Genomic DNA, 54,745 nt, shown 5'->3' with positions numbered 1-54,745 from the left:
CGCCCACCAGCGGTGTGCTGCTGTGCGCCGACCGGGAGATCGCCGGCCCTGGCCCCGAGCGCGCCGTGGTGTTCCAGAACCATTCGCTGCTGCCCTGGCTGACCTGCTTCGAAAACATCTACCTCGCCGTCGAGCGCGTGTTCGGTGCAACCGAATCCAAGGCGCAGCTCAAGACGCGCACCGAGGAGGCGCTCGCCCTGGTGGGCCTGACCGCCGCCGCGCAGAAGCGTCCCGGCGAAATCTCCGGCGGCATGAAACAGCGCGTGGGCATCGCCCGCGCCCTGTCGATGGAGCCCAAGGTGCTGCTGATGGACGAACCCTTCGGTGCGCTCGACGCCCTGACCCGCGCCAAGTTGCAGGACGAGCTGCTGGAGATCGTCGCCAAGACCCACGCCACCGTGGTCATGGTGACGCACGACGTGGACGAGGCGGTGCTTCTGTCCGACAAGATCGTGATGATGACCAACGGACCCGCCGCCACCATCGGCGAGGTGCTGAGCGTCGAACTGCCCCGCCCGCGCCACCGCGTGGCACTGGCCGACGACCCGCAGTACCAGCAGTACCGCAAGGCGGTGATCGACTTCCTCTACACGCGCCAGGCGCACGTCGAAAAGGCCGCCTGAAGCCGGGCACAACCCACCGCTCCGTCTGGTTTTTCTGATCGGCTTTAATGGCTCACCGGCTCTGAAGCCGCAGAAAAACGAGATGGAGACAACATGCCCACAGCGACCGCTAGCGCCGATCCCGGCAAAGCCTGCCATTTCACGATGGACGCTACCCCTGAGCCCCTCCGGGCGCAGCGGTTCCAGCAGGAGATGCAGTCCACTTTTTCCATGCACCTGGCCATCAGCAGCCCGCCCACCACACCTCTGACGGCGGAGGTGCGGGGCTACTTCGGACGCAAGCTGCGTTTTGCCGCCCTGAGGTTCTCGGCCCACTCCACCGCATCCACCCGCACCCGGCACGCGAGCGAGTCGCGGCTGCTGGTGTCCTGCCACCGCCAGGGGGCCGCCGTAGTGGCGCAGGGCGGGCGCGAGAGCCGCATCGAGGCGGGCGACTTCTTCGTCATCGATCCATCGCGGCCCTTCCACATCCAGACCACTGACAGCGAGGTGCACTCGGTCTACCTGGAGCCCCAGGCCCTGCGCACGGTGCTTCCGCACTGGGACATGCTCACCGCCCGGGCCATCCGCCCCGACGTGAAGTCCGCCGCGCTGTTCACTGGGCTGCTGGACCAGCTGTTTGCCATGTCGCCCGACATCGGTGAAGAGACCGCCGACGACATCTCGGAGGCCTTGCCACACCTGCTGGCGCCGGCACTGCGCACGTTGCAGGACGAGGCAGGCGCCTCGTCCTCGCGCCTGAAGGCACTGCACCGCCAGCGCATCCTGGCCTATGTGCGCGACCACCTCTGGGACAGCCAGCTCAGCGCGCTGTCCATCGCGCGGGGCGTCGGCCTCTCCCCGCGCCATGTGTACGAGCTTTTCGACGAGCCGGGCGGCCACACGCTGATGAAGTCGGTGTGGAAACAGCGCCTGGCCCTGTGCCGCCGCGACCTGTCGGCGCCGGCCCTGCGGTCCCGGTCCATCGGCGAGATCGCCTACGCCTGGGGCTTCAGCAACGTCTCGCACTTCAGCCGCGCCTTCAAGGCCGAATTCGGCATCGGGCCGCGCGAGTTCCGCCGGGCACAGGAGCTGGCGGTTGCGGTGCCGGCGGCCCGCCACTGAGCAGCAGCGGCCCCGGCCTCGCGGGCCTCAGATGGGCTCGGCGAGGATGCGCAGCGAGCGCTCCACCAGCTCGGCCTGCTCCTTCATCGGCGCACGGGACTGCTCGCGACGCCCGATCTCCAGCGAGTTCTCCACCACCAGGCGGCAGCGCTCATAGCGCCGGTTCATGAAGCCGGCGAAGGCCGCCTCGACCGACGCGTTTCGGGCCAGTTCTTCGCCCAGCACCAGGGCGTCCTCCACCGCCATGCCCGCGCCCGAGGCCAGGTGCGGCGTGGTCGGGTGGGCCGCGTCGCCGATGAGGATCGCGCGCCCCTTCTCCCAGGGGCGCGGCAGCAGAAAGCCTTCCAGTGGTCTCAGCACCACGTGGGACGACGGATTCAGGCCCTCGCGCACGTCCCGCAGGACGCCGCCGTAGCCCGCCAGCAGGCGTTTCAACTCGCCCGGCAGCTGATCGTCCGGCAGGGCGGGCCGCTTGGGCCCCGTCTCCAGCAGAAACATGTACATCTCGTCGCGCGACACCGGTGTGAGCCCCACCTTCACCGGCCCGCCGAGAAAGAACATGCGGCGTTCCACCTCGGGCGGGCGCGGCACCGTCACGCGCCAAACGCACTGGCCGGTGTAGACCGGCCCGGGCGCCTCGGGAAACAGCAGGCGCCGGACCTTGGAGAACACCCCGTCTGCACCCACCACCAGGTCGTACCGCCCCGAGGTCCCGTCGGACAAACAGGCCGTCACCCCGTCCGCGTCCGAGTCCAGCCGGTCCACCGTCAGGCCCAGGCGCACCTGCGCGCCGCTGGCCAGGGTCTTCTCGGACAGGATGCGGTGCAGCACCGGCCGCATGATCCCGCCCGAGCCCGGCACGTCGCCGTCGGCCACGATGGGCGTGGGCACCACGTGCGACGGCGCGCCCTGCGCATCGCACACCTGGATGCCGTCGCCGGTGAAGCCTTCGCGCCGCACGGCGTCGAGGATGCCGAGCGCCCCGAAGGCGCGCAGCGTGGGACCGGTGATCGAGATGCCCGCGCCGTACACCCGCCAGTGCGGGTCCAGGTCGATCAGGTCCACCGCCATGCCGATCTTGCCCAGCGTGATGGCGGTGGACATGCCCGCGATGCCGCCGCCAACGATCAATGCCCTGCGTGTGGATGAGGTGCCCATGGTGTGCGTGAGGTGGATGCTGAAAAGGTGACTGGCCCCCCTGATGGAGGCCCTTTAGGGCATTAGGCGTGGGACGCTCGAGGGGCGTCAATGCGGCGAGGGCACTGTCGCCAGCCCAGGCAAAACGCATCGCAGGCCCAGTCAAATGGCGCTACACGGACAGAACAACATCGCGGGTTCCTTTTTCCTACGATCCACCCAGAACCTTCCCACCACAGGAGTCCCCGCCTTGAGCCACGCCGCACCGGTCGCTGACGTTGCCGACCGCCCCAAGACCCTCGACGAGTCGAAGCAATGGATGCACCAGCGGCTGGCCTCCCGCTTCCACCCGATGAACGCACTCGACCTGGACGACGGCCCCGCCTTCATCGACGGCGTGCCCGGTCTGGACGGCGCCACCTGGGGCGGCTACTGGTATGGCCTCGGCGACCGCGTGCGCAGCGAGGCCGCCCAGGCCGAACAGGCCGGTGACACCGGCCTGGCCGCGGCCCTGTACCGCAAGGCCAGCGGGCTGTTCTTCATGGGCCGGTTTCCCTGCCCCAACCACCCCGCCAAGGAGCGCTGCGCGGCGGCCGAGCGCGAGACCTACCTGGCCGGCAGCCGCCACTGGCGCGAACCCATCGAGCGGGTCGAGATCCCCTTCGCCGGCCATCCTGGCGAGGGGTCGCAGGTGGTGGTGCTGGTGCGCAAACCGGCCGGCGCGACCCGCCCGCCCGTGGTGCTGATGTGGGGCGGCGTGGACGCCTGCAAGGAGCAGATGACGGCCGCGTCCGACGCCTTGCTGGCGCGGGGCGTGGCCACGGTGGCCATGGACAACGCCGGCACGGGGGAGTCGCCCGTCAAGGGCGTGCCAGACGCCGAGCGCCAGTTCATGGCTGCGCTGCAATGGATCGCTGCGCAGCCCGACCTCGACGGCGCCAGGCCGGCCGTTCTCGGCCGCTCCTTCGGCGGTTACTGGGCCACCAAACTCGCGCACCTGCTGCCCGATGCCCTGGCCGGCGCGGTCAACTGGGGTGGTGGCGTGCACCACATGTTCCAGCCGTCATGGGTGCAGGCCTCGCGCTACCCGGACAGCTATCTGATGGAGCTGGTCGAAACCCGCAGCCGCATGCTGGGTGCCACCAACGACGACGAATACGTCGCTGGTTTCGGGCGGCTCTCGCTGCTCGACCAGGGCCTGCTGGACCGGCCCTGCGCACCGCTGCTGCTGGTCAACGGCAAGGAAGACAAACAGTGCCCGGTGGCCGACATCCACCTGCTGCTCGACCACGGCTGGCCCAAGTCGGTGCGCATGTTCCCCGGGGGGCACATGGGCCTCACGCCGATGACCCTGCCCACCATCGTGGACTGGCTGGAGCGCCAGCTCCGCCAGCGGGGCACGGCATGACGCAAAGCAACTGGCGCCAGATCATGCCGACGGCCGAGGCCTACTGGATGAACCGCGTGCTCTACGACATCCACCATGTCGACAGCCACCTGCAGCGCTACAAGGCCGACCCCGACGCGTACATGGCCGAGGTGCCGCTGGCCGCGCCCATGAAGGCCGCCATCCGGGACAACGACATCGGCGCCATGTACCTTGCGGGCGTCAACCCTTTGCTGCTGCGCGCGCACTGCCTGGGCCTGCAGATTTCCGAGGCCACCTTCGTCGCCTCGCTGCGCGCGGTGGGCCAGGATGCGAACGGGGAGGCCTCCCATGGCTGAGATCGTCTCGGTGCACGCCACCAGCCACACGCCGGTGATGATCAACTTCCCCGGCGCCATCCCGGACGAGGACCGCGAGCGCATCTTTGCCGGCTTCCGGCAGGTGGGCGAGGAGATCCGGAAGGCCCGCCCGGACGCGGTGGTCGTGGTCTCTGACGACCATGTGCACAACTTCTTTCTCGACAACCTGCCCGCCGTCTGCATCGGCGCCGCCGCCAGCTGGAAGTCGCCGGTGGAACACTGGCTCAAGATCGACCCACACGAGCTGAGGGGCAACGTGCCGCTGGGCGGGCACCTCATCACCAGCGCGCTCGAAGGCGGCTTCGACCCCGCCTTCTCGATGGAACTGACCCTGGACCACGGCACGCTCGCGCCGCTGCACCTGGCCGGCATCGCCCGCGAGGTGGTGGTGGTGCCGGTGCTGATCAACTGCGTGCAGCCACCGCTGCCACCCATGAAGCGCGCGCTGCAGTGGGGCCGCCTGCTGGGCCAGGCCCTGCGCAGCTACAGCGGCTGCGAACGGGTGTCGGTGCTGGCCACCGGCGGCCTGAGCCACGACATCGCCACCCCCCGCATGGGCCTGGTGAACGAAGCCTTCGACCGCGAGTTCCTGCGCCTGCTGGCGGCCGGTGACGACGCCGACCTGCTGGACCACGCCACCCACCGCGTGCACGAGGCCGGCAACGGCGCCGAGGAGGTGCGCACCTGGCTGGTGGCCCATGGCGTGGCCGACGGCGCCGCCTTCGACACGCTGTACTACAAGGCTGTGCCGGCCTGGTACACCGGCATCGGCCTCGGCCGCTGGCACACCGGAGGCGTCAGATGAACACCGCCCGCCTGTTCCACCGCGTGCACGGGCCAGACGGCGCGCCCGTGGTGGTGGTGCTGCACCCGCTGGCCACCCACAGCGCGCTCTGGCAACCGCAGCTGCCCGCGTGGTCCGGCCGGTTCCGGGTGGTGTGCGTCGACCTGCCCGGACACGGTCGCAGCCCGGTGCTGCCCGACGTCACCACCTTGGGCCAATACGCCGAAGAGGTCCGGTTGGTGCTCGACGCCCTGGGCGTGGACCGCGCGGCCCTGGTCGGCCTCTCGCTCGGGGGCATGGTGGCGCAGGCCTTTGCGCTCGCCTGGCCCGAACGCACCCGGGCCCTGGTGCTGGCGCACACCAGCGCCCGCACCGAACGCGCCATCCGCGACCTGTGGAGCACCCGCCTGCAACAGGCGGCCGACGAGGGCATGGCCGCGCAGGTCCCGGCCATCCTGGGGCGCTGGTTCCCGCCCGACTTCGCGGCGGTGGCGCCCATGACGCTGCAATGGGTCGCAGAGCAGATCGCGTCCACCCCTTTCGACGGCTATGCCGCGGCCATCGGCGCGATCCAGCGGCTGGACCACCTTGACCAGTTGCACCGCATCACCGCACCTGCCCTCGTGATCGCCGGTGAGCTCGACGCGGCTGCCCCGCCCGCGCTGGCCCGGCTGATGGCCGACCGCCTGCCCCATGCCACCCTGACCACGCTGCCCGACTGCGGCCACATCGGCAACGTGCAGCAAGCTCTGGCGTTCACGGAAACCGTGGGCGCCTTTCTCGTGCAATCGCTGGAGCCCCCTGCTTTCCCATAACACCGACGGAGACCACCATGACACAGCCCCCTACCTTCTCCCGCCGCCGCTGCCTGCAACTGGCGGCGGCCACGCTGGCCTCGGCCGGCGGCCTGCCCTGGGCACGCGCGCAGGGCGGCGCAGCGCCGTCCGAGCTCGCGCGCATCGTCGTCGGTCCCCCGCCCGGCACCCTGGTCGACCTGTTCGCGCGCCGAGTGGCCGAAGCCATCGCCCCAGGCTACGCGCGCACCGTGCTGGTCGAGAACAAGGTGGGAGCGGCCAGCCAGATCGCGGTGTCGACGGTGAAGGCCGCCGCCGCGGACGGCAACACCATCCTGATGACGCCGATGCCCATGATGGGCATCTTTCCCCACACCTACCCCAAGCTGCCCTACGACCCGGTGGCGGACTTCGTGCCGGTGTCCATGGGTGGGGTGTTCGACCTGGCGTTCGCGGTCGGCCCCATGGTGCCCGCCAATGTGGCCACCATGGCGGACTTCTTCAAGTGGTGCAAGCAGAACCCTGGCGCGGCCAACTTCGGCTCGCCCGCTGCCGGCTCCACGCCCCACTTCGCGGGAAGCATGGCCGCCCGCTCGGCCGGCGCCGAACTGACCCACGTGCCCTTCCGTGGCACCCTGCCGGCGATCCAGGACATGGTCGGTGGCCAGATCGCCGCGGTGTGTGCGCCCCTGGGCGACTTCCTCCCATTCGTGGCCGGCGGCAAGTGCCGCCTGCTGGCCACCACGGGCGAAAAGCGCAGCCGCTTTGCACCCGCGGTGGCCACCTTCTCCGAGCAAGGCTTCAAGGAGGTGGTGCTCGACGACTGGTTCGGCTTCTTCCTGCCCGCCAAGACGCCCGCTGCCAGGGTGGACGCTCTGAGCACGGCACTCAAATCAGCGCTGAGCAGCCCAGTGCTGATCAAGGCCATGGAAGAGCGCGGTCTGGACCTGCGATGGACGAGTTCCGCTGACTTCGAGACACGCCTCAAGGCGGACATCGACAAGTGGCGCCCCATCGTCAAATCGTTCAACTTCACCGCCTCCACCACCTGACGCATGAAATCACGCCTTCCCTTGCCGGACGTGAACCGGCTGAACGAAGACCAGCGGGCGGTGTACCGGTCCATCATGGCGACCCGGGGCAACCTCAGCGGTCCCTTCCTGGCCTGGATGCACAGCCCCGCGCTGGCCTCGCATGCCGAGAAGCTAGGTGCCTTCTGCCGCTACCAGACCGGGTTTGCGCTGGTGGAGTCGGAGATGCTGATCCTGCTCGTGGCGGCCCGTTTCCGCTGCATCGGCGAACAGCAGATCCACGAGCCCATCGCCGAGCAGGCGGGGCTCTCAGCCGACCAGATCGCGGACATCCGCGAACGGCGCCCGGTGCGCCTGGCCACTGCGCGGCTCACGGTGATCCATGCCGTGGCAGAGGAACTGCTGGAGAGCAACCGCGTCGGTGACGGCCTCTATGAAGAAGGCGTGCGCGAGCTGGGCGTGCGCGGCATGGTCGAGCTGGTCGGCATCGTGGGCTACTACAGCCTGGTGGCCATGACGCTGAACGCCTTCGACATGCGCATGGCGTAGTGCCGCGGCGGCGGTCGGCAAGTGACCAAGAAGGGGCATGCGGCGGCGCATGCCCCTTCTTGTCCTCGCCAATCTCACCAGTCTGGTGCATCGGGTCGCAGCAGCGGCGGGCACAAAGCTTGCAAGACCCCACGCCGAAGGCTGACGAAGGCCTTCCCCCTCAGTGCCCGCCGCGCCAGCGGCTGCCCCGGCACCATCGTGTCCGCACACGCCAGCACTGGCGACCCGCGGACGCGGTGATTTCCTTCCCCGACTGCCCACACCAGACCACCACCATGGCCGGATTCCGCTCGTTCCTCCAAAGTGGCCACACGCCCACGCTGTTCGCCGCCTTCTTCTACCTGATGTTCTCCTTCGTCATCTGGGTGATGAACGGCGCCATGGCCCCCTTCATCAGCGAGGAGTTCAACCTCACCGCCGCGCAGAAGGGCCTGCTGCTGTCCATCCCCATCGTGGCCGGTGCCATCATGCGCTTCCCCCTGGGTCTGCTGGCGCAGTACGTGGGCCGCAAGACCGCCACGCTGGTCGAGCTGAGCCTGATCACGCTGACCATGGCCTTCGGGTACTTCTTCGTACACAGCTACGACGACCTGCTGAAGATGGCCCTGCTGCTGGGCGTGGCCGGCGCCAGCTTCGGCGTAGCCATGTCGCTGGGCGCAGGCTGGTACCCGCCGAAATACAAGGGACTGGCCATGGGCCTGGTGGGTGCGGGCAACGTCGGCACTGCCGTGGCCGCCCTGCTTGCACCGCCGCTGGCGCAGCGCTACGGCTGGCAGACCGTGTACGGCTTCGCCGCCCTCGCCTCCTTCGTGCCCATGCTGGTGGTTCTGTTCATGGCCAAGGAGCCGCCCGACCGCGACGAACACGCCAACCTGAAAGACCACCTGGCCTGCCTGCTGGAAAAAGACGGCTGGGTGTTCAGCCTGATCTACGTCGTCACCTTCGGTGGCTTCATCGGCATCACCACCTTCCTACCCACCTACTACTACGACCAGTTCGGCGTGAGCAAGGTGCAAGCGGGCCAGCTCACCATGCTCGCGGCCTTCATGGGCGCCGCGGTGCGCGTCTTCGGCGGCTGGATCTCGGACCACTGGGGCGGCGTCAACACCCTGACCGTGGTGCTGGTGGTGGTGGCCGTGGCGCTGGTGGGCGTGGGCCTGTCCTCGCAGTCCATCGTGCTCACCACGCTGCTGCTCATCGTGTGCTTCGCTGCACTGGGCGCGGGCAACGGCGCGCTGTTCCAGCTGGTGCCGCTGCGCTGGCCCACCTCCACCGCCGTCGCCGGCTCCATGATCGGAGAGATCGGGGCCCTGGGCGGCGGCCTGGTGCCTATGCTCATGGGCCAGTCCAAGCAGAACACCGACAGCTTCCTCACCGGCTTCATCGTGCTGGCTGTGTTCTCGCTGCTGATGCTGGGGGTGATGCGCAAGATGCAGGTGCGCTGGACGCGCACCTGGGCGGAGAAGGGTGGGCGGGCGCGCACGGCCTGACATCGCCGGTTCACCGGCGGCCCGGACGGACGGGGTTGTGAAGCCCCCTCAGTCCGGCGCCACCGACAACACCGCATACGCCGCCTGCAGGCGCTCGTCGTAGCGCTGCCTGAACGCCGCCACAGCCTCTGGGGTCCACTCTGCAAACCCAGCGCCGCTCTTCATGCCGGTGCGGCCCTGCTTCACCAGATCGGCCACGCAGGCCGGCGGGGTGTCGATATTGGACAGGCTGGGATAGACCGAGGCACCGGAGGCGACGTGGGTGTCCCAGCCGGACATCTCCTTCTGCGCCATGGGGCCAAGCGCGGCGAAGCGGAAACCGAAGCCAAAGCGCACCGCGTCGTCGATGTCCTGAGGAGTCACGATGCCCTGGTCTACCAGCGAAAGGGCCTCGCGCATCAGCGCGTGTTGCAGGCGGGTGATGAGCAGGCCGGGGATGTACTGCCTGATCAGCGTGGTCTTCTTGCCGGTGGCCTGGATGAGGCGGCACACACCTTCGGCCAGCGGCAGGCTCGTGTTGGAACCCAGCGCCACCTCCACCATGGGCACGATGTGTGCAGGCATGGAGTAGTGCACGTTGAGCATGCGGGCGGTGGTGCTCAGGCATTCGGTCATTTCGTCAATGCCATGGCCCGAGCTGTTGCTGCCGATGGGGATGTGCGGCGGCACGCGGCGGTCCAGATCTGCGAACAGCGCACGTTTGGCGGCCAGGTCCTCGCTGATGGTTTCGATCACCAGGGCCACACCGTCCCAGTCGTTCCATGCGTTCAGGTCGGCGGCCACCAGCGAGCCGGTCGGCTGGGCCGCTGACAGCGTAGCGGCCAGTGCACTGATGGCAGGCCACCGCATTTGCAGTCTGGGCATATCGCGGCCGAGCAGTACCACGGGGTGACCAGCGGCACTGAAGATGGCAGCGATGCCGGCGCCCATGTGGCCGGAACCGATGATCACGATGGTGTTGTTCATGCGCTGAGGCTTTGGTTGGGGCGGACTGGACAGAATACCGGCAGATTCGTCCAGCCGGCGGCACGGCGGGCGTGCTGAGCGCGGTCCTCTAAAATCGCTGGTTGCCCGGGCGCCGTTCGGCGCCCGTTTCTTTTTCCGGACCATCCTCATGACCACCTCGCGCATCGACGGCGTCGCCGTCACCACACAGGCCAATGTCTACTTTGACGGCAAGTGCGTCAGCCACGGCATCACTTTTCCTGACGGAACCAAGAAGTCTGTGGGTGTGGTGCTGCCCGCCACCCTGACGTTCAACACCGGCGCGCCCGAGATCATGGAATGCGTGGCCGGCGGCTGCGAATACAAGCTGGCCGGCACCGACGCCTGGCTCAAGTCCGGCCCGGGCGAGCAGTTCAGCGTGCCCGGGAACAGCAGCTTCGAGATCCGCGTGACCGAGGCCTACCACTACATCTGCCATTTCGGTTGATCCGCGGCTGATTCAAACGAGAGCACGAGAGCACACACATGGCCACCATCCTCCAGAACCTGCCCGCCCAGCAGAAAGTCGGCATCGCCTTCTCCGGCGGCCTGGACACCTCCGCCGCCCTGCTGTGGATGAAGCAGAAGGGCGCCCTGCCCTACGCCTACACCGCCAACCTGGGCCAGCCCGACGAGTCGGACTACGAAGAGATTCCGCGCAAGGCCATGGCATACGGCGCTGAAAAAGCCCGGCTGGTGGACTGCCGCCTGCAGCTGGCGCACGAAGGCATCGCTGCCATCCAGTGCGGCGCCTTCCACATCAGCACCGGCGGCATCACCTACTTCAACACCACCCCGCTGGGCCGCGCCGTCACCGGCACCATGCTGGTGGCCGCCATGAAGGAAGACGACGTCCACATCTGGGGCGACGGCAGCACCTTCAAGGGCAACGACATCGAGCGCTTCTACCGCTACGGCCTGCTGACCAACCCCAGCCTGAAAATCTATAAGCCCTGGCTGGACCAGCGCTTCATCGACGAGCTGGGCGGCCGCAAGGAAATGAGCGAGTTCTTGATCGCCAATGGCTTCGACTACAAGATGTCGGTCGAGAAGGCCTACAGCACCGACAGCAACATGCTGGGAGCCACGCACGAGGCCAAGGACCTGGAGCACCTCAACAGCGGCATCCGCATCGTCAACCCCATCATGGGCGTGGCGTTCTGGAAGCCGGAAGTCGAGGTGAAGGCCGAAGAAGTCACCATCCGCTTCGAGGAAGGCCAGCCAGTCGCCCTGAACGGCCAAACGTTCGACTCGCCGGTGGACCTGTTCCTCAAGGCCAACGAAATCGGCGGCCGTCATGGCCTGGGCATGAGCGACCAGATCGAGAACCGCATCATCGAAGCCAAGAGCCGCGGCATCTACGAAGCCCCCGGCATGGCGCTGCTGCACATCGCCTACGAGCGCCTGGTCACCGGCATCCACAACGAAGACACGATCGAGCAGTACCGCATCAACGGCCTCAAGCTCGGCCGCCTGCTCTACCAGGGCCGCTGGTTCGACCCGCAGTCCATCATGCTGCGCGAAACCGCCCAGCGCTGGGTGGCCCGCGCCGTGACCGGTGAAGTGACGCTGGAACTGCGCCGCGGCAACGACTACTCCATCCTCAACACCGAGTCGCCCAACCTGACCTACGCGCCCGAGCGCCTGAGCATGGAGAAGGTGGAAGACGCGCCGTTCAGCCCGCTGGACCGCATCGGCCAACTGACCATGCGCAACCTGGACATCACCGACACCCGCGCCAAGCTGGGCATCTACGCCCACACCGGCCTGCTGTCGATGGGCGACGGCACCGCGGAGATCTTCAAGCTCGAAGGCGGCAAGTGAAAGCGGTGCGGCACCCGGGTGGGTGCTGCATAGCGAAGTAAAGGAGGAGGTTCCGGCATCGCCGGAACCGGGGGACATGAGCGGCGCAGCACCTACCCGGGTGTTGCGCCGCTTTCGCTTGCCCTCAGAGGACGACAGGCTCCGGCTCCAGCCGGATGCCAAAGCGCTCGTACACGCTGGTCTGGATCGCCTTGGCCAGGGTCATCACCTCGCCGCCCGTGCAGGGGTGCTCGGCGTCCCCCTTGTTGACCAGCACCAGCGCCTGCTTCTCGTACACGCCGGCATGGCCCATGGTCTTGCCCTTCCAGCCGCAGGCGTCGATCAACCAGCCGGCGGCCAGCTTGATGCTGCCGTCGGGCATTGGGTAATGCACCACCTTCGGATCGCGCGCGATGATGTCGGCGCATTGCTCGGGTGTCACCGTCGGGTTCTTGAAGAAGCTGCCGGCGTTGCCGATGACGGCCGGGTCGGGCAGCTTGGCGCGGCGGATCGCCACCACCCAGTCGAAGATCTGGCGCGCATCGGGCTGGCGGATGCCTGTCTCGTCCATCTTGCGCTCCAGGTCCAGGTAGCCCAGCACCGGCTTCCAGGGTTTGGGCAGCCAGAAGCGCACGCGCGTAATCAGCGCCCGGCCCTTCAGGCCAAAGCTCCTGTCGTCCGAGGGCGCGTGCTTGAACACCGAATCGCGGTAGCCGAAACCACACTGGGCGGCATCCAGCGAAAACACCCGTCCCGTGTCCAGGTCCATCGCGTCCAGCGAGTGGAACCGGTCCTGCAACTCGACGCCGTAGGCACCGATGTTCTGCACCGGCGCTGCCCCCACCGTGCCCGGGATGAGCGCCATGTTCTCCAGCCCCGGCCAGCCCTGCTCCAGCGTCCAGCGGACGAAGTCGTGCCAGCCTTCTCCGCCGCCGGCCTCCACCAGCCAGCCCCGGGCCGTCTCTTCGACCAGCCGCCGCCCGGCGATCTCCACCTTGAGCACCAGGGCCTTGAGGTCCCCCGTCAGCACGAGATTGCTCCCACCGCCCAGCACGAACACAGGGTGTTCCGCCGATGGTTGCCGCCAATCGGCACTCGCCATCAGACCGAGCAGGTCATCAACGGAGCGCAGACGAACGAGGCGTTGCGCGCGCGCGGCGATGCCGAAGGTGTTCATCGGCTGGAGGGCGACATTGTTCTCGACTAACATCCGCGGATTGTCTCATTCACGCATCCGGGAGTTCCACTCATGCCCTCTTTCGACACCGTTCTTGAAGCCGATTTCGTGGAAGTGAAAAACGCGGTCGACCAGGTTGCCAAGGAGATCGGCACTCGCTTCGATTTCAAGGGCACCAGCGCCGGCATCGAGCTCAAGGAGAAGGACAAGGAAATCACCCTGTTCGGTGACGCCGACTTCCAGCTCCAGCAGGTCGAGGACATCCTGCGCAACAAGATGACCAAGCGCAACGTTGACGTGCGCTTCCTGGACATCGGTAAGGTCGAGAAGATCGGCGGCGACAAGGTCAGGCAGGTGGTCAAGGTGCGCAATGGCATCGCCAGCGAAGACGCCAAGAAGATCCAGCAGACCATCAAGAACAGCAAGATGAAGGTGCAGGCCGCCATCCAGGGCGACGCGGTGCGCGTGACTGGCGCCAAGCGCGACGATCTGCAGGCTGCGATGGCCCTGATCCGCAGCGAACTCAAGGAACTGCCGCTGGGTTTCAACAACTTCCGCGACTGAGCGGCACCGGGACCCTCGCTTCATGCGCAGCCTCTTCCGCCCTGTCCCAGCGCTGGTCCTGGCGCTCCAACTTGTGCTCGGCGGGCCTGCCATCGCCGGCGTGTTCAAGTGCAAGGGCCCGGACGGCACCACGGTTTTTCAGGACAGCGAATGTGGTCCTGGCAGCCAACCGCTGCAGGCGCCGAAGGCTGGCAACAGCGCCCCGGTCGATCTGACCCAGCCGCTGGACAAGCGCTTCAAGACCCCCGAGGAAAAGGACCGCCTGATGGCGGCGCTCAAGATCGCGGGGCTTGATCTGGGCATGCGCAAAGGCATCGAGTTCTGCAAGACCCACGCAGCCACCCATGTGGCCGGCATCGAGCAGGTCTACAGCGAGTGGCGCCAGCAGCACGCGGTCGTGATCGGCACCGCCGACCGGCTGATCGAGAAGTACACCACCACGCGCGAGCGCACCGATGGCGTCAGTGACATCGTTGCCCTGCTGGAGCAGTCCCTTCAAACGCGGGCTGGCAACGATGCGGCGCGCAACACGGACAACTGCAAGAGCGCTCCGGTCAAGCTGCGCTCCTTCCTGAACAACCGCCACACCGACATCTATTCGGCGGTCGGCAGCGGCCGCTGACACACACCTCACAGGGACACATGTCGATGAAGCCAGCCTTTCACGCAGCGTCGACCGCCCTGCTCCTGGCCCTGCTCGCGGGTCAGGCAATTGCCCAGACCTCTCCACAGGTGGCACTGTCTGGTGTGTCCGGGCAGAAGGCCTTGCTCGTGGTCGACGGCGCTGCACCGAAGTTCCTGGCTGCGGGACAGACCCACCAGGGCGTGAAGCTGCTGTCGGTGCACGGCGACTCGGCCACTGTGGATATCCTGGGGCAGCGGCATGTGCTGCAGGTGGGCGCGGCACCAGTGAGCGTGGGCAAGGGACGCTTGGACGGCGGGGGGCAGCGCATCGTGCTGACCGCCGACTCCAGCGGCCACTTCCTGCCCGATGGCCAGATCAACGGCAAGTCGGTGAAGTTCATGGTGGACACGGGCGCCACCACGGTGGCACTGGGGGCCGCCGAAGCGCAGCGCATCAACCTGAAGTACGACCACGGGCGGCGCATCCAGATGAGCACCGCCAATGGCCTGTCCACCGGCTACCTGATCCGGCTGGCCTCGGTGCGGGTGGGCGATGTCGTGGCCTACGACGTGGACGCTGTGGTTTCGCCGCAGCCCATGCCCTTCGTTCTGCTGGGCAACAGCTTCCTCAACCGCTTCCAGATGCAGAAGAACAACGACCAGCTGACGCTGGAGAAACGTTTCTAGACCTGCGCAGCGGTCACGACGATCTCGATCTTCCAGGCCGGATCGGCCAGCGCGGCCTGCACCGTGGCGCGCGGTGGCGCGGCGCCCGGCACCACCCAGGCGTCCCAGACCTCGTTCATGGCCCCGATCTCGCGGATGTCGGTCAGGTAGATCTGCGTGCGCAGGATGCGCGACTTGTCGCTGCCCGCTTCCTTGAGCCGTTGCTCGACCTGGGCCAGCACGTCGGCGGTCTGGCTGTGGATGTCGGTGGCCTCGCATTCCGGCACCATGCCGGCCAGATAGACCACGCCGTTGAACACGGCCGCTTCGCTGTAGCGCGCGGCCATGCCGTGGCGCTGTATGTCTCGGGTGGTGTCGTGGCTCATGCTTTTTTTGCTCCCAGCTTGCTTTCCTTGCCTGCGAGCAAGCGGTTGATGTTCTCCGCGTGCCGCCAGATCAACAGCAGGGCCATGAGCGCCAGCGCGAGCACCTGGGTCGACGGCGCGGTCCACGCCACGTGGTTGCCAAACAGAAAGAACGTGGGCGCGAAGATGGCCGTGACCATGGACGCCAGCGACGAATAGCGGAAGGCATAGGCCACGATCACCCAGGTCAGCAGTGAGGCCAGCCCCAGCCAGGGGTTGAAGCCGATGATCACGCCCGCCGCAGTGGCCACGCCCTTGCCGCCTTCGAAACGGAAGAACACCGGCCAGAGGTGGCCGATGAAGGCCGCGAGCCCGACCAGGGCCACCGTGCCATCGCCCAGGCCCCAGGCCTCGCCCCACCATTTCACGGCCACCACTGGCACCCAGCCTTTGAGCGCGTCCAGCAGCAGGGTGAGGATGGCCGCCTTCTTGCTACCCGAGCGCAGCACGTTGGTGGCGCCCGGGTTCTTGCTGCCATAGGTGCGGGGGTCCTGCAGCCCCATGAGATGGCTGACGACCACGGCAAACGACAGCGAGCCGATCAGGTAGGCCACGACGGTGGCAATGGTGGGGTTCAGGAATTCCACGTTCGACGTCCTTGTTGACACCGCGCTGCGGCGGCGCGGGCGCCTATTCTGCCAGTGCGCACTGCACCGGTTTTGCGCCCAGCGGTCCGCTCAGCACAGCCGGATCAATCCCCACCAGGAAACCGCGCCGCCCGCCATTGATCCAGATCTTCGGCAGATCCAGCACGGAGGCTTCGACGTAGACCGGCATGTCGCGCTTCAGGCCAAACGGCGAGGTGCCGCCAACGAGGTAGCCACTGTGGCGGTTCGCCACCTCGGGCTTGCAGGGCTCGATCACTTTGGCGCCGATCTGTCTCGCCAGGTTCTTGGTGGACACCGTGCGGTTGCCGTGCATCAGGATGGCCAGCGGCTTGGCCGCCTCGTCCTGCATGATCAGCGTCTTCACCACGGCGAACGGGTCGAAGCCGAGCACGGCCGCACTGTGCTGCGCCCCGCCGTGCTCCAGGTACTCGTAGGGGTGCTCGGTGAACACCACGCCCTGCGCCTTGAGCCAGGCGGTGGCGGGTGTTTCGCTGACGTGGTTCTTTTTCGCCATCACTGGGCCGGGTCGCGCAGCTCCCAGCGGATCGCGTCGATGGCCTTGAGCAGCTCGGGCGACAGCGCCGTCTCCCACGCGTCCAGGCACTGCTCCAGCTGCGCCAGAGAGGTCACACCGATGATGGTGCTGGCCACCTTGGGGTTGCGGTAGCAGAAGGCCAGCGCCAGCTGGGCCGGTGTCAGACCGTGTTCGCGCGCAAGGGTGTTGTAGCGTTTGGCTGCCGCCAGCGCTTCTGGACGGCCCCAGCGCTGCGCCTTCATGCTGTCGAACAGGGCCATGCGGCCGTGGGTACCCTCCAGCCCGGTTTCGTCGTACTTGCCGGTCAGCAGGCCGAAGCCCAGCGGGGAGTAGGCCAGCAGCGCCACTCCCAGGCGGTGGCAGGTCTCGTCCAAGCCGTTTTCGTAGGCGCGGTTGATCAGGCAGTACGGGTTCTGCACCGTCGCCACGCGCGGCAGCCCCATCTGTTCGGCGATGCGCACGAACTCGTGCACGCCGAAAGGCGATTCGTTGGACAGGCCGATGGCGCGCACCTTGCCGGCCTGGACCAGCTCGGCCAGCGCTTCGAGCTGCACCTCGATGGACGGCATGGGTTTGTCCTTGGCCGGGTCGAAGTAGATCGCACCGAACACCGGCGTGTTGCGCGCCGGCCAGTGGATCTGGTAGAGGTCGATCACGTCCGTCTGCAGGCGCTTGAGGCTGCCCTCACAGGCCTCAATGATGCCGGCCTTGCTGACCTCGCCGCGAATCCAGGGCATGCCGCGCGCCGGGCCGGCGACCTTGGTCGCCAGCACAACCTTATGTCGCGCGCCGGGGTTCTTCGAGAACCAGTTCCCGATGATTGTTTCGGTGGCGCCGCAGGTCTCGGCCCTGGCCGGCACGGAGTACATCTCGGCGGCGTCGAGGAAGTTGACGCCGCGCGCCAGCGAACGGTCGAGGATGGTGTGGGCGTCGGCTTCGTTGACCTGCTCGCCAAAGGTCATGGTGCCCAGGCAGATGGGGGTGACGGACAGGCCACTCTGGCCCAGCTTGACTTGGTTCATGGATACTTGTGGAAAGAATGAAACTGGAGACTGCGGGCGAGTGTAGAAGCGAATCAAAGTCCGCGCTGTCCTGCGCGTTCCCGTGCGCGTTCCTCCTCCTGCAACCGCAGCACACGGCGCTGCACCTTGCCGGTGGTGGTCATGGGCAGGGCGTCGACGAACTCGATCTCCTTGGGGTACTCGTAAGGCGCGAGCTTGCCCTTCACGTGCGCCTGCAGGCTGGCGACCAGGGCGTTGTCGCCCAGCGCACCCGGCGTGAGCACCACGTAGGCCTTGACCACTGCGCCGCGCTCGGCGTCCGGCTTGGGCACCACCGCTGCATTGGCCACCGCCGGGTGCTTGATCAGGCAGTTTTCGATCTCGCTGGGGCCGATGCGGTAGCCCGCGGCCTTGAAAACGTCGTCGCTGCGGCCCTGGTACCAGAGGTAGCCGTCGGCGTCGCGCACCGCGAGGTCGCCGGTGCGGCACCACGAGTTCGCCATGTCGCCTGTGAACTTGGCTTTGGTGGCCGCCTCGTTTTTCCAATAGCCCAGGAAGAAGATCGGGTCCGGGTCGCCGTGGATGTCCAGCCGGTGCACCGCCACATCGCCCGGCACGCCGACCGGGCACTCGTGGCCCTCCTCGTCGATCACTGCCACGCGGTGGCCGGGGTAGCCCTTGCCCATGCTGCCTGGCTTCGCGGGCCACAGGCGCGCGCAGTTGCCAACGATGTAGTTGATCTCGGTCTGGCCGAACATCTCGTTGACCGTCACGCCCAGTTGGTCGCGACAGTAAGCGAACACCGCGTCACCCACCGCTTCGCCCGCGCTCATGATGGCTTGGAGCCTCAGGTCGAACTGTTGGCGCGGGGACGGGAAGGCCTTCATCATGGCCTTGAGCGCGGTGGGGAACAGGAAGGTGTGGGTCACGCCGTGGCGCTGCATCAGCTCGAACGCGGTCTGTGGCAAGAACCGGCCGTTGAAGCCGACGATGGACCGGCCGAAGTACAGCGTGGGCAGCAGCGCGTCCATCAGGCCCCCGGTCCAGGCCCAGTCGGCGGGCGACCAGAACACCGCCTGCGAGGTTGCCGACGCATCGAACGGATCGAAACCGAACCAGTTCTGGCTGCACACGAACCCGGTGAGGTTGCCGATCAGCGCGCGGTGCGGAATCAGCGCGCCCTTGGGGTTGCCGGTGGTGCCGCTGGTGTAGATCAGCACCGCGGCCTCATCGGCCAGGGTGTTCACCAGTTCGAACGACGCCGGTTCCTGCGCCAACACGGCGTCCCAGTCGAGCACGCCGGGAGCGGCCGCCTCCACTGCGATCACGCTGTGCAGCAGCGGGCACTGCGCCGCCACCGCTTGCAGCGACGGCAGGGTGCTGGCGTCGCAGATGGCCACCACCGCCTCGCTGTCGTGCAGGCGGAACTCCAGCGCCTCGGGCCCGAACAGCTGCGACAGCGGCATGCCGACCGCGCCCATCTGCAGCACCGCCATGTAGGCCACGGCGGTCTCGAAGCGCTGCGGCAACACGATGGCCACACGGTCACCGCGCCGCACGCCCAGCGCCGCCAGCGCATTCGACAGCCGGTTGGCCTGCGCCTGCAACTCCGCATAGCCGTGGTAGCGGTCCTCGCGCTCGGCCGAGCAGGCGATCACCGCCGTCTGTGAGGCCGTCGCCGGGTCGGCAGCCCAGCGCCGCGAACACACCTCGGCCATGTTGAAGTGGCGCGGCACCTGCCAGCCGAAGCGCCGATGAAGTTCCGCGTAACCATCGATCTGCGGATGGGGCTTCTTGGTGTCGCTGTGTTGACGCTGTCGCATCGCCGGTCTCCGTGTCGTTCCTTATGATGGATCGAATGTATCAAGCCCTGAACGCCTCCCGCAGCCGCTTTGTTCCCGTGCGCCACCTCTCCTACCACGTGCGCGAGTGGGGACAGCCCATGGACGGGCAAGCGCCGCTGGTGCTGGTGCATGGCTGGATGGACGTGGCCGCCTCGTGGCAGTTCATGGTGGACGCGCTGCGCACACCGCGCTGGATCGTGGCGCCCGACTGGCGCGGCTACGGCCTCACCAGGTCCGGCATTGGCGACGGTCCACCTGCCGACAACTTCTGGTTCCCCGACTACCTGGCCGACCTGGACTTCCTGCTCGACGCGCTCGCGCCCGGCCAGGCGGTGGACCTGGTGGGCCACAGCATGGGCGGCAACGTGGCCATGATGTACGCGGGCGTGCGGCCCGAGCGCATCCGCCGCCTGGTCAACCTCGAAGGCTTCGGCATGCCCGAGACCCGCCCGGCCCAGGCGCCCGGCCGCTATGCGCAGTGGATCGACGAGCTCAAGGCGTTGCACCGCGGCCAGATGGACCTCAAGTCCTATGACAGCGCCGAGGGCGTGGCACGCCGGCTCATGAAGACCAACCCGCGCCTGACACAAGACAAGGCGGACTGGCTGGCCAGGCAATGGGCCGCACCGGACGCCCAGGGCCGCTGGACCATCCTGGGCGATGCAGCACACAAGGTGGTCAACGCCCACCTCTACCAGGTGCCCGAGGCGCTCGCGCTGTATGCGCGGATCAGCGCGCCGGTGCTCTCGGTCACGGCCAGCGACGACAGCCTGGGCCAGTGGTGGAAGGGGCGGTTCACGCTGGAGCAGTACCGCGAGCGACTGCGCCATGTGCCTCAGCTCACCGAGGCGCACATCGACAACGCGGGTCACATGCTGCACCACGACCAGCCGGAAGAACTGGCACAGCTGATCGAAAACTTCCTGGCGTGAGAAAATCGCTGGTTTCGCGGGCCCGCCCCGCGCCACCGTCAGCGAGAACACACCATGGAAGCCGAACGCATCAACGCCATCCGCAATCAACTGGCCGACCTCAGCGCACGCGTGGTCGAGCTCCGGAGGTATCTTTGACTACGATGCCAAGGCATTGAAGTTGTCGGAGGTCACCAGCGCGCTGGAAGACCCCACCGTCTGGGACAACCCCAAACGCGCCCAGGAGCTGGGCAAGGAAAAGAAGTCGCTCGAAGACGTTGTGGTCGTGCTCGACCGCCTCTCCAGCGAGCTGGCTGACAACAGCGAGCTGTTCGAGATGTCCGAGGCCGAGGGCGACGACGCCGGACTGGAGACCATCGAGAGCGAAGCGAAGAACGTGCAGGCCGAAGTCGAGAAGCTCGAATTCCGCCGCATGTTCAACAACCCAGCCGACCCGCTGAACTGCTTCGTCGACATCCAGGCAGGCGCCGGCGGTACCGAGGCCTGCGACTGGGCCAGCATGCTGCTGCGCCAGTACCTCAAGTACGCCGAACGCAAGGGCTTCAAGGCCACGGTCGAGGACGAGACCCCGGGCGACACCGCGGGCATCAAGAGCGCCACCATCAAGGTCGAGGGCGAATACGCCTACGGCCTGCTGCGCACCGAGACCGGCGTGCACCGCCTGGTGCGCAAGAGCCCGTTCGACAGCTCGGGCGGTCGCCACACCTCGTTCGCCTCCCTGTTCGTCTACCCCGAGATCGACGACTCGATCCAGATCGACATCAACCCGGCCGACGTGCGCGTGGACACCTTCCGCGCGTCGGGTGCCGGTGGCCAGCACATCAACAAGACCGACTCGGCGGTGCGCCTGACGCACATCCCCACCGGCATCGTGGTGCAGTGCCAGGACGGTCGCAGCCAGCACAGCAACCGCGACGTAGCCTGGCAACGCCTGCGCTCGCGCCTGTACGACCACGAAATGCGCAAGCGCATGGAAGAACAGCAGAAGCTGGAAGACACCAAGACCGACGTGGGCTGGGGCCATCAGATCCGCAGCTACGTGCTGGATAACAGCCGCATCAAGGACCTACGCACCAACGTCGAGATCTCGGCCACACAGAAGGTGCTCGACGGCGATCTGGACCCGTTCATCGAAGCCTCACTCAAGCAAGGCGTGTGATGGTCGGTGCGCTGATCTTCGACATGGACGGCACGATGATCGACTCCATGCCGTGGCACCAGAAGAGCTGGGTGGCCTTCTGCGAACGCCGTGGCCTGGACATCGACGTGCCCGACCTGATGCGGCGCACCACCGGCCGCACCGGCATCGAATGCATGGCCGAGCTGTTCGGCGGCCTCCCGCCCGAACAGGCGCAGGCCTTTGTCGACGAGAAGGAAGGCATCTACCGCGAACTGTTCGCCCCCGTGTTCACCGAGATCGCAGGCTTCAAGTCCTTCCTCGGCCAGGCGCAGTCTCGCGGCCTGGCCGTGGGCGTGGGCACCGCTGGCGACCGCCACAACCAGGCCTTCGCCTACCAGCACCTGTCGCTGGGCCAGACCCTGACCACCGTGGGCGGCGACGAGGGCCTGCCTGGCAAGCCTGAGCCCGCCATTTTTCTGGAAGTCGCGCGCCGGCTGGGCGCGGCGCCCGAACACTGCATCGTGTTCGAGGATGCGCCGCTGGGCATCGAAGCGGCGCGCCGCGCCGGCATGCGCGCCGTCGGCATCTGCAGTTCCCACAGTGCCGACGAGCTCGACGGGCCCCATGTCCTGGCCCGCGTCCCCGACTACCTCACCCTGATCCACAACCGTTTTCTGGAGACCGTCCATGCAACTGCGTGAGGCCGCCGGCCCTGCGATGGTGATCCGTCGCGAAGACTACACCCCACCCCCGTTCTGGATCGACCGCATCGAGCTGACGTTCGACCTCGATCCAACCAAGACCCGTGTGCTCAACAAGATGAGCCTGCGCCGCAACACCGAGGTGCCGGCCCAGCCGCTGCGCCTGGACGGCGAAGACCTGAACCTGGCACGCGTGGTGCTCAACGGCGGTGGCTGCTCGTTCAAGATGGACGGTGAGGCCCTGGTGCTGGGCAACTTGCCCGAAGGCCCGGAGCCCTTCGAGCTGGAGATCTTCACCACCTGCTCGCCCGAGAAAAACACCCAGCTCTCGGGCCTGTATCTGAGCCAGGGCGATTTCTTCACCCAGTGCGAGGCCGAGGGCTTCCGCCGCATCACCTACTTCCTGGACCGTCCCGACGTGATGGCCAGCTACACCGTGACCCTGCGCGCCGACAAGGACAAGTACCCGGTGCTGCTGTCCAACGGCAACCTGGTCGAGCAGGGCGAACTGGCCGACAACCGCCACTTCGCCAAGTGGGTCGACCCGCACCGCAAACCGTCCTACCTGTTCGCGCTGGTCGCCGGCCGCCTGATCTCGCGCGAACAGCGCATCCTCACCCGCTCGGGCAAGGAACACTTGCTGCAGGTCTATGTGCGCCCCGGCGACATGGACAAGACCGAACACGCGATGAACTCGCTGATCGCCAGCGTGGTCTGGGACGAGGCCCGCTTCGGCCTGCCGCTGGACCTGGAGCGCTTCATGATCGTCGCAACCAGCGACTTCAACATGGGCGCGATGGAGAACAAGGGCCTGAACATCTTCAACACCAAGTACGTCCTGGCCAACAGCGCGACCGCCACCGACACCGACTTCGCCAACATCGAGTCGGTGGTCGGCCATGAGTACTTCCACAACTGGACCGGCAACCGCATCACCTGCCGCGACTGGTTCCAGCTCTCGCTCAAGGAGGGTCTGACAGTCTTCCGCGACCAAGAGTTCAGCATGGACCTGTGCGCCGACGCCTCGGCGCGTGCGGTCAAGCGCATCGAGGACGTGCGCGTGTTGCGCACCATGCAGTTCCCCGAGGACGCAGGGCCGATGGCGCACCCGGTGCGGCCCGACCAGTACGTCGAGATCAACAACTTCTACACCGTCACGGTCTACGAGAAGGGCGCCGAGGTCGTGCGCATGATGCAGACCCTGGTGGGACGCGAGGGCTTCCGCCAGGGCATGGACCTGTACTTCCAGCGCCACGACGGCCAGGCCGTCACCTGCGACGACTTCGCCCAGGCCATCGCCGACGCCGACCCCGACAGCGCGCTGGCGCGCCATCTGCCGCAGTTCAAGCGCTGGTACAGCCAGTCCGGCACGCCGCGGCTGCAGGCCAGCGGCCGCTACGACGCCGCCGAGCGCCGATACACACTCACGCTGAGCCAGAGCTGCCCGGCGACGCCGGGCCAGAGCGAGAAACAGCCCTTCGTGATCCCGGTCGCGCTCGGCTTGCTCGACGCCCAGGGCCAGGACCTCGCACTGCGGCTGCAGGGAGAAGCGCAGGCCAGCGGCGGCACCCGGCTGCTGGTGCTCACCCAGGCGAGCGAGAGCTTCGTGTTCGAGGACATCGATGCCGAGCCCGTGCCATCCCTGCTGCGCGGCTTCTCGGCCCCGGTGATCGTTGACAACGGCCTGACCGACGACCAGCTGCTGCACCTGCTGGCCCACGACAGCGACGCCTTCAACCGCTGGGAAGCCGGCCAGCAGCTGGCGCTGCGCCGTGCGGTGCAGGCCGTGCGCGCCGAGGGTTCGGTGGGCGCTGCGCCGCTGGACGAAGCCTTCATCGGCGCGATGCGCGCCGTGCTGTGCCACCCGACGCTGGACGCTGCGCTCAAGGAACTGGTGCTCACCCTGCCGGCCGAAACCTACATCGCCGAACAGCTGGACGTGGTCGATCCGCAGCGCATTCACGCGGTGCGCGAAACCATGCGCGAACAGCTGGCCGGAGCGCTGCAGGCCGACTGGGCCTGGGCCTATGAACAGCACAAGGACAACGGCGCCTACCGGCCCGACCCGGTCAGCAGTGGCCGGCGCGCCCTGGCGGGCATGGCGCTGACCATGCTGTGCATCGCGGCGCGTGATACCGGCGACGCGGTCTGGCCCGGCAAGGCCTATCAGCGTTTCAAGGACGCGGGCAACATGACCGACCGCTTCAACGCGCTGTCGGCCCTGGTGGTCAGCGGCCAGCCGCTGGCGCGCGATGCCCTGGCGCGCTTCCACGCGATGTTCCAGGACGAGGCCCTGGTGATCGACAAGTGGTTTGCGCTGCAGGCTGGCGCGCCCGACCGCGGCGGCAACGTGCTGCCCGCCGTGCGCCAGCTGATGACCCACCCCGATTTCAACCTGAAGAACCCGAACCGCGCGCGCAGTGTGATCTTCAGCTTCTGCTCCGCCAACCCGGCCGGCTTCCACCGCAGCGATGCCGCCGGCTACGTGTTCTGGAGCGAGCGCGTGCTCGAACTCGACGCCATCAACCCGCAGGTCGCCGCCCGCCTGGCGCGCGCGCTGGACCGCTGGAAGAAGTTGGCCGAACCCTACCGCAGCGCCGCCCGCGAGGCCATCGCCCGCGTGGCCGCCAAGTCCGACCTGAGCGCAGACGTGCGCGAGGTCGTCACCCGCGCGCTGGCGGAATGACGGCCCCACGCTCCGCCGCTTCGCGGGTCGCTGCCCCCAAGGGGCTGGCCTTGCTTGGGGCCGCCCGGCGCTGCGGCACTTTCAGACTTTCCAGAACATTTCCGGAGCCTTCATGAAACGCATCTCCCTCACCCGCTACCTCGTCGAGCAGCAGCGCGTCGACGGTCACATCCCCGGCGACCTGCGCCTGCTGCTGGAAGTTGTGGCACGCGCCTGCAAGCGCATCAGCCAGGCCGTCAACAAGGGCGACCTCGGCGAGGTCATGGGCTCGGCCGACACGGAAAACGTGCAGGGCGAAGTCCAGAAGAAGCTGGACATCATCGCCAACGAGGTGCTGATCGAGGCCAACGAATGGGGCGGCCACCTGGCGGCCATGGCCAGCGAGGAAATGGACAGCATCTACCTGGTGCCCAACCGCTACCCGCAGGGCGAGTACCTGCTGATGTTCGACCCGCTGGACGGTTCGTCCAACATCGACGTCAACGTCTCCATCGGCACCATCTTCAGCGTGATGAAGAAGCCCGAAGGCAGCCCCGGCGTAAGCGAAGCCGACTTCATGCAACCCGGCAGCCAGCAGGTCGCCGCTGGCTACTGCGTCTACGGCCCGCAGACCACACTGGTGCTGACCGTGGGCGACGGCGTGGCCATGTTCACGCTGGACCGCGAACAGGGCTCGTTCGTGCTGACCAAGGAGCACGTGACGATCCCGGCCGACACCAAGGAATTCGCGATCAACATGAGCAACATGCGGCACTGGGCGCCACCGGTGAAGCGCTATGTGGACGAGTGTCTGGCCGGCAAGGAAGGCCCGCGCGGCAAGGACTTCAACATGCGCTGGGTGGCCTCGATGGTGGCCGACGTGCACCGCATCCTGACCCGCGGCGGCGTCTTCATGTACCCCTGGGACAAGCGCGACCCGGACAAGCCGGGCAAGCTGCGCCTGCTGTACGAAGCCAACCCCATGGGCTGGCTGGTGGAACAGGCTGGCGGCGCGGCCACCAACGGTCACGGCCGCATCCTGGACATCACCCCGACCAAGCTGCACGAGCGCGTGAGCGTGATCCTGGGTTCGAAGAACGAAGTCGAGCGCATCACGGCCTACCACCTCGAGGCCGAAGCGGCGAAATGAGTTTTTGCTAGAATCTCGGGCTTCGCCGGTGTAGCTCAGTTGGTAGAGCAGCTCATTCGTAATGAGAAGGTCGGGGGTTCGACTCCTCTCTCCGGCACCAATCCCAAAGCCCTGACTCGAAAGACTCAGGGCTTTTTCATTGCATTCACGCCATGGACGCCGTCGCTTCTTCCATTGCCGCCCTGTTTCCCCTGGGCTGGGTCCACTACCTGGCCGGCGGGCTGCTGATCGGCGCGGGCGTGGCCCTGCTGTTCGTCTGCACCGGCTTGGTGGGCGGCATGAGCACGGTGTTCTCGTCCTCCTGGTCGTTCGTCGTTCGGCGGCCGTTTTTCCAGCAGACCCGGTTCACCGATTCTCGAGTCTGGCGCCTGGTCTATGCCGCCGGTCTGGTTCTGGGTGCACTGGTCTGGTGGCTCGCCTTCTCGGATGGCAAAGCGGGTTCGACCGACATCCCGGCCTGGCAGTTGCTGCTGGGGGGCATGCTGGTCGGCTACGGCGCCCGGCTGGGCAACGGCTGCACCTCGGGCCACGGCATCTGCGGCCTGGGTTCGCTGCAACTGCCCTCGCTGGGGGCGGTGCTCACCTTCATGGCCACCGCCTTTCTGGTGGCCAACCTGATGGGGCGCTGGGCATGAGCGGCTTCAAAATGACACCGCTCAAGGCCCTGGCCGTGCTCGCCAGCGGCGCGCTGTTCGGCTTCGGGCTCTCGCTGGCCACCATGATCCGGCCCGAGGTGGTGCTGAGCTTCCTGCGCTTTCAGGACATGGGCCTGATGCTGGTGATGGGCGGCGCGGTGCTGGTCACCCTGCTGGCCTACCGTTTCGGCCCGGCGCTGCTGCGCCAGCCCCTGCTGGGCGGCTACTTTCACCCGCACCTGAGTGTCTGGAACCGCGATACCCTGGTCGGTGCCGCCCTGTTCGGCGCTGGATGGGGCCTGTGTGGCGTCTGCCCCGGTCCGGCCATCGCCGGGTTGGGCACCGGCAACTGGGATCTGCTGTGGGCGCTGGGCGGCATCGCCCTGGGCGCACTGCTGCAGGGCCTGCGCGCCCGCCCCTGACGAACTTCGCCGCCGTCGCCCGATCCCAACCCATTTCCCGGAGAACACCATGATCACCCGCCGCCTCTCGCTCACCCTGCTCGCCACCTCCGCCGTCGCGCTGATGGCCTGCTCCAAAGAAGATGCCGCCAGCGGACAGCCCGCGACCGCCGTCCCGATCGACTCCGCCCAGGCCTACGACACCGTGGCCCGGGAAGCCAAGGGATTCACCGCCGGCGCGATGATGAGCGCCCACACGGTCTATGTGCTGTTCGACCCGCAGTGCCCGCACTGCAGCCACCTCTGGGAGTCGTCCCTGCCGCTGCAGACCAAGGTGAAGTTTGTCTGGGCGCCGGTGGCCATCCTTGGCCCCAAGAGCCTGCCGCAGGGCGCTGCACTGATGCAGGCGGCCAACCCGGTCGAGACCATGACTGCGCACGAAAAATCGCTGCTGGCGGGACAGGGCGGCATGGCCGCCTCGGCCAGCATCCCGGCCGACATCGAGGCCACGATCAAGGCCAACACCGCCCTGCTGGACCGGCTGGGCGCCGACTCGGTACCGTTTGTCGTGGCACGCCACGCAGGCAGTGGCCAGGTGCTGACCCGCGCGGGGTCCATGGACACCGCCGCCCTCTCCAGCTGGCTGGGCATGCAGCCCTGACGCGCCGGCCGCTGCATGGACATCCTCACCCTCGCCCTGCTGTTTGCGGCGGGCAGCTTCCTGCTCAAGACCGGCGAACAGCGCCAGCGCATCGCCCTGCTGGGCACCCACCTGGCGCAGTTCCAGATCGAGAAGCTGATGGAGCGGCTCAACGACGGCTATCTCAGGGCGCTGGACGAGCCGGACGAGCAGCGCCAGCAGCAGATCTGGTCGTTGCACACTGCCACCGAGGAGGCACTGGCCCAGCAGTTCGAGCGCTTTGCGCAGGCGTTTTCGAAGGCCGAGGCCTCCTCCACCTGGGTCAACCGCAACCCGCTGCCCCAGGCCCACCGCTGGCTGCCCGCCTGGCTGGCCCCGGGCTTCGACGCGCGTGCCCTGATGCAGCTGCACGCGCAGGGCATCGCTCGCGTGGTTGCCAATCCGCAGCAGTGGCCAGTGCGCGAGCGCGCCCGCACCCTGCTGGCCGAGCTCTACCTGATGCAGCACAGCTGCCACTGGTTCTGCCGCTCGCACGCACTGGCGTCGGCGCGGCTGCTGGCCCGCCACAAAACCGCCTATGCGCAGGTGCTACAGGCGGTATCCCCTGCCACGCGGGAGGGCTATCAGGCCCTCACTGGCGTGCGCGCCCCTCTTCCCTGAACATCACGACCATGCGAATCCTCCACACCATGTTGCGCGTCGGCAACCTGCAACGCTCCATCGACTTCTACACCCAGGTGCTGGGCATGCAGCTGCTGCGCACCTCCGAGAACCCGGAATACAAGTACTCCCTGGCCTTCCTCGGCTTCGATGGCGGCAACCCGGGCCAGGCCGAAATCGAACTGACCTACAACTGGGGCGTGGAGCAGTACGAGTTGGGCACGGCCTACGGCCACATCGCGCTGGGCGTGCCCGACGCCTATGCGGCCTGCGAGAAGATCAAGGCCGCTGGCGGCAACGTCACGCGTGCCGCGGGACCAGTGGCAGGCGGAACCACTGTCATTGCCTTCGTCACAGACCCCGACGGCTACAAGATCGAACTAATACAAATAAAATCAACAACTTACGATGACGGACGCCATTCCGACGCCAAAAACACTGATCCACTGCGCAGCGCGTAGCAGAAAGACAACAAACAAAAGCCCGCACGAGCGGGCTTTTGTTTGTCCTCGGCATCCCTTCAATCGCGGCGAGTCCGGGCCGCGTACTTGGCATCATGCATCTTGTCTTCGAGCCATTCGCAAAGGCGCTCCACCTGCTCTATTGCGGTCATCAGCTTGTCGCTGGAGACGTGAACCGAGAGCAACATGAACAGCGTTGGCTCGTCGTCTTCCTCAAACAGCACCGCCTCGCGCTCATTCATGAAGAACGGTCGTGGAAAGCGCTGTCGATCCTTCTCGGCGTGAGTCACTCGCGCCGACGTGATGCTCTCGGGATGCTGGTCCCGGTTTCGCGCCAGCACCACCTGCTCGATGATCTCCAGGTCCGCCGGGCATTGACTCCAGTCGATATCCGCGCATGAGGCCAGACAAGCGCGATAGCCACCGACGATCCCTCCGTCTCTGAACTCGGCTTTGAAGGTCTTGCCGCAGCTCAGTCCCAGGTTGCGCTCCCAGGTTCTGAAGTAAAGCTGCAGAGATGCCGAAAGCATGGAAAGGCAACAGCGGCCAGTGACCTCCAGCAGTTCGTCCGCATCAATCCACTCGCTGAGAAAAGGCGGCTCCCCATCTTCGCTGTAGGGAGGCACAAAGGGCTCTTCCCCCGCCTCAATCTTTCGGATGATCTCGTTGAACGGGCTCGCCGCGTTCACGTAATACTGGCGGATAAGGCGCGTGCGCTCCTTCAGGAAGAACAGGACATCCATGCTCACTCTGTCCTTGAGGCCAATGGTGCACCATCGCTAGGCTTGACGGTGGCCAACCGAGGCGGTTCAGTCTGCGGCTGAAGCACAAGCTTGATCCATCGAACCCTCTCGCGCTTCAGAGAGTCCACGGACTTTCGGCTCTGGTACACCGCCTTGAGCCCAACAGAGGTTGCCTGTGCAATAAATTCGTCAACGTTGATCGGGTACATGGGCCTGTTTGGGGGCGCGTCACCGATTCTCAAAGTAAGTGCGATGCTGCCATGTGGGACGAGCAGTTGCTTGAGCGTTTGCAGCGAAGGCAGTCGATCCTTCGGCTCGATGTGCATCCAGACGGCACTCAGCAGGATGAAGTCATAGGCCTCTCCAAGGGTCTTGACCTTGTCAAGGTTCGGCAAAGCGTCGTCGATCCATCTAATGTTGACTTGGCGATGCTTGGCCATGGCCAGCGCTCGAAGACCACGACTCGGCTCAACCGCAGTAACTTGATAGCCTCGTGCTGCAAGTGCAGACGCATCCCTTCCGGACCCAGCGCCGACATCCAAGCACCTTGCCCCTTGTGCAGGAAGAAATCGCAGGAATGACCGGTGGGTAGTCGAGAACCGCAGGCTTTCATAGGTGTGAAAGAAGCTTTCGCTGGCGTCGTCGTATGCGGACCAAGCTACTTGGCGCATGGCTTGCTCGTAGCGGTTGGTTGCTTTTTAACCGAGGGCTTAACAGGGCAGACAAGCGGCTGCACCGGGTTCGTAACCACCTCAATTTGCGAAACGCAGCATCTTGGTTCCACGGCAGGAGCCTGTTTTTTTGACAGGTACGACGGATTGCAAGCACCAAGCGCGCTGACGATGGCAGAAGCTACGAGCGCTGCACTCCAGCATTTAACGACAATGTGCCTATCTTGCGGCACGTCTCCATTGCCAGGGGAAAACTGGCTCTGCCTGTCTATGTGCATCTGAATCAGTTGGCGAAGGCGCCAAATGATCCGCAAGGCCAGCAGACTAAAGACTGCTGCAAAAATCAAGACCACGGTGCGGGCCTGGAACTCATCAACCGTGGTAGCTCCATACCACAGCCCGCCGGTGATTGCGATCACCATGCTCGGAACCTGCCACATGAGCTGGTTCAAAGACCTGAGGTGTTGACCCGCTTCCAGGTACTGGACCTCAAGCTTCTTGAACAACCATTTGCGCTCTTCCAGATCACTGGCAAGGCGGTGCTTCAAAGTCTCTATCGATTTTGGAGATGTGGATTTCATGGGGACAAAAAGCTCTGGGTATCCGATCAGTCGGCGAGCTTGAACGCGCCGGCCATCCGTTGTTGTTCCCGATCGGGAATCCTCAAACTCTGAGCGATCGTTGGCCATTGCCTCACGACTTCCTTGCACCTCAAGATGATCTCGTCTGCCTGCTTCGCAGGGACTCGAAAGAAGCCAGCGACCGATCTGGCCAGCTCCAGATCGAGCGCATTGTCGGTTTGACCCACATTGAGCTTCAACCCATGCGAGTCCGGGACAGGATTCATGTCGTAGGCCTCGGACAGGCGCCAGCCCTTGCCTGGAACCAAGATGAAGCCGTGGTTGCGCAGGTGATCGTCGGTGTTGGAAACCAGCATGTTGAAGACGATCCTGGTCCACAACTCGCGCAAGTCATCGGCCGCCTGACAACCATGCTCGATCAACACCCGCGCGATCTCCAAATAGCTCACACCGGTTGACGCGTCTTCACCATCGACGTGCCCTGTCAGAGTCATCGCAGAGGCAAAGTGCAGCCGCCCTTCCGATGTGCGATCAAAGCGCTTCACCAAAAAAGTGTGGTGCTCACTCGCAAACCGGCGCCCCAGGCTGGCGGGAACTCGCAGGCCGCAACTCTTAGCCAGGGTCTGAACAACCAGTTCCCAAGCCCCGACGTCGTGCTCATCGCGCGTGCTGGGGAACTTCGCAATCCACAGCTGACCTTGCGGATCGACTACGCTGGCCTTTGGACGCGCGCCACCAAGGGAGCCACCAGGCGCGATCAACATGCGCAGCCAATCGTCCGCTGCAACCGATGTGTTGTCCTCATCACGCTCCAGCGCCAAGCTGGCCGCCTCCAGTTCGCGCAGTTTGACGAATGGTGGTGCGGCTGTTCCGTGCTGGTTGTCAAGAAATTCACCTTGATCGTCCAGCTTGAAACGCAGCGCACCTGAGCGGTAGGTGTCATGCACGCCCAGCAGATAGTCCGACTCGTACAAACGGACAGACTTGTCTACCGTGCCGGCGCGCTGCGCTCTCTCAAGTCGCCGCCGCATCAGCACCCGCCCCCAACGATCGGGGCTCGAATCGGCGAAAACACCAAAAATCTCTTGCCCTTGCGGTGGGTGCTGACGCCCCTCGAAATGCCCCAACCGCGGATCCAGGTGCATGCCCCGAAAACCGCTGTTGGTCAATGCGGACGATTCAAAGGCGAACTCGAACACTTCACGCCCCGCTCCACGTCGGGCATACAGCCATCCAAGCCGCGTCGGCTCTGCGAGCCCCACCCAATCCGCGTAGACGGCAATGTTTGTGCTCATGGGATCAGCGGCCCTTCTTCGCAGGAGTGGCTGCCTTGGCGATGAGGCTGGACAGCGCATCGGCACTGGCGAAGTCGCCGCTCTTGATCCAGCTCTCCTCTTCTGCACTGACAGCTGGCCTGGGACTAGAAGACAGACCGGGTTCTGTCTGAGCTGAAGGAATCGGCTTACCCAGTTGGGATGCACCCCAATCGCTTGGTGACGAACGTGTCGATCGCCTCGTCGGCGATCCAGCAATCCGCCGTGTCGAACTTGCTGTTGAGCGTAGCCGCGAGTCCTGCAGCTCCCGCCCAACGGGATCGGCCCTCGCCAAGAGATCGAGATCCCTTTCAATCCCAAGCACCTGCATGACCGCGAGGTAGGCACCCATGGTCACGCCAGAGCCTCCGCGCTCAAGGCTACGCAAAGTCATCGGCGACATCCCGGCGCGCTCAGCCACTTGCTTTGCAGGAAGGCGCCTTCTCAGCCGCGCAAGACGCAGGCGCTCCCCGAACTGCTGAAGCAGCTCGTCAACAGACGGAAGGAGTGGCGCAGTCTTTTTAGCCATAGTGAAGATATTTTGCCGCAAAGACTTGAAAAACGCCAAAATATTTACAGAACAACTTAAGCGAGTCTGAAGTAACCGAAAGCGTAAATAGAACGCCGCTTGATGAGTGAAAGAGAAAGAATATTGGCGCTTTCTCAACTTGAGAGCGCTCAGTCAATCTCAGATTGCCGGCAACTTTGTTGGCACTTCCGTTATTTTGGAATTGACAACACAAATTCCATTGCTGCAGAATGGCGGCCAAGGAGCACCCATGGCACGCCTCAGCATCAACAGTGAACCTGTGCAGACACTCATCACCGGCAAAGTGATCCCACTGCTGCTGGCGAGTGGAAACGTTGCTTCGCTGACAAAGGCGTTGAACGACGCAGCTCAGTCCACAGGTCTGGACGGGCGCCTCCACGCCAACCGCATACATGCCCTGCTTTCCATGGACGCGTCAAGGGCCCTCAACGAGGCCTCCATTGCCTTGATTGACCAAGCCTGTGATGCGATGTTGGCTGCAGATGGCGCCGCAATCAACCGTGCCGCAGCTGCGATGCGCGAACTCTCTGCGGAAGCCTCAAAGCTGGCAGCGTTCTCGAGATTGACAGCACCCGAGATTGCAGAACGCCTGAGTATCCCGCCGGCGCTCGCGCAGCAGCTGGTTCGCGCCAAGGGCACCGGGGTAGCCTCGGCGCCCTCCAGCCAAAGTCTTGTGCCCTTGCATGAAACCGAGGGCGCAGCACCTGACTGGAGCTATCAAGACATTGCGGTCAGTCGCTGCTTGGATGCACTTAACAGGAGGCCAGGCGGGCGCATCGGCCTGATCTTGCCCACTGGCGCTGGCAAAACACGAACGGCACTGCGCATCGTGCTTGCGATGCTGGATCGTGCTGCGGACCGCAAAGCACCGGTCTACTGGGTAACGCATCGTCGCAACCTACGCGAGCAAGCACACCGCGAATTGCAGAAGCTGATTGCCTCTGCATCTGCTGACCAAGGCGAAACCCTGTCCGAGCTGGGCAACCGGATCAAGTTTGTGATGGTGGGCGATTTGAGCCCGCTACTCGACGGCGCCTCCAACCGCCCTGCCCTGATCGTCGTTGATGAGGCTCATCATGCTGCCGCCCCGTCCTATCAGCCGGTCTTTGCCAACCCCTGGATGGCTCCGGTATTGCTTCTCACAGCGACACCAAATCGGGGCGACCGCCTTCCCATCGGCATAGACGAAATTGCCTTCACGATCACGTACCGGGAGCTGGCTGAACGACGCGCAATCCTTACGCCGAAGTTCGTTGATTTTCCTGTCGACAACTTTGACTGGTCGCCGGATGCGCTCGACGACCTGGTGGATTTCATCATTGACCGCACGGCCGCCGACTTCACCAAGGTCTTGGTGCTGGCGCCACGCGTTGATCGGGTCGAAGAGTTCTATTCAGCCCTGACCGCAAGACTACCCAACGACCATCCGCTGACCGCAGAGGATCTCGGTTTTGTCCACGGCAGCGGCAACTCACTCGCCATCGACAACGAAGACTTTCTCGCGCGCTTTGCCAACAAGCCACGTGCTGTGCTGGTGTCGGCTCAGCTCCTGCTAGAGGGGTTTGACGACCCAGCCATCAACGCTGTCGTGCTGACCTATCCATCGAGCAGCGTGATCCGGCTCATGCAAGCTGCAGGACGGTGCGTGCGCTATTCGCCTGACAAACGAGCCGCCTTTGTGGTTCAGGCACGAAACGATGGGCTGGCGTACCACTTCGATCAACGGTGGCTTTACCAAGAGATTGACGACTTCCTCAGGCCTCAGTTGATCGATGTCGACTATGGGAGCCATGCGGAACTGCTCGCAAAAGTCGAAGACATCCTGGACAAACACCGCGTGGAGACCAAGCAAGCCGACCGCATCAAGTTGAGGCTCAATTCGGTCGTGCCCGGCGAAACCTATCGCCTATTCCTCTATGGGCTCCCTCACTTTGGCGAGATTGATCGTTTTGAGCAGGACGGCAAGTGGGGCATCCTGGCCGAGACCCCGGAAACGTCACACACCCTTCGCGGCATCTTCAACGAGTTTTGCGCGCGCGGTGCAGACCTGTCTGACCCGTCGGACTTCCTGATCAGTGAAGGCTCAAAGTTCGGCTTGATCAAAGACCTCACGCCCGGCAGTCGCTGGCTGGAGATGTCTCACCTGCTGACAGCCGCCTACTTTGCAAAGCGCGAGGTTCATGGCCCCTCTGCCATTGATGCGGTAGGAAAGCGCCCATACAAGGCCTACGGTGCGACCAGCTGGCTAAAGTACATCACCCTGCACTTTCGACCTGCAATTCCCCAGGCACTGGCTGCATTTCTCAAAGACTGCCACAACGCCCAAGAAATCGAGGCTCAGTACCTTCGCGCGCCTCTGCATGCGGCAATGGCAATCAAGGTGCCACTACCACTGGCCGGTTCAGAAGCACACCTGCTGAACGAGGCCGAGTCCAAAGCACTGGTGGGGATGCTGGATGGACTTCGATTGGAGCTGACCCAAGTGGAACCGCGAGCCCAATTCGGCACGCTCGCTGCTTACCTGATGAGCGCTGGCGCCCTTCCCCTCCCCGCCCGCCTGCATCACCGCATCGAGTTTTTGCTCGACCCAGCTGCGCGTCAGGGCCGCATGCTCACCCTCAACCAAGACACGCCCGTTTCAATCATCTAAGGAGCCACGACATGCCTGACAACGTTACCCCCATCAGTGATCTGCAAGAGTCCAAGCTCGTCCCTTTCGACTCCATCTACCTTGATCCGAACAATCCCCGCATTGCGCCAGAGAACCCACCCGGCTATCACGACGACGCAGCATTGTTCGACCTGAGCCTGCAGCAGGACTTGGAGCGCCGCGTCTCAGACGTCTATGAAGTGGCCACACTGCGCGACTCCATCATGGCGCACGGCTGGGTTCCGATTGACTCGATCATCGTGTGGGAGCACCCTAAGCGGCCCGGCCACTACGTGGTAGTTGAAGGCAACACCCGGACCGTTGCTCTGCGGACCCTGCGCGGCGAACGCCTAGACGCTGAGGTCAAAAAGCTTGAGCGTCTCAAGAAAAATCCGTCTCGCTTCCAGGAAGAGCTGCGCGTTCAACAGGACACTGTCGATCGACTGGAAGCTATTCGCGCTCAGACCTCGCAGCTGCGCGTATTTCCTGTGCTGGCGAAAACGGTCGAGCAACTCCAAGCCATCTTGCCCCGCCTCCTCGGCGTTCGTCACATCAGTCACGCGAGGGAGTGGAAACCGTACGCCACCAACCTGTACATCTTGTCGCTGTACGAGCGGTTGTTCCGAGAGCGGCACGGCACCAAGGGTGCACTGCGCCTGGAAGACGATTTGGTCAATGCGGTAGCGGAGATGGTGTCGCTTGGAGCAACCAAGGCACGCCGCAACATCCAAGCGGCGTCTGCTTTTACGCACTTCAAACGAGACTACGAGGATCGTCTACCTGAGGGTGAAAAACTCTCAGATGAAGATCACTACTTCTTTGAGCTGATCCTGCAAAACCCGTACCCGAAGGAGCAGTTTGGCGTTACCCGTGAAAGCATGAGACTGCCCAAGGAGTCAGAAGAAGCGCTTTTCCAGTGGGCATTTTCAAAACCTCGAGCGGGCAAGGAAGAAGACAACGAGAACGTCTTCTATAAAGCGGAGAGCGTGCGCCTCTGGAACCAGATGGCCACCTATGACGGGAAGGCCAGCACGAACTTTTCCAAACAGCTGGACGTCAATGCGCCTGAGGAAGCACGCCCCATTCGGCTCATTGAGGCGGAGTTCCTGCAACACAAGACACAGCGCACCCCGATCGATACGTTAACCTCTCTGCTGAAGGCACTTCAAGAACTGAAGGTGGATACCCTTGTGTCCCAGCAGGATCATCTGGAGCCAATGCTCGTCAAAATTGCCCAGCAAGTGTCCCAGTACCAAAAAATGATGAAGGCCATATCAGCCTGATCTATCCACGAAGGCAGGAGGAAAATCCATGACTATTGTTGAAGCCATCAAAGAGGTGATGCGTGGTGCCGGCCGCCCGCTCAGCTCGCGCGAGGCATACGACGCGATAGTTGCGCAGGAGCTCTACCCATTTCAGGCAAAGGATCCGCACCATGTGGTACTGATGCAAATCAGGCGGCATTGCGCGGGGATCGACTTTCCCACCGCCTCACCCACCAAGCACTTCAGGCTGCACGGTGACAACACCTACTTTCCGCTGGACCGGCCAGATACACAGCCGGCGGGCAGGTCGCACAGCAAACTGCGCAACTCCCGGAAAAAGCCACCCTCGCAAAGATCAATTGGAAAGCCGGACTTCAGCCGCTTGTCCTCCATTGAGAAAGATCTGTGGGACACCCACAAAAGATACTTGAGCACGTTCAACCAGAAAATGCTTCAAGAGCTCAAGAAGATGACGCCAGCGGCGTTTGAGGCATTCGGTAGAGAGCTGCTCGATGGCTATGGTTTCGAGAACACCCATGTTACCGCGATCTCGAAGGATGGAGGCATCGATGGTTTTGGTCGACTCAAAGTGGGCCTGGCGCACTTGAATGTCGCCTTCCAATGCAAACGCTGGAGAACAACAACCATACAGCGCCCTGAAATCGACCGTTTCCGTGGCGCAGCCCAGGGCGCCTATGAGCAGGGCATATTTTTCACAACAAGCTCTTTTTCGAGCGGGGCTATTGGCGCGTCTATCAAATCAGGGGCTATACCGATCGTTCTGATCGATGGGCCTGCAATAGTCTCATTAATGATTCAGAAGCGAATTCGTGTCGAGTCAACACTAATGGAAATTCCAGCGTTCGCTCTGTAAGCAAACGAATCCAATCACAATTCATACAACAGAAACGCCATGCCGGACACAACCACTGAAATCCACGTACACGCCGCAAGACTTTGTCAAGCGATTGCCAGAATTGGCTATGAACCTCAGACAGCCCTTCTTGACATTGTCGACAACGCGGTCACTGCCAACGCAACCAAGGTGAATATATCTCTGCATTTGGCGCCGGGCAAAACACTCAAGAACCGCAACAGCGTCCTACTGTATCAAGTGGTGGACAATGGACTCGGGATGACCAATGAGGAGATTGTCGAGGCGTTTTCTCTCGGTACCAACGGTGACTATCGACCGCATAGCCTCTCTAAATATGGCATGGGATTAAAATCTGCCGGACTTTCGTTGGGCACGAGAATACACATCGTGAGCATGAAGAATGGTGCCATTTCTCAGCGACACACTTTTGATCTTGACTTGATCGAAAGAGAGAACAAATTCATCGTTTCATCGAGCGCATTATCGCCCGAACAAGTCGCACACTACTCGTCATTGCAAAGCGACAACAGTGGAACCATCGTTGAAATTGATGGCTGCGAAAGGATCAACCACCAATCCCCCAACACCACCGTCAAAAAACTGGAGGAAGAGATGGGGGTGATCTATGAAAAGTTCATCTCTGACCCCTGTAGGCCAGTTGATTTTCAGATTCGTGTTTGTGCGGCAAACGAGGATGCGCCTTTCAAACATATCTCGCCCCTGGACATTCTTTTTCTGAATGGTCCGCGACCGCCCAAGACATGGGATCCGGCGACTTACGACTACATCAGCCCATATCTCCTGCTTGATGAGTCTTGGAAGCCGGATCTGGGTGACGGCAAAACCACTCCCCCAATAAAACTCAAGGTGGTGGCATTCCCGCAAGACGCGTTGAGCAACTCGAACTCCCCTTTGGCTCCCGCGGACAAAGAGATTGTAAAGTCTTACAAGGTAGGCAGACCTAACGCCGGCTTCTTCATCTATCGCAACGAGCGATTGATTCGCTGGGGCGACATGCTTGGTATTCTGGGAAAGGACGAGTTCAACATCCGGATCAGAATGGATATCACAGAAGAGCACGACGACGTGCTCCATGTGGATGTAACAAAACAACGCTTCGAAATTGATGATGAGTTGCTGGCTCGCCTGCGCAGGATTGTGGATGAACCTCGTTCGATTGCCAAATCCATCATGAAGCTGTGTCATGAATTGCTGAAGAAACCATTAGGACGAGAGGGCGAAAAGTTCAGTGACTTGTCGGAAAACGTCACAGAAGATGATCCAGAGGAAATGGCACGAGGCACGCCACCGACAGAAGTGCTAGAGCGCCAGCAGCAACAAGCCGAGGAGGCGGATGCCGTAAGAAGAGTAACTGATCCAAAGAATGATGGGGCCGGAGCTTTGCACGGTAGCGTCCCATTCTCAAAAGTACGCTACACAAGCGAAGTCCATTATTCAAGGCTATGGACAGCTTATAGAGATGCAAAGGAAGGTGTCTTTGTATGCATAAACACGGCACACCCGTTTTACACAGAATTCATGAGAGATCTCGCAGACAACTCCCCATCTCGTGTTTTACTAGAAACTCTGATATTCGGGTGTGGCGTTGCCGAGATCAACACCATGGGCAATCTTTATGAGATTGAAATCGAAATCATAAAGTCAGTTTTTGAGCGATTTCACAAAAATTGCGCCACTTATCTCGCGAACTTTACAAGCGAGAATATCAACCTCATTCAAGAATATGCACCTCAAGAATGATAGCTCTAGCTGGAACCGTATGGGGAAGCCCTAGAACTTCGCATTTGTATGCAATATTTAAGGGGGACTACATCTATTTTGGCGAAACGGGGCATGTTCCACCAGTTCGCTGGAAAAGCCATTTAACGTCACAAACAGATTTTCTCGGAAAGCTGCAAGACACAGATGCAATAGAGGCCGCGGCAGCCACGCCGGTCTTTTTTGTAGGAATACACATTTCCTGCGCCGACTCAGAGCCAGAACCTAAACAAAAAATTGCTAGGCGGGCAATTGAAGCAGAGCTACACAAAATATTTGAACTAGACCCCAGCCCAGTGGCTCCAGCATCAACGTTACTATCGACACCCCCGCCCTCTCCCGTTCGACATGCCTTTTCATTCGATAAAGGGCTTGTCGCAGAGCAGGTATATCAGCTAATTGCTGATGAATTTCGAAAATGGCGAAATGGCAGGTTCCCACCGAACACTGGCGCAAGTAATAAGAGCATCACAGGGGAGTATGGTGGCACTTTCTAAATTAATGCTGTGCAAAGCTCTTGCAGCAAATCCTCTTCTCTCCTGCTGACCAAGTAAGAGAGACCTCGATGCACATGCAAGAGGAAGGTTTGCCGGATCGCCTCTTCAGAAACCCGTTTGCCCTCAGACTGCAGCCGAACGACAAGCAGATTTGTGTAAAGAGCTTCTTGCCCCCCCGTCAAAGTGCGCCAGTCAATCTCCAAGCCTCCGGCGAAGGAAAAGTTCTCTTCTGGTGGCACTGAAGGGTTGGCCAGTGACATGCAGAGGGCATGGCGGCAGATCGCATTGTTGTGCTCGATGCCCGTACGGCGCTTCAGTGTGGCCAGTTGATTGCGCGCGGAGGCGCTGAGTTTGATTCGTTCCATCACTGCATCCCTGAGCCGTGCACCCGGCGTGCTGTCGTGCATCCGGTGCTGTCGTCGTAGCTGAGTTCGTATTCTTGGCTGTTGAAGGGTCGGAGGGCTGTATAGGCCGGGCCTTCAACCTCCTGGTCAGTAGAAAGCACCACCACCTGGTGTGAGACCGTGGCAAAGAAGCCTTTGATCAATGCAGACCTATGCTGCTGGTCCAAGCGAGCCAGTGGGGTATCCACCACCACTGGGAATCGTCCTTTTCTCTCCTTGATCAGGGCACTGAGCACCGACGTGGCAAGCAGCTGCCGCTCGCCAGCGGACAGGCGATCCATGGGCAGCTCCTGCTGCTTACTGTCGAGAATGCTGACCCGATACGTTTGGGGATCCACCACAACAGAGGTCATGAGGTTGCGCTTGCGCAGCAGCTTCTGAAACTCGGTGGTGATCATGCTGGACAACCACTGTGCTTTTGAAGCCAGCAATCGATCTTTGAACAGCACCAGCGCCTTGCGGGCACGGGCTGATGCCTCCAGGCTCTTGGACTCCATCGATCGATCGCGGAACTCAGCACCGATGCGATCTTGAGCGGCCTTCAAGCGCATGTTCACATGCGTCATGTTGCTTTGGGCGTCCTCCAGTTGCTGGACAACTTGGGCCAGGTGGGCTGCAGCTAATGAGGCTGCCTTGCTCCGCTCCTGAAGCTGAATCAGGATGCCTGCGACCTGTTCTTCGGCGGGAATCTGGCCGATGCGCTGCTCGGCCCTATCTACCTGGGTTTGCGCATCCTGGATCTGCTCGAGCTGTCGTCGCACCCGCGAGCGCGCGATCTCCAGCTGACGTTCGGCATCTCGCGGATCAGCATCGAGCATGCGAGGCACATTCGGGCCACGAGTGGCTGTGTAGGACTTCAGATCCGCATCGAGTGCCTGCCGCAGAGCTACCGCAGTGCCCTTGGGGAGCCCCTTTTCCAGGACCGCGAGGATTCGCTGATCGCGTTTCTTGAATTCTTGTCCCAAGAGCTTGGCGTGCTTGACCTTTTGGTCTTGTTCCCAGGTCTGCTTGTACTGCGACCACAGCGAAGCGGCCCAGGCGATCGGAAGCACGGGGTCAGACATCGCGTCGATCAATTCAGCGCGCGCGGCCTCAACGGCTTTGCGCGCGTGAACCACCGTGCTGCGGATCTCCGCAGCTTGCTCGTACGCGACCAAGCCCTTGCGCTGTGCCTCAGCGTTAAAACGATTCAAGGCATTCTCGGCCTGATCAGCAGAGTTCTGAGCTGAGGCCTTCTCTTGTGTCAGGGTTTCGACTTTGCGTACCAGCTCTTCAAGCTGAGACTGCCAGCTCAACAGGTTGGCGCGGGCCGCATCGAACGCCTCAGAGCTTCCCTTGTTCTTAAGTACCGCTCGGCGCTCCAGGGCTTTCAGATCGTTCGACAGTGCGTCGATACCGCCAATGCCCAGGAAGACTTCAGTGGCGCGCTTCAGCAGTTCTGGCAGTCGATCCGGATTGGCCAAGGCTTCGATTTTTTCTCCATCGAAGAGGAACAGCTGAACCAGCTCCGCAGGAAGGATGGACCCGATGAACTCATCCCACCCCTGCGAGAAATCTAGGTCAATACTGCCATCCTCGGAGACCGAAATCTGCTCATTCAGGGTCTCGCCACGTACCGACCACTCGCGGCGTACAAGCAGTTGTCTACGAGCGGCGCCAATCTCCACCTCCACAGTGATCTCGACAACGGAATTTCCTGGGGTATCGCGCCGCTTCAGCCCAAGAATCAGTTGCTCGTACTCTGACCGCTTCAGGTCGGAAAGTGCCTTCTGACCATACAAGCCCACCTGCAGTGCGGTGAGTAGGGTTGTTTTGCCGCTGCCGTTGAGCGCCTTGATCAAGACAACCGGCTTCCCGGTCTTGACTGACAAATCGATGGTTTGACGTTCTCGAAAAGGTCCTAGGTTTTCAACGGACAGGGCTTTGATGGTTATTCCTGCCATACATCAAGCAATCATGGTCGTGCCGTCGGAGGCGTCACCATCCGGGTCGGGATCGTTTGTGGCGCTGGACTTGGCGAACTCCAGCGCTTCTTGTTCATTGCGGAAGGCGTACTGACGCAGCACACCTTCCAAGCGGTCCAGGTGCTTGGAGCGCTTGTGCGATTCAATGGATTGAAACTGCAAGGCCAGCAGACTGCGGGTGAGCTTGTACAACTCCTGTGCCGCCTCAGTCTCCGTCTCGACCTCGGTCGAAACCTGCTGGAGGATGGCGAGATCACCTCTGTCGAGCGGCACCTGTTCCAGGTCTCGACCGGGATACGCAACGCCCAACACATCGGCATAGATCTTGGGCACCAGATCCTCGATCTCGCCCTTCTCTTCAACCCAGATGCGTCGGATCTCGTCCAGCTCGTCCACCGAGATCAACTCGATGAGTTGGGTGCCTTGTTTGTGATCGGACTCCTGCACCAGCTTCTGGGTCTGCAACAGCTCCCTGAGCAAGAACTCGCGCCGCTGCTGCGTGTAGGGCCCATGCACCAACTGGTCTCGGAACAAGGTCAGACGTCCATTCAAGCGGCGGAAATCGCGATCTTCGCGGTCTTCGACGGCCAGGTTCTTGTTGCGAAAGTCGAGGATGGGCTGCATCCACTGCTTCTGGTCATCGTTCTGAATCATGGCCTGCATTGACTTGTCCTGCGAGACCATGGTGCACACGTAGCAACCGAAGCGGCTGTCGCCACAGCTGGATGTCGAGTTGTCCACCACGATGGGGCATTCGGCATCAGGCGTTGCGCCGCGGTAGATACCGAACAGCTCCTGGTTATCGAGGCCCCACGGATTGGGCGTCGTGATCAAGTATTCCCAGACATCGTCGCTGGTCCAGCTTTCGATCGGAGGGTAAACCCAAACACGCGAAAGCTTGGGGTCCTTGTTCTTGCTCAAGCGGTCTCTTGTGCTGCCCTTGTACTGGTCCATGACTTTGTCGCGGGCTTGGCTCTCGCCACGGCGTTGTCCCAACACAAGAATGGCCTCGCCTTGGGACTCTGACAGCTTCTGAATGAACTCGGTGGAGGTGCTGATCTTGAGTCGATCGGTACACCAGCGAAACTTGGGACGCGGAGCCGGGTAACCCTTCCCGATGAGGTTCACCCAGAACCGGTTCCCCATTGCGGGAGTCAGCCGCTCGGCCTTGATGTTTAAGCCTTGCTGCTTTGCTGCGACATCAATACGCAGGAGTGAAGTCTGTACCCAAGCGGCAATCACAGGGTTTTCAACCAGCGTATCGGTGCTGATCACGTAGACCATCTTGGTGCGCTCTTCGGGCGGCAACCCCAACAGCGCGGTCCACACCAGTTGCAGGCTTGCGGTCGAGTCTTTGCCGCCGCTGTAGCCCACGATCCAAGGCATGGTGTCCGATCGGTACAGGTCCTGGATCTCCGCCACGATCTGTTCTGCGGTCATGGTCATGTTGTTTTCCTTGTGCGAGAGCGTTTCGGCGCACGCGACGCTGCCCAAGCCTCTTCGGCTGCTGTTTCTTCAGGCGTTAGTTCGAGGCCGAGCACCCGTTTGATTTCATTGCATGTGAGCGTGATGTTCTGTCCGGACTTGGCCATACTGCCGCCCACCATGGCCCGCCCCTCCCAGGTGATGGCATTGCTTCTCAACCAGTCCACGTTGCGCAACCGTTTCACCCTCTGCGCGCGCTCCGCTTCTGGGAGTTGAAACAGCGCCCTGCCTGCACGTCCGAGTGCCTGGAGCACGATGGCATGCGAATGAATGAAGTCACGGCGAACATCGCCGGAGGTCATGCGCGACTCGCGTACGTAGGTCCACTCGGGGATCTGCTCGCCAACCATTTCCCAGAACGCGATGCACTTCTCGGATGCCTTGTGGAAGTCCCCCGACTCTTGCTCCGTAAGAAGCTCGGTGGTGGCGAAATGCAAGGCACTCAGTGTGAAAAGGCTGCGCGATCTCGGGGACAGAGACGATCGTTCCGATTCGATGAGACCCTTGAAGACCTTGGATGTCAGAGATAGATGGCGGGCAACGTTGGCCGTCGCGCTGCGATGGTCGTACAGAACGCCCAGCGATGCGGAGGGTTTGACTGCGTGCCGATTGAGATCAGCGAACATCTGCTGGCAGCGCTTCAGCCCTCGATCCATGAAGAACACGACCGCGATGGTCTCGTCGCCAAGTTCAGGAGCGTTCTCCAGCGCTTGAACAATGGCAGCACGTCGGTGCTGTCCATCATTCACGATGAACTTGGATGTCATGGACACCGTTAGGCTGCCCATGCGGTAGCTGGCTGAGCCCTCGCCTGCCACCGGCTCGAACTTCAGATCGCCATCAACCGACACCGTGATGGCGGAAAAGGTGTAGCTGTCCTGGTTGTCTACGATGTAGCGAGCAATCTCTGGAACACGGGCCTTGTTGAGCGTTCGTTGAGCACGCAACTCCGGCACGAGCTCCTCGTTGTCGAAGATGAAGAGCTTCGTCAAGAGGCGCAAGGGGCACATCGAGACGTAGAACTCCCGTCCCGCCTGCACTCCTCGGATAGCAGGGAAAGTGTAGGAAAAAGCATCAGCCATAACAGCCCAACATTCTAGCCTGTTTGTCTATCAACAAACAAACGTATGGGATTTTGTAAGGCTGAAGCTGCGCCGACTGGGATCGAGGTTTGGCGGCGAAATCCGAAGAATTTTCCTCGACGTTTGACCGAAGATTTGTGATTTGAGGTGAAGAAGCTGCCCAACGCGTCTCGGCGTACCGCCGCCGGGCTCGCGGGCTGCGCCCCGGGCTTCGTGCCGAATCCCGGCCATCCGGCTTTGATCCCTGACGCCTCCACGGCGTTGCCGTTGCGCGCTCCGCTTGCCTGGACTGTTGTGGTGAGCGGGGGGAGGGGCGGTCTTGCTGTGCCCTTTCAACCTACCACGCCGTTCTCGCCGTCAAGGGCTGCGCGTGCCTTGCACGCTGGCGTCCTCGCGGCCGTCTCTGGCTGCGCCTCCGACCCCTGACCGCTTGCGCTGCGGCGTGGGTGGCCGGTTCCGGGCAATCCCGCCCGATTCCGAACCGGAGCCGATCATGTCGCAGCTGTCTTCCCTGTCGTTCACTTCTTCCACCGAGTCTTCCCTGCTCGTTCGCGATGTCGCGGGCAGCTACCGTCCGGCCGAGCCGGCTGAGGTGTTGCAGGCTGCGCTGCGGGTGCTGGCAGGCCAGTTGCGCGGCACCGAGATGCTGTCGTCGCCGCAGGCTGTGCGCGACTTCCTGCGCATCAAGTTGGGCACGCTGGAGCACGAGGTGTTCGCGGTGATCCATCTGGATGCTCAACACCGGGTCATCGAGTACGTCGAGATGTTCCGCGGCACGGTGACCCAGACATCGGTCTATCCGCGCGAGGTGGTCAAGGAGGCCATGGCACACAACACGGCGGCCATCGTCCTGATCCACAACCACCCGTCGGGCGTGGCCGAGCCCTCGCGGGCCGATGAGCATCTGACCCAGACCCTCAAGGGCGCGCTGTCGCTGGTGGACGTGCGGGTCATCGATCACCTGATCGTTGCCGGGCCGACGATCCTGTCCTTTGCAGAACGCGGGCTGATCTGAGCCCACACTACCGGGAGCCGCACGGGCTCTCGATTTTTTGTTTTCTGACCAACAGCGTGCCACCACTCAGTGGCACGAGCACTTCATGGCTTCGAAGCCTGAGACGGTGGGGCTACCTCCATCGGCCCCACGCGGACATCCACATCGAGCCAGCTACGCTGGAGAACGCCTGGCTGGGTTGAAGACACGAGGCATCCGAACGAGGATCGAACGCTGTTCCTGTCACCCCGCTTTGAAGCGGGGTTTCGGAGAGTGAATGCACGTCGTCAACCCATTTCCCATTCGCATGAACCACCAAGGCATCAGTGAAATTTCCTTTGAAGAAACCTACGGCGTGCCACCGGAGCAGACAGCTCGGGCGCTGTTTTCCAGGCTCCCGCATGGGAGCGACTATGCGCAGAGGTTGATCGAATGTCTGGCGACCGGGTATCTGGTCGCCGTCGTCGAATCCATCTGCATCCGCGAGATGCAGCGGCACGTGGATGCCGCCTCGGAGGTGGTGGTGGGCCGGACGATCGAGCTGGATCACAAGGGGCCGATCCCACCCGGATCAACCCTGAAGCTGCGGGGATGGGTTGAACGCCTGGGACAGCGAAGTGCGAAGTTCTGCATTCAGGCATCCGACGACCACGAAGTGGTCTGCGAAGGTTCCGTCATTCTGGTGGTGGCTCCACGAGCGCCGATGGAGGCACGCATCGCTGTGAAAGTCGAAGCGCTTACGCCGAAATCCGACGGAGACATGGTTGATGATGCTCTCGGCCGGTGTGCGCCGCCAGAGTCGTTCCGTAGTCAGGAATCGCAGGTTTCCTGAACGCGCTCCGCCCATTAGGAGCATCTGGGCAGTGTGGGCTGGCTTGCTGTTGCACCCAGCGTGCCACGCCGTTCTCGCCGTCAAGGTCGGCGCGCACCTGCGCTGCGCTGGCGGCCTCGGCGGCCGTCTTCGAACCTTGACCGCTGCGCTGCGCCGTGACCCGGAGGCTGCGGGCAATCCCGCCCGGCATTTCTCCTGGAGTTCACCATGAACGCACTCATCACCGACGAGCAGCGCGTGCTGCTGCTGGCCAACGGCCGCGAATCGTTGCAGAACCCTGACTTCGACCCGGCTCCCGTGGTCAAGCTGTTCACACCTGACGCCGGCGCAACCTGGCTGCTGGCCGAGATCGATCCGGACGACCATGACCATGCTTTCGGTCTGTGCGACCTGGGCCTGGGTGCGCCTGAGATGGGCTGGGTCAGCCTTCATGAGCTGGCCACCGTGCGTGGTCGGCTCGGATTGCCGGTTGAGCGCGATCTGCACTTTCGCGCGGAGAAGCGCCTGAGCGCCTACGCGCGGGACGCGCGGCTGGCCGGACGCATCGTCGTCTGATCCGCCACCAGGGCGTCGTTGACGCCCTGGTTTTCAGGGTTTCAGCAGATCCGGCAGGCAATCGGCAAACGCCGGCTGGATCTTGCTCATCGGCTTGGCGATGGCCTCATCGCCGGTGAGGATGGCCATGGTCATGCCGGTCATGGTGCTCAGGCCGTTCGAGTTGCGCAGCACTTGCAAGGCCAGGTGCACGGGGAATCCATCGGCGCTGCGACGCAGTGGGTGGATGCCGCCGTGCACGAAGGAGTTCATGGCGTTCCAGGAAACGTCCTTGAACTGGGTCAGCATCTGGTGGGCCGCAGCCGGCACGCCCTGCCCGACCCGCTTGCCGATCTGATCGATCATCTCCTTTGCGCTGGGCAGATTCTTGGCGGCCTGTTCGGTTTCGAGCGTGAGCGGTGCCGACAGCTTCTCAATGGCGGCATCGCTGGCCGCATAGATGAGCCACATCGAGCGGGTCAGGGCTTCGAACTGCAGCCGCATCAGGCTGACCGCCGAGGTCGGCAGTCCCAGCGCCATCAAGGCACGCAGGGCGGTCCCGTGCTCCATGGCCACCACGCACATGCCCAGCGCGGCCTCGCCACGCGCAGACCCGTCGAACGTGGACTCGTCGAGCAGTTCGTTCAGCCGTTCGTGCAAGGCATCCGAGCGCAACAGCATCTGCTCCAGGGGATCGGGGTGGTTCTGGTCTTTCTCGGTCATGTCGTCATCGTAGAGCGCTCCGTGCAACCGGGCGTCGCCAGCCCTGTGATTGGGGCCGGCCGCGCTGTCATGCTGCGCACCGAGCCCCCGGTCCCTGCAGTCCCGCGGTCTCGTCCCTGGCGGGCTTCCATCGTTCCCTTCCCTCCGGTCGGCTGACGCCTTCGGTCTGGCCTTGCGTCCGGTCCTGCGCGCTGCGCTTGCGTGGGGTCGGCGCCATCTGCGGCCAGGGGCCACTGGCGCCCTCTTCCCTCGTCCATCACCACTTCCGCGACCGTAGCGCGCCGCCCGGTGCCGTCAAGGCGCGCCAGGCCGTGTCCTCGGCTGCGCCTGCGGGCCGCACCAGCCCTGGCGCTTGCCTCCTTGACGGCACCGGGCGGCGCGCTCCTGTGGTCGCGGGCGATGAACTCAGGAAAGACGGTGGCGACGGGACCGGCCCAGGTCTTTGCGCCGACCCCACCGGAAGACCCGAAGAGGGCTCCGAATCTAGGAATCCGGTGGGGGGTTTTCAACAGCCAGCTTCATTTGGAGAAATGACCATGCAACTTGCTTCCCGCTTCGCACCGCGTTCGCCGGTGCTGCGTTCCGAAACCCCGCTGTCGGATGAACAGATCCGCGCCGTGGCGCCATCGATCTTTGCCGAGGCGCCGCACGGCAGCCGCTCCGAGCGCTACAGCTACATCCCCACCGCCACCGTGCTGCAGGAGTTGCGCGGCGAGGGCTTCCAGCCCTTCATGGTGTGCCAGACCCGCGTGCGCCACGACGACCGGCGCGAATTCACCAAGCACCTGATCCGGCTGCGTCACGCCAGTCAGATCAACGGCCGCGAGGCCAACGAAATCATCCTGCTCAACTCGCACGACGGCACCAGCAGCTACCAGATGCTGGCCGGCATGTTCCGTTTCGTCTGCCAGAACGGGCTGGTGTGCGGCGACACCGTGGCCGACGTGCGCGTGCCGCACAAGGGCGACGTGGCCGCCCAGGTGATCGAAGGCGCCTACACCGTGCTGCAAGGCTTCGGGCAGGCGCAGGAGTCGCGCGAGGCCATGCAGGCCGTGGCGCTGGACGCTGGCGAATCCGAGGTGTTCGCGCGCGCCGCGCTGGCACTCAAGTACGACGACACCGAGAAGGCCGCGCCCGTCACCGAGTCGCAAATCCTGATGCCGCGCCGCCACGACGACGACCGGCGCGACCTGTGGAGCGTGTTCAACCGCACCCAGGAAAACCTGATCAAGGGCGGACTGACCGGCCGCAGCGCCAACGGGCGCCGCCAGAGCACCCGTCCCGTCCAGGGTATCGACCAGAACCTGCGCCTGAACCGCGCCCTGTGGCTGCTGGCCGATGGCATGCGCCAGCTCAAGGCCTGATTCCGAACCCGCGCGGCGCGCAGGGACTGGCCCTGCCGCCGCCCTCCCCTCACCACTCCCCTTTTTCACATCTCAATCGACAGGAGTTTCACCATGAACGCACTCACCGATTCCGAAGCCCTGGCCCTGCACGCCATCCCCGCACCGCAGGTGCCCGCCCAGCCCTCGCAGCAGATGCTGCTCGTGCCGCTGTCGCGGCTGCGCCCGTCGCGCCGCAACGTTCGCAAGACGACAGGACCATCCATCGAAGCGCTGGCAGCCAGCATCGTGCGCGTGGGCCTGCTGCAAAACCTCACCGTCACCCTGGCTGCGGACGGCGGGCACTACGAGGTGGTGGCCGGAGGTCGCCGCTTTGCGGCCCTCAAGCTGCTGGCCAAGAAGCGCCGCATCGCCAAGGATTGGGACGTGCCCTGCCTGCTGGTGGCCGACGCCAGCGCGCGCACCGCCAGCCTGACCGAGAACGTGCAGCGCGAGGCGATGCACCCGGCCGACCAGTTCGAGGCTTTCGCCGCCCTGGTGGCCGAAGGGCGACCCGTGGAAGACATCGCGGCCGACTTCGGCGTCACGCCGTTGGTGGTGCAGCGCCGCCTCAAGCTCGCCAACGTCTCGCCGCGACTGATGGCCGACTACCGCGCCGACTCGGTCAGCCTGGATCAGTTGATGGCGCTGGCCGTCACCGACGACCCTGCCGCCCAGGAAGCGGCGTTCTACGACGCGCCCGAATGGCAGCGCTCGCCCGCTGCACTGCGCCAGCGCCTGACCGAGCGGGAAATCGGCGCTGACCATGCGCTGGTGCGCTTCGTCGGCCTGGACGCCTACACCGCTGCCGGGGGCGGCATCCGTCGCGACCTGTTCGACGACGACGAGGCCACCGGCACCACCCTGACCGATGCCGCGCTGCTGGAACGGCTGGTGCGCGAGAAGCTGGAGGCACTGGCCGAGCCAGTGCGCGCCGAGGGCTGGGCCTGGGTGGATGCGGTGCCACACCTGAGCCCTGCCGAGCGGCAGGCGTTCCAGAACGCGCCACGCAAGCGCCGCGAACCCACCGCGAAGGAGGCCCGGCGCATCGCCGTCCTGCAAGGACGCCTTGACCGCACCGATGCCGCACTGGAGGACGCCTACGACGCCGACGACGAGGACAAGGCCGAAGCCCTGCACCAGAGCCGAGAAGCCCTGGCGGCCGAGCTGGAAGCTGTGCAGTCCCAACTGAGCGACCACGCGCCCGAGGTCCGCGCCATGGCCGGGGCCATCGTCACGCTGGACCGTGAGGGGCTGCCTCTGATGCACCGGGGACTGTTGCGCGAAGCCGAAGCCAAGGCCCTGCGCGCGCTGGACGCTGCGCGGCAACGCGCCGCCAACGGCCAAACCCCTGGCGACGAAGGCGGCGAGTCGGATGAATCGACCACGGGTGATGTGCCACACGGCGTCGAACACCTGTCCGACCGGCTGGCCCAGCGCCTGAGCGCGCACCGAACCGCCGCCCTGCAGATCGAAATGGCGCGACAACCACAGGTGGCGCTGGCTGTGCTGGTCCATGCCTTGGTGCAGCAGGCCCTGCAAGGCGGCTACCGCAACGCCCTGCCCTTGGGCGTGCGCCTGAGTCTGCGCGATCGTCTGGAAGACCTGGCACCCGACTGGCCCGAGTCGCCGGCCGCACTCGCGTTGCGTGAACTGCGACAAACCTGGGCCGACAAGCTGCCGCAGGAATCGGGCGAACTGTTCACGGTGCTGCTGGACATGTCTCAGGAAGAACTGGTCCAGCTGCTGGCGCTGTGCACCGCCCCGGCGGTGGACGTGGTGAAGCCCCGCGCGACCGCCTGCCAGCCCGGCGCCGAACTGGCGCTGGCGCTGGGCCTGGACGTGGCCGCGTGGTGGAAGCCCACGGCCGACAGCTATTTCCAGCACGTGCCCAAGGCCGCGATCCTGGAGGCGGTGGCACAGTTCGCGCCGAATGAGGTGCAGCGCCTGTCCAAGCTCAAGAAGGCCGAGATTGCGCAGGAGGCCGAGCGACTGGCCGAGGGCAGTGGCTGGATGCCTGCCGTGTTCGGTGGTCAGGCGCCGACAACGGTGAATGGTGCGGATGCGCAAGGCTCGGCAAACTGACAGAGGAAACACCCACGGTCCCTCTCATGGCCCCAGCGTTTTGCGCCCGGGGCCTTTTCGTATGCGCGCAGGCTCGCGACCGTTCGTGCAAAACGCGGTCGCACAGAACCGACACGCCGCCGCCTTTGATCAGGCGGCGGCGTGTCGGCGCGCAAGGGCTTGCGCGGGCGCTTCCTGCCAACGCAGTCGATGTCAGCGCTTAGAATGCCAAGACAGCCGCGTCACGCTGAACCTGCTGCCGGGTTAAACGACGTTTCTCGCATCCCTCCTCTGATCGCAGACCGTGTCCATTCCTCCGGTCGGTGCGTAATCGGCAGTCATCGACCATGCACAAAGGAATTTGGCATGTCTGATTCGACATTCTTCGTCTCCAAAGCGGCGCTGCGCAATCTCAAGCACAGTGCCCAGCACCGCGTGAGCGGTGTCCCTTCCGCTCATCTCAGCGAAGCCCTCGCGTCGGCGCTCGGGTTCAAGACGCATGCGGCACTTCGCGCTGCGCTGGACGGTCGTGTCACTGTCGAGGTACCCAAGCCCAACAATGCGCGCATGGTGCGCCGACTCCAGGAGCTGGGCTACAACGCCACGGCGGATCTGCGCCTGGTCCCGGAGTTCGAACACTCGTACTCGCCCTTCCGCAACTTCCCGCTGAACAAGAAGCGCGGTGTGCGCTGGATGGGCTGGCGCAACCTGGTGGTCGCCGCCATCAATGCGGGCCTGGAACAACGACTGTTCGGCCTGGAGCCCAGCGACAACTGGTGGCCTGGCGGCAACCCGCACAGTCAGCTCTGCAAGCGGCACGTCTACCGCTTCGAGCTTGGGGACGGCCATGCAGCCGTGGCCAGTGTGGCTGCCATCAGTGGTGACGAGCTGTCGATCAACGTGGTGCTTCACCCGCGGCACGAGGGAATCGAGCCCGACCGATTCAATGGTCTGCGCGATGGCGATGCCCATGCACACGCCTGGGTGGAGCGCCGCCTGGGCGCGTGGGTTCAGGACGGCGGTGAGGACTTTTCCTGCAAGCGGGCGGTCCAGCCCTGGCTGACTCAACTCAAGATCGACACCAAGGGCTATTCGGACCAGGGCAGCTTCTTCATGTGACCTTGGTGACGGTGAATCCCGGGGCCGGGCGTGTCGGCGCCCAGCGCCGCCAGGCTCTCGGGCTGCGCCCCGTGCCGTCATAGCCGTCACGGCCCTTCGGCTTCAATCCTTCACGCCTGCGCGCTGTGCTTGCCTGGGGGGTCGCAAGTGTTGGTGCTCCGACGTCCGGCCCTGTATTCCCCTGCCGTGCGAGCCAGGTGCTACGCCCTTGCTCGCTGCGCTGGGTTGCCGGGCATGCCGTTCTCCCTCACGCTGGCGGGCAGTTGGCCGAGGTGATCGCTACATACCGCATGGGTATTGGCACCGTACTGGTCGAACCTGACAGGCTACGTGCGATGCGAGGCGCCGGGTGGATGCTGCAGTGGCTTCTCCCGTCGTTGCGACTCTGACCCTCCACGCAAGGATGGATGCCGCTGAAGTCTCACCGCAGGCAGGGTGAAAGTGCTCGGCCACGAGGCCTTTCGTGACAGGTGCGTCCCAAGCGTCCTTGTCTCGTTGTGAATCCTGGCGGGGTCGCGGCTGCGCCTCGGGCTTGATCGCCGCAACCGTACGGCCCAAGAAATTTCCCCTCCGCTGCGCGGATTCCTCGCGAGGCAAATTTCCCGTGCCTACCGGTCCTCCACGCTGTTGCGGCCCCTTCACTGCGCTGTGGGGTGCGGCCCGCCCGTCCCCCGCCTGACGGATCACAACAAGGACGCGATGGGCGCGACCTTGGCAACCCGAAAGGAAATCATCATGGCCAACATCGGCACTTTCACCGCTCAGAACGACGGCTTCATCGGCACCGTTCGCACCCTCACGCTCAACGTCAAGGTCAAGTTCGTGCGCAACGACAAGGGCAGCGAGAACGCCCCCGACTACCGCATCCAGGCCGGCACCGGCTACGACATCGGCGCCGCCTGGAAGAAGGTCAGCCAGTCCGAACGCCCCTACCTGTCGGTGACGCTGGACGACCCCTCGTTCCCGGCCACCATCTACGCCCGCCTGATCGAGGAAGAGGACGGCTCGCACAACCTGATCTGGTCGCGCAGCAAGCCCACGGCCTGACGGCCGGTCCGATCCCGCCGCCCTGGCGGGATCGCTGCTGCAGGCCGAGTCTGCAGACTCAGGCCGCGGTCGAACCCAGTTGGGCTTCGGTCGCGGCCATCAGGTCGGTCGCACCGCACTCCAGCGCTGCCGCGATCTTGAAGATGAGCGGCAGCGAGGGGATGTGCTCACCGCGCTCGATCTTGCCCATGTGCGAGCGCTCGATGCCCGCGCGGTGCGCCAGCGCCTCCTGGGCCATGCCCTGCTCCGAGCGCAGCGCGCGCACCGCCGCGCCGAAGGCTTGCGCCAGTTCGGCATCGAAGGTGGTGGCACCGGCCGGACGGCCAGCCTGGACAGGACGCTTCTGCATGGACAGAAGCGTCCTGTCCAGGGAGAATTAAAACCACGTTATCTTTAACTCATTTGCAATGAACGACGCCGCTTTGGTGGTTTCCATCTTCGGCGTTTTCCTGTTTCTCCGTAAAACCTCAGAGCCGCATATGCACATTCCAGCGTTCACGTCATGCCGGCTTTCAGCCTTCGTGCAAGGGTGTCTTTCTGCAAAGTCACGTCTGTGCCTTTGAGAGCTGGCACAAAAGCGGGTTTGCGATTCCGTGCTTCCGATGCAATGCGGGTTTCCGCATGGCGCCAAGAGCTGTGACCATGTCAACTGATCCCCTCATAACCCACGAGCAGCGCGAGCTGCTGCTGGCCAACGGCCATGCACGCGCCGCTGACGCGCAGGCCGACCTGTGGCCCGTGGTCCGTCTTTTCACGCCGGACGCGCACGCGACCTGGCTGCTCGCAGCGCTCGACCCGGCCGATGGCGACACGGCTTGGGGTCTTTGCGACGTGGGCATCGGCATGCCCGAACTGGGCAGCATCAGGCTGTCGGACCTCGTTGCCATCGTCGGCCCGCAGCGGATGCCGGTGCGGCGCGACCAGCACTTCCATGTCGCCCGACCGATGTCGGAGTACCTGAGGCTGGCACAGGCCAACGGCTCGATCACGGATTGAGCAAAGGATCGACGTGCGCGTCAGACCGCTTGGGTCTGACAGCTGCTGATACCAGTCCCGGTCACTATCCAGACCGAAATGGACATGACAACCGCGCCGCACCACGCCATGGTCAGCCCTGCCGCGACGGCGTTCTCGCCACGTGGCCGTCGCTTCGGGCGCGTTCTTGGCGAGCCTGATCACCATCGGACGTTGAACCACAGCGCAGATCCTCACGACCGGATCGCCGACCGATGAACCCGTAGCCCTTGCCGGCCGATGCGACGTTCCTGCACAAGAACAGGGAGTTCGCACATGGTCCATCTCGACGACGGCCGGTTGGCCGCCCGGCCGCCGCCT

56 protein-coding genes and 1 tRNA gene (2 of these 57 only partly in view) are annotated in these 54,745 nt (G+C 63.9%); 38 read left to right on the top strand and 19 right to left on the bottom strand.

From position 1 onward, the window contains the following. Together ACFOPI_RS05340 and ACFOPI_RS05335 are read left to right on the top strand one after the other, a co-directional pair. Positions 1-623, top strand: the 3' portion of a protein-coding gene (locus ACFOPI_RS05340) for an ABC transporter ATP-binding protein (RefSeq protein ID WP_382171794.1). The gene continues 190 nt to the left of window position 1, outside the view; the window shows 623 of its 813 coding nt (coding positions 191-813); its start codon lies off the left edge, out of view; its stop codon occupies positions 621-623. A 93-nt stretch (positions 624-716) separates the two neighbouring features. Continuing rightward, positions 717-1,727 (top strand): helix-turn-helix domain-containing protein, encoded by a 1,011-nt coding sequence (locus ACFOPI_RS05335; RefSeq protein ID WP_382171792.1) that lies wholly within the window; start codon positions 717-719, stop codon positions 1,725-1,727. Positions 1,728-1,754: 27 nt separating this feature from the next. On the opposite strand, the gene ACFOPI_RS05330 is transcribed toward ACFOPI_RS05335, so the two are convergent. Then, positions 1,755-2,885, bottom strand: coding sequence for an FAD-dependent oxidoreductase (locus ACFOPI_RS05330; protein WP_382171789.1), 1,131 nt, complete (start codon positions 2,883-2,885; stop codon positions 1,755-1,757). Positions 2,886-3,114: 229 nt separating this feature from the next. Here ACFOPI_RS05330 and ACFOPI_RS05325 point away from each other — a divergent pair, with 229 nt between their 5' ends. The 7 genes from ACFOPI_RS05325 to ACFOPI_RS05295 all read left to right on the top strand — a co-directional run bounded on the left by ACFOPI_RS05325 (position 3,115) and on the right by ACFOPI_RS05295 (position 9,258). Further along, entirely contained in the window at positions 3,115-4,272 is a 1,158-nt protein-coding gene (locus ACFOPI_RS05325) for an alpha/beta hydrolase family protein (RefSeq protein WP_382171786.1), read from the top strand. Next, on the top strand, positions 4,269-4,589 hold the full coding sequence (locus ACFOPI_RS05320) for a subunit of meta cleavage enzyme (RefSeq protein ID WP_382171783.1): 321 nt from the start codon (positions 4,269-4,271) through the stop codon (positions 4,587-4,589). The genes ACFOPI_RS05325 and ACFOPI_RS05320 overlap by 4 nt, the downstream gene beginning before the upstream one ends. Beyond that, positions 4,582-5,415: a DODA-type extradiol aromatic ring-opening family dioxygenase gene (locus tag ACFOPI_RS05315; RefSeq protein ID WP_382171781.1), complete on the top strand. Its 834-nt coding sequence runs from the start codon at positions 4,582-4,584 to the stop codon at positions 5,413-5,415. The genes ACFOPI_RS05320 and ACFOPI_RS05315 overlap by 8 nt, the downstream gene beginning before the upstream one ends. Then, complete coding sequence (locus ACFOPI_RS05310) at positions 5,412-6,209, top strand: alpha/beta fold hydrolase (protein ID WP_382171778.1); 798 nt, start codon at positions 5,412-5,414, stop codon at positions 6,207-6,209. Before ACFOPI_RS05315 ends, ACFOPI_RS05310 begins: the two co-directional genes overlap by 4 nt. Before the next feature lie 17 nt (positions 6,210-6,226). Next, the gene (locus ACFOPI_RS05305) at positions 6,227-7,240 is read left to right on the top strand and encodes a Bug family tripartite tricarboxylate transporter substrate binding protein (RefSeq protein ID WP_382171775.1); all 1,014 of its coding nucleotides are present in this window, start codon (positions 6,227-6,229) and stop codon (positions 7,238-7,240) included. Between the two features lie 3 nt (positions 7,241-7,243). Then, on the top strand, positions 7,244-7,768 hold the full coding sequence (locus ACFOPI_RS05300) for a carboxymuconolactone decarboxylase family protein (RefSeq protein ID WP_382171773.1): 525 nt from the start codon (positions 7,244-7,246) through the stop codon (positions 7,766-7,768). A gap of 275 nt (positions 7,769-8,043) precedes the next feature. After that, on the top strand, positions 8,044-9,258 hold the full coding sequence (locus ACFOPI_RS05295; protein WP_382171770.1) for an MFS transporter: 1,215 nt from the start codon (positions 8,044-8,046) through the stop codon (positions 9,256-9,258). A 48-nt stretch (positions 9,259-9,306) separates the two neighbouring features. On the opposite strand, the gene ACFOPI_RS05290 is transcribed toward ACFOPI_RS05295, so the two are convergent. After that, on the bottom strand, positions 9,307-10,224 hold the full coding sequence (locus ACFOPI_RS05290; protein WP_382171767.1) for a 3-hydroxyacyl-CoA dehydrogenase NAD-binding domain-containing protein: 918 nt from the start codon (positions 10,222-10,224) through the stop codon (positions 9,307-9,309). A gap of 148 nt (positions 10,225-10,372) precedes the next feature. Here ACFOPI_RS05290 and ppnP point away from each other — a divergent pair, with 148 nt between their 5' ends. Next, complete coding sequence (gene ppnP, locus ACFOPI_RS05285; RefSeq protein ID WP_382171765.1) at positions 10,373-10,690, top strand: pyrimidine/purine nucleoside phosphorylase; 318 nt, start codon at positions 10,373-10,375, stop codon at positions 10,688-10,690. A 38-nt stretch (positions 10,691-10,728) separates the two neighbouring features. Further along, positions 10,729-12,066 (top strand): argininosuccinate synthase, encoded by a 1,338-nt coding sequence (argG, locus tag ACFOPI_RS05280; RefSeq protein ID WP_382171763.1) that lies wholly within the window; start codon positions 10,729-10,731, stop codon positions 12,064-12,066. 124 nt (positions 12,067-12,190) lie between these two features. On the opposite strand, the gene murB is transcribed toward argG, so the two are convergent. Then, positions 12,191-13,255, bottom strand: a complete 1,065-nt coding sequence (gene murB, locus ACFOPI_RS05275; protein WP_382171760.1) for a UDP-N-acetylmuramate dehydrogenase — start codon at positions 13,253-13,255, stop codon at positions 12,191-12,193. A gap of 39 nt (positions 13,256-13,294) precedes the next feature. Here murB and ACFOPI_RS05270 point away from each other — a divergent pair, with 39 nt between their 5' ends. Genes ACFOPI_RS05270 through ACFOPI_RS05260 form a run of 3 tightly spaced genes read left to right on the top strand, consistent with a single transcriptional unit; the run spans position 13,295 to position 15,097 of the window. Next, positions 13,295-13,786, top strand: a complete 492-nt coding sequence (locus tag ACFOPI_RS05270; RefSeq protein ID WP_382171758.1) for a YajQ family cyclic di-GMP-binding protein — start codon at positions 13,295-13,297, stop codon at positions 13,784-13,786. 22 nt (positions 13,787-13,808) lie between these two features. Then, a complete protein-coding gene (locus ACFOPI_RS05265) occupies positions 13,809-14,408 on the top strand; it encodes a hypothetical protein (protein ID WP_382171755.1) in 600 nt (199 codons plus the stop codon). 26 nt (positions 14,409-14,434) lie between these two features. Beyond that, positions 14,435-15,097 (top strand): retropepsin-like aspartic protease family protein, encoded by a 663-nt coding sequence (locus ACFOPI_RS05260; protein ID WP_382171752.1) that lies wholly within the window; start codon positions 14,435-14,437, stop codon positions 15,095-15,097. On the opposite strand, the gene ACFOPI_RS05255 is transcribed toward ACFOPI_RS05260, so the two are convergent. Genes ACFOPI_RS05255 through ACFOPI_RS05235 form a run of 5 tightly spaced genes read right to left on the bottom strand, consistent with a single transcriptional unit; the run spans position 15,094 to position 19,468 of the window. Then, positions 15,094-15,462, bottom strand: a complete 369-nt coding sequence (locus ACFOPI_RS05255; RefSeq protein ID WP_382171749.1) for a RidA family protein — start codon at positions 15,460-15,462, stop codon at positions 15,094-15,096. The two genes, ACFOPI_RS05260 and ACFOPI_RS05255, sit on opposite strands and share 4 nt — an antisense overlap. After that, positions 15,459-16,088: a glycerol-3-phosphate 1-O-acyltransferase PlsY gene (gene plsY, locus ACFOPI_RS05250; RefSeq protein ID WP_382171746.1), complete on the bottom strand. Its 630-nt coding sequence runs from the start codon at positions 16,086-16,088 to the stop codon at positions 15,459-15,461. Before plsY ends, ACFOPI_RS05255 begins: the two co-directional genes overlap by 4 nt. A 43-nt stretch (positions 16,089-16,131) precedes the next feature. Next, positions 16,132-16,623 carry an aminoacyl-tRNA deacylase gene (locus tag ACFOPI_RS05245; RefSeq protein ID WP_382171744.1) on the bottom strand — a complete coding sequence of 164 codons (492 nt, stop codon included), beginning with the start codon at positions 16,621-16,623 and terminating at the stop codon, positions 16,132-16,134. Then, positions 16,623-17,666 (bottom strand): aldo/keto reductase, encoded by a 1,044-nt coding sequence (locus ACFOPI_RS05240; RefSeq protein ID WP_382171743.1) that lies wholly within the window; start codon positions 17,664-17,666, stop codon positions 16,623-16,625. Before ACFOPI_RS05240 ends, ACFOPI_RS05245 begins: the two co-directional genes overlap by 1 nt. 53 nt (positions 17,667-17,719) lie before the next feature. Next, entirely contained in the window at positions 17,720-19,468 is a 1,749-nt protein-coding gene (locus tag ACFOPI_RS05235; RefSeq protein ID WP_382171740.1) for an acyl-CoA synthetase, read from the bottom strand. Between the two features lie 35 nt (positions 19,469-19,503). On the opposite strand from ACFOPI_RS05235, the gene ACFOPI_RS05230 reads away from it, so the two are divergent. The 11 genes from ACFOPI_RS05230 (at position 19,504) to gloA (ending at position 28,854) form a co-directional block, all read left to right on the top strand. Next, positions 19,504-20,421, top strand: coding sequence for an alpha/beta fold hydrolase (locus tag ACFOPI_RS05230; protein ID WP_382171738.1), 918 nt, complete (start codon positions 19,504-19,506; stop codon positions 20,419-20,421). A 54-nt stretch (positions 20,422-20,475) separates the two neighbouring features. After that, positions 20,476-21,580, top strand: a protein-coding gene (prfB, locus tag ACFOPI_RS05225) for a peptide chain release factor 2 (protein WP_382171735.1) whose coding sequence is annotated in 2 segments (ribosomal slippage) — positions 20,476-20,556 and positions 20,558-21,580 — 1,104 coding nt in all. Because the reading frame shifts where the segments join, the coding sequence is not laid out codon by codon here. Beyond that, a complete protein-coding gene (locus ACFOPI_RS05220) occupies positions 21,580-22,242 on the top strand; it encodes an HAD family hydrolase (RefSeq protein ID WP_382171732.1) in 663 nt (220 codons plus the stop codon). The genes prfB and ACFOPI_RS05220 overlap by 1 nt, the downstream gene beginning before the upstream one ends. Beyond that, on the top strand, positions 22,229-24,928 hold the full coding sequence (gene pepN / locus ACFOPI_RS05215) for an aminopeptidase N (RefSeq protein ID WP_382171729.1): 2,700 nt from the start codon (positions 22,229-22,231) through the stop codon (positions 24,926-24,928). The genes ACFOPI_RS05220 and pepN overlap by 14 nt, the downstream gene beginning before the upstream one ends. A gap of 112 nt (positions 24,929-25,040) precedes the next feature. Beyond that, the gene (locus tag ACFOPI_RS05210; RefSeq protein WP_382171727.1) at positions 25,041-26,057 is read left to right on the top strand and encodes a class 1 fructose-bisphosphatase; all 1,017 of its coding nucleotides are present in this window, start codon (positions 25,041-25,043) and stop codon (positions 26,055-26,057) included. 24 nt (positions 26,058-26,081) lie between these two features. Further along, positions 26,082-26,157, top strand: a tRNA-Thr gene (locus tag ACFOPI_RS05205). Between the two features lie 52 nt (positions 26,158-26,209). Continuing rightward, complete coding sequence (locus tag ACFOPI_RS05200) at positions 26,210-26,692, top strand: YeeE/YedE family protein (protein ID WP_382171724.1); 483 nt, start codon at positions 26,210-26,212, stop codon at positions 26,690-26,692. Continuing rightward, positions 26,689-27,114 (top strand): DUF6691 family protein, encoded by a 426-nt coding sequence (locus ACFOPI_RS05195; protein ID WP_382171721.1) that lies wholly within the window; start codon positions 26,689-26,691, stop codon positions 27,112-27,114. Before ACFOPI_RS05200 ends, ACFOPI_RS05195 begins: the two co-directional genes overlap by 4 nt. 49 nt (positions 27,115-27,163) lie before the next feature. Then, the gene (locus ACFOPI_RS05190; protein WP_382171718.1) at positions 27,164-27,754 is read left to right on the top strand and encodes a DsbC family protein; all 591 of its coding nucleotides are present in this window, start codon (positions 27,164-27,166) and stop codon (positions 27,752-27,754) included. Positions 27,755-27,769: 15 nt separating this feature from the next. Continuing rightward, a complete protein-coding gene (locus tag ACFOPI_RS05185) occupies positions 27,770-28,393 on the top strand; it encodes a hypothetical protein (RefSeq protein WP_382171716.1) in 624 nt (207 codons plus the stop codon). 11 nt (positions 28,394-28,404) lie between these two features. After that, positions 28,405-28,854, top strand: a complete 450-nt coding sequence (gloA, locus tag ACFOPI_RS05180; RefSeq protein ID WP_382171713.1) for a lactoylglutathione lyase — start codon at positions 28,405-28,407, stop codon at positions 28,852-28,854. A gap of 59 nt (positions 28,855-28,913) precedes the next feature. Here the strand turns inward: gloA and ACFOPI_RS05175 are convergent, their stop codons facing one another. Genes ACFOPI_RS05175 through ACFOPI_RS05155 form a run of 5 tightly spaced genes read right to left on the bottom strand, consistent with a single transcriptional unit; the run spans position 28,914 to position 32,829 of the window. Further along, positions 28,914-29,597, bottom strand: coding sequence for a hypothetical protein (locus ACFOPI_RS05175; protein WP_382171711.1), 684 nt, complete (start codon positions 29,595-29,597; stop codon positions 28,914-28,916). 2 nt (positions 29,598-29,599) lie between these two features. Further along, entirely contained in the window at positions 29,600-30,268 is a 669-nt protein-coding gene (locus ACFOPI_RS05170; RefSeq protein ID WP_382171709.1) for a class I SAM-dependent methyltransferase, read from the bottom strand. Further along, a complete protein-coding gene (locus ACFOPI_RS05165) occupies positions 30,256-30,849 on the bottom strand; it encodes a hypothetical protein (RefSeq protein ID WP_382171707.1) in 594 nt (197 codons plus the stop codon). Before ACFOPI_RS05165 ends, ACFOPI_RS05170 begins: the two co-directional genes overlap by 13 nt. A 26-nt stretch (positions 30,850-30,875) precedes the next feature. Continuing rightward, positions 30,876-32,144 (bottom strand): type II toxin-antitoxin system HipA family toxin, encoded by a 1,269-nt coding sequence (locus tag ACFOPI_RS05160; RefSeq protein ID WP_382171704.1) that lies wholly within the window; start codon positions 32,142-32,144, stop codon positions 30,876-30,878. A 4-nt stretch (positions 32,145-32,148) separates the two neighbouring features. After that, positions 32,149-32,829: a helix-turn-helix domain-containing protein gene (locus ACFOPI_RS05155; RefSeq protein WP_382171702.1), complete on the bottom strand. Its 681-nt coding sequence runs from the start codon at positions 32,827-32,829 to the stop codon at positions 32,149-32,151. Positions 32,830-32,941: 112 nt separating this feature from the next. Here ACFOPI_RS05155 and ACFOPI_RS05150 point away from each other — a divergent pair, with 112 nt between their 5' ends. From ACFOPI_RS05150 to ACFOPI_RS05135, 4 genes are read left to right on the top strand one after another with little or no spacing between them, the layout of a single operon-like run. Next, positions 32,942-35,362, top strand: coding sequence for a DEAD/DEAH box helicase (locus ACFOPI_RS05150; RefSeq protein ID WP_382171700.1), 2,421 nt, complete (start codon positions 32,942-32,944; stop codon positions 35,360-35,362). A gap of 11 nt (positions 35,363-35,373) precedes the next feature. Further along, positions 35,374-36,645 (top strand): hypothetical protein, encoded by a 1,272-nt coding sequence (locus ACFOPI_RS05145; RefSeq protein ID WP_382171697.1) that lies wholly within the window; start codon positions 35,374-35,376, stop codon positions 36,643-36,645. Positions 36,646-36,673: 28 nt separating this feature from the next. Next, on the top strand, positions 36,674-37,501 hold the full coding sequence (locus tag ACFOPI_RS05140; RefSeq protein ID WP_382171694.1) for a restriction endonuclease: 828 nt from the start codon (positions 36,674-36,676) through the stop codon (positions 37,499-37,501). Between the two features lie 39 nt (positions 37,502-37,540). After that, on the top strand, positions 37,541-39,265 hold the full coding sequence (locus tag ACFOPI_RS05135) for an ATP-binding protein (protein WP_382171691.1): 1,725 nt from the start codon (positions 37,541-37,543) through the stop codon (positions 39,263-39,265). A 511-nt stretch (positions 39,266-39,776) separates the two neighbouring features. Here the strand turns inward: ACFOPI_RS05135 and dndE are convergent. The 4 genes from dndE to dndB are packed head-to-tail and all read right to left on the bottom strand — an operon-like array spanning position 39,777 to position 44,715. Then, positions 39,777-40,145 (bottom strand): DNA sulfur modification protein DndE, encoded by a 369-nt coding sequence (gene dndE / locus ACFOPI_RS05130; RefSeq protein WP_382171688.1) that lies wholly within the window; start codon positions 40,143-40,145, stop codon positions 39,777-39,779. Then, entirely contained in the window at positions 40,145-42,127 is a 1,983-nt protein-coding gene (gene dndD / locus ACFOPI_RS05125; protein ID WP_382171685.1) for a DNA sulfur modification protein DndD, read from the bottom strand. The genes dndE and dndD overlap by 1 nt, the downstream gene beginning before the upstream one ends. A 3-nt stretch (positions 42,128-42,130) precedes the next feature. Continuing rightward, positions 42,131-43,594: a DNA phosphorothioation system sulfurtransferase DndC gene (gene dndC, locus ACFOPI_RS05120; protein ID WP_382171684.1), complete on the bottom strand. Its 1,464-nt coding sequence runs from the start codon at positions 43,592-43,594 to the stop codon at positions 42,131-42,133. Next, a complete protein-coding gene (gene dndB / locus ACFOPI_RS05115) occupies positions 43,591-44,715 on the bottom strand; it encodes a DNA sulfur modification protein DndB (protein WP_382171681.1) in 1,125 nt (374 codons plus the stop codon). Before dndB ends, dndC begins: the two co-directional genes overlap by 4 nt. 493 nt (positions 44,716-45,208) lie before the next feature. On the opposite strand from dndB, the gene radC reads away from it, so the two are divergent. The 3 genes from radC (at position 45,209) to ACFOPI_RS05100 (ending at position 47,096) form a co-directional block, all read left to right on the top strand. Continuing rightward, positions 45,209-45,730, top strand: a complete 522-nt coding sequence (radC, locus tag ACFOPI_RS05110; RefSeq protein ID WP_382171678.1) for a RadC family protein — start codon at positions 45,209-45,211, stop codon at positions 45,728-45,730. 256 nt (positions 45,731-45,986) lie between these two features. Then, positions 45,987-46,541: a thioesterase family protein gene (locus tag ACFOPI_RS05105; protein WP_382171676.1), complete on the top strand. Its 555-nt coding sequence runs from the start codon at positions 45,987-45,989 to the stop codon at positions 46,539-46,541. Between the two features lie 207 nt (positions 46,542-46,748). Then, entirely contained in the window at positions 46,749-47,096 is a 348-nt protein-coding gene (locus ACFOPI_RS05100; protein ID WP_382171674.1) for a DUF2958 domain-containing protein, read from the top strand. Positions 47,097-47,129: 33 nt separating this feature from the next. Here ACFOPI_RS05100 and ACFOPI_RS05095 read toward each other — a convergent pair whose 3' ends face one another. Beyond that, positions 47,130-47,798 carry a DUF6988 family protein gene (locus ACFOPI_RS05095; protein WP_382171671.1) on the bottom strand — a complete coding sequence of 223 codons (669 nt, stop codon included), beginning with the start codon at positions 47,796-47,798 and terminating at the stop codon, positions 47,130-47,132. A 536-nt stretch (positions 47,799-48,334) separates the two neighbouring features. Between ACFOPI_RS05095 and ACFOPI_RS05090 the strand changes: the two genes are divergently transcribed. The 4 genes from ACFOPI_RS05090 (at position 48,335) to ACFOPI_RS05075 (ending at position 53,410) form a co-directional block, all read left to right on the top strand. Continuing rightward, positions 48,335-49,162, top strand: coding sequence for a DUF932 domain-containing protein (locus ACFOPI_RS05090; protein WP_382171668.1), 828 nt, complete (start codon positions 48,335-48,337; stop codon positions 49,160-49,162). Between the two features lie 93 nt (positions 49,163-49,255). After that, positions 49,256-51,265, top strand: a complete 2,010-nt coding sequence (locus ACFOPI_RS05085) for a ParB/RepB/Spo0J family partition protein (protein WP_382171666.1) — start codon at positions 49,256-49,258, stop codon at positions 51,263-51,265. Between the two features lie 345 nt (positions 51,266-51,610). After that, positions 51,611-52,363 (top strand): hypothetical protein, encoded by a 753-nt coding sequence (locus ACFOPI_RS05080; protein WP_382171663.1) that lies wholly within the window; start codon positions 51,611-51,613, stop codon positions 52,361-52,363. Positions 52,364-53,098: 735 nt separating this feature from the next. Then, positions 53,099-53,410 carry a DUF736 domain-containing protein gene (locus tag ACFOPI_RS05075; RefSeq protein WP_305723808.1) on the top strand — a complete coding sequence of 104 codons (312 nt, stop codon included), beginning with the start codon at positions 53,099-53,101 and terminating at the stop codon, positions 53,408-53,410. Between the two features lie 58 nt (positions 53,411-53,468). On the opposite strand, the gene ACFOPI_RS05070 is transcribed toward ACFOPI_RS05075, so the two are convergent. After that, positions 53,469-53,759, bottom strand: coding sequence for a helix-turn-helix transcriptional regulator (locus ACFOPI_RS05070; protein ID WP_056265752.1), 291 nt, complete (start codon positions 53,757-53,759; stop codon positions 53,469-53,471). Positions 53,760-54,052: 293 nt separating this feature from the next. Between ACFOPI_RS05070 and ACFOPI_RS05065 the strand changes: the two genes are divergently transcribed. Beyond that, positions 54,053-54,406 carry a DUF2958 domain-containing protein gene (locus ACFOPI_RS05065; protein ID WP_382171661.1) on the top strand — a complete coding sequence of 118 codons (354 nt, stop codon included), beginning with the start codon at positions 54,053-54,055 and terminating at the stop codon, positions 54,404-54,406. Between the two features lie 294 nt (positions 54,407-54,700). After that, positions 54,701-54,745, top strand: partial view of a DNA -binding domain-containing protein gene (locus ACFOPI_RS05060; RefSeq protein WP_382173060.1) — the 5' portion only. The gene runs 777 nt beyond the window's last position; only the first 45 of its 822 coding nucleotides appear in the window; it begins with the start codon at positions 54,701-54,703; the stop codon falls past the right edge of the window.

The sequence above is a fragment of the Hydrogenophaga luteola genome, from assembly GCF_042648585.1.
GTDB lineage: Bacteria > Pseudomonadota > Gammaproteobacteria > Burkholderiales > Burkholderiaceae_C > Hydrogenophaga > Hydrogenophaga luteola.
The sequence above is the reverse complement of the archived record's forward strand: the minus strand, read 5'-3'. Positions and strand labels throughout refer to the sequence as shown.

Coding starts and splice junctions, on each gene's coding strand:
- ACFOPI_RS05235 (WP_382171740.1), bottom strand. CDS start 19,468: ATGCGACAGCGTCAACACAGCGACACCAAGAAGCCCCATCCGCAGATC.
- ACFOPI_RS05170 (WP_382171709.1), bottom strand. CDS start 30,268: ATGCGCCAAGTAGCTTGGTCCGCATACGACGACGCCAGCGAAAGCTTC.
- dndD (WP_382171685.1), bottom strand. CDS start 42,127: ATGGCAGGAATAACCATCAAAGCCCTGTCCGTTGAAAACCTAGGACCT.
- ACFOPI_RS05310 (WP_382171778.1), top strand. CDS start 5,412: ATGAACACCGCCCGCCTGTTCCACCGCGTGCACGGGCCAGACGGCGCG.
- dndC (WP_382171684.1), bottom strand. CDS start 43,594: ATGACCATGACCGCAGAACAGATCGTGGCGGAGATCCAGGACCTGTAC.
- ACFOPI_RS05305 (WP_382171775.1), top strand. CDS start 6,227: ATGACACAGCCCCCTACCTTCTCCCGCCGCCGCTGCCTGCAACTGGCG.
- ACFOPI_RS05175 (WP_382171711.1), bottom strand. CDS start 29,597: ATGGATGTCCTGTTCTTCCTGAAGGAGCGCACGCGCCTTATCCGCCAG.
- argG (WP_382171763.1), top strand. CDS start 10,729: ATGGCCACCATCCTCCAGAACCTGCCCGCCCAGCAGAAAGTCGGCATC.
- ACFOPI_RS05210 (WP_382171727.1), top strand. CDS start 25,041: ATGAAACGCATCTCCCTCACCCGCTACCTCGTCGAGCAGCAGCGCGTC.
- pepN (WP_382171729.1), top strand. CDS start 22,229: ATGCAACTGCGTGAGGCCGCCGGCCCTGCGATGGTGATCCGTCGCGAA.
- ACFOPI_RS05240 (WP_382171743.1), bottom strand. CDS start 17,666: ATGAACCAAGTCAAGCTGGGCCAGAGTGGCCTGTCCGTCACCCCCATC.
- dndE (WP_382171688.1), bottom strand. CDS start 40,145: ATGGAACGAATCAAACTCAGCGCCTCCGCGCGCAATCAACTGGCCACA.
- ACFOPI_RS05065 (WP_382171661.1), top strand. CDS start 54,053: ATGTCAACTGATCCCCTCATAACCCACGAGCAGCGCGAGCTGCTGCTG.
- ACFOPI_RS05265 (WP_382171755.1), top strand. CDS start 13,809: ATGCGCAGCCTCTTCCGCCCTGTCCCAGCGCTGGTCCTGGCGCTCCAA.
- ACFOPI_RS05095 (WP_382171671.1), bottom strand. CDS start 47,798: ATGACCGAGAAAGACCAGAACCACCCCGATCCCCTGGAGCAGATGCTG.
- ACFOPI_RS05270 (WP_382171758.1), top strand. CDS start 13,295: ATGCCCTCTTTCGACACCGTTCTTGAAGCCGATTTCGTGGAAGTGAAA.
- ACFOPI_RS05150 (WP_382171700.1), top strand. CDS start 32,942: ATGGCACGCCTCAGCATCAACAGTGAACCTGTGCAGACACTCATCACC.
- ACFOPI_RS05315 (WP_382171781.1), top strand. CDS start 4,582: ATGGCTGAGATCGTCTCGGTGCACGCCACCAGCCACACGCCGGTGATG.
- ACFOPI_RS05300 (WP_382171773.1), top strand. CDS start 7,244: ATGAAATCACGCCTTCCCTTGCCGGACGTGAACCGGCTGAACGAAGAC.
- ACFOPI_RS05090 (WP_382171668.1), top strand. CDS start 48,335: ATGCAACTTGCTTCCCGCTTCGCACCGCGTTCGCCGGTGCTGCGTTCC.
- dndB (WP_382171681.1), bottom strand. CDS start 44,715: ATGGCTGATGCTTTTTCCTACACTTTCCCTGCTATCCGAGGAGTGCAG.
- radC (WP_382171678.1), top strand. CDS start 45,209: ATGTCGCAGCTGTCTTCCCTGTCGTTCACTTCTTCCACCGAGTCTTCC.
- ACFOPI_RS05070 (WP_056265752.1), bottom strand. CDS start 53,759: ATGCAGAAGCGTCCTGTCCAGGCTGGCCGTCCGGCCGGTGCCACCACC.
- ACFOPI_RS05260 (WP_382171752.1), top strand. CDS start 14,435: ATGAAGCCAGCCTTTCACGCAGCGTCGACCGCCCTGCTCCTGGCCCTG.
- ACFOPI_RS05085 (WP_382171666.1), top strand. CDS start 49,256: ATGAACGCACTCACCGATTCCGAAGCCCTGGCCCTGCACGCCATCCCC.
- ACFOPI_RS05335 (WP_382171792.1), top strand. CDS start 717: ATGCCCACAGCGACCGCTAGCGCCGATCCCGGCAAAGCCTGCCATTTC.
- ACFOPI_RS05200 (WP_382171724.1), top strand. CDS start 26,210: ATGGACGCCGTCGCTTCTTCCATTGCCGCCCTGTTTCCCCTGGGCTGG.
- ACFOPI_RS05245 (WP_382171744.1), bottom strand. CDS start 16,623: ATGGCGAAAAAGAACCACGTCAGCGAAACACCCGCCACCGCCTGGCTC.
- ACFOPI_RS05195 (WP_382171721.1), top strand. CDS start 26,689: ATGAGCGGCTTCAAAATGACACCGCTCAAGGCCCTGGCCGTGCTCGCC.
- ACFOPI_RS05080 (WP_382171663.1), top strand. CDS start 51,611: ATGTCTGATTCGACATTCTTCGTCTCCAAAGCGGCGCTGCGCAATCTC.
- ACFOPI_RS05290 (WP_382171767.1), bottom strand. CDS start 10,224: ATGAACAACACCATCGTGATCATCGGTTCCGGCCACATGGGCGCCGGC.
- ACFOPI_RS05165 (WP_382171707.1), bottom strand. CDS start 30,849: ATGAAATCCACATCTCCAAAATCGATAGAGACTTTGAAGCACCGCCTT.
- ACFOPI_RS05160 (WP_382171704.1), bottom strand. CDS start 32,144: ATGAGCACAAACATTGCCGTCTACGCGGATTGGGTGGGGCTCGCAGAG.
- ACFOPI_RS05295 (WP_382171770.1), top strand. CDS start 8,044: ATGGCCGGATTCCGCTCGTTCCTCCAAAGTGGCCACACGCCCACGCTG.
- ppnP (WP_382171765.1), top strand. CDS start 10,373: ATGACCACCTCGCGCATCGACGGCGTCGCCGTCACCACACAGGCCAAT.
- ACFOPI_RS05100 (WP_382171674.1), top strand. CDS start 46,749: ATGAACGCACTCATCACCGACGAGCAGCGCGTGCTGCTGCTGGCCAAC.
- ACFOPI_RS05190 (WP_382171718.1), top strand. CDS start 27,164: ATGATCACCCGCCGCCTCTCGCTCACCCTGCTCGCCACCTCCGCCGTC.
- ACFOPI_RS05255 (WP_382171749.1), bottom strand. CDS start 15,462: ATGAGCCACGACACCACCCGAGACATACAGCGCCACGGCATGGCCGCG.
- ACFOPI_RS05145 (WP_382171697.1), top strand. CDS start 35,374: ATGCCTGACAACGTTACCCCCATCAGTGATCTGCAAGAGTCCAAGCTC.
- gloA (WP_382171713.1), top strand. CDS start 28,405: ATGCGAATCCTCCACACCATGTTGCGCGTCGGCAACCTGCAACGCTCC.
- ACFOPI_RS05330 (WP_382171789.1), bottom strand. CDS start 2,885: ATGGGCACCTCATCCACACGCAGGGCATTGATCGTTGGCGGCGGCATC.
- ACFOPI_RS05185 (WP_382171716.1), top strand. CDS start 27,770: ATGGACATCCTCACCCTCGCCCTGCTGTTTGCGGCGGGCAGCTTCCTG.
- ACFOPI_RS05075 (WP_305723808.1), top strand. CDS start 53,099: ATGGCCAACATCGGCACTTTCACCGCTCAGAACGACGGCTTCATCGGC.
- ACFOPI_RS05320 (WP_382171783.1), top strand. CDS start 4,269: ATGACGCAAAGCAACTGGCGCCAGATCATGCCGACGGCCGAGGCCTAC.
- ACFOPI_RS05135 (WP_382171691.1), top strand. CDS start 37,541: ATGCCGGACACAACCACTGAAATCCACGTACACGCCGCAAGACTTTGT.
- murB (WP_382171760.1), bottom strand. CDS start 13,255: ATGTTAGTCGAGAACAATGTCGCCCTCCAGCCGATGAACACCTTCGGC.
- ACFOPI_RS05220 (WP_382171732.1), top strand. CDS start 21,580: ATGGTCGGTGCGCTGATCTTCGACATGGACGGCACGATGATCGACTCC.
- ACFOPI_RS05105 (WP_382171676.1), top strand. CDS start 45,987: ATGCACGTCGTCAACCCATTTCCCATTCGCATGAACCACCAAGGCATC.
- ACFOPI_RS05140 (WP_382171694.1), top strand. CDS start 36,674: ATGACTATTGTTGAAGCCATCAAAGAGGTGATGCGTGGTGCCGGCCGC.
- ACFOPI_RS05230 (WP_382171738.1), top strand. CDS start 19,504: ATGTATCAAGCCCTGAACGCCTCCCGCAGCCGCTTTGTTCCCGTGCGC.